Below are 41613 nucleotides of genomic sequence, written 5' to 3'. Positions count from 1 at the left end.
GCGTCGACTCCCTCCTCCGCCTTGCATCTCGACGCACCAGACCCCGCTCACCTGGGTCAAAACCGTGCCGTGACTTCCCTCCACCAAGATCCGCCGGACACCCCCTAGGCGCGCCCGCCACCCCCCTGGTGGGCTAGCCCCGCTCGCCACCCCCCTGGTCCCCGGCCCCCTCCTCCACCTCGGCCATCGCCGGGTCGAGGAGGCGGGAGAGGAAGTGGCGGGTGCGCTCGTGCCGCGGGGCGCCGATGACCTGCTCGGGGCGGCCGTCCTCCACGATCAGGCCGCCGTCCATGAAGACGACCCGGTCGGCGACCTCGCGGGCGAAGGTCATCTCGTGGGTGACGACCATCATCGTCATGCCCTCGCGCGCGAGCCCCCGCATCACCGCGAGGACGTCCCCGACCAGCTCGGGGTCGAGCGCGGAGGTCGGCTCGTCGAAGAGCATCACCTCGGGGCCCATGGCGAGCGCGCGGGCGATGGCCACGCGCTGCTGCTGGCCGCCGGAGAGCGAGGAGGGGTAGGCGTCCGCCTTCTCCGCGAGGCCCACCCGGGCCAGGTTCTCGGCGGCGACGCGCGCGGCCCGCGCCTTGTCCCGCTTCAGCACCCGGCGCTGGGGCAGCGTGAGGTTCTCGGTGACGCTGAGGTGCGGGAAGAGGTTGAACTGCTGGAAGACCATGCCGATCCGGCGCCGGACGGCGTCGATGTCGACGTCCGGGTCGGTGATCTCGGTGCCGCCGACGAAGACCCGGCCCTCGGTGGGCTCCTCCAGGAGGTTCACACAGCGCAGCAGCGTGGACTTGCCGGAGCCGGAGGGGCCGATGACGCAGACGACCTCGCCCTGGCCGATCTCCAGGTCGATGCCGCGCAGGACATGGTTGTCGCCGAAGGACTTGTGCAGGGCTTGGACGCGGATCTCGGGGGTGGTCACCTGATCTCCCTGAGGGCCTTGGTTTCCATACGGCGTACGACGAGGCTCAGCGGGATCGTGATCAGCAGATAGCACAGGCCCGCGACCAGGATCGGCGTGGAGTTGGCGGTCTGGCTGGCCAGGTCGTTGCCGAACTTGGACAGTTCGCGCTGCTCCAGGGTGACCCCGAGGAACAGCACCAGCGAGGAGTCCTTGAAGAGCAGGACGAGCTCGTTGGTCAGCGGCGGCAGGATGATGCGGAAGGCCTGCGGCAGGATGATCGAGACCATGGCCCGCGCGGGCGAGAACCCGAGCGAACGGGCCGCCTCCATCTGCCCCTTGGGCACCGCCTGGATGCCCGCGCGGATGGTCTCGGCCATGTAGGCGGCGGAGACCAGTCCGAGCGCGACGGCGACCTTGCCGTAGGTGCCGCCCGGGTACTGGACGTCGGGGAAGGCCAGCGGCACCCCGACGCCGACGAAGATGAAGATCAGCAGCGCGGGCAGGCCGCGGAAGATCTCGATGTAGATGCCCGCGAGCCAGCGGTAGGGGCCGACGGAGGACAGCCGCATCAGGGCGATGACCATACCGAGGGCCAGGCCGACGACGAACCCGGACAGCGTGTAGAGCACGGTGTTCTTCAGGGCGACCGTGATCAGCTCGGGGAAGAGCTGCTTCGCGATGCCGGGCTGCGCGAACTGGTTCTGCAGCCGCCCCCAGTCCGCGGTGAGCGCGAAGGCGATCACCGCGGCGACGAGGACGGCGTACTGGGCGCCGCGCGAGACCTTGCGCTTCTGCGTGCGCGTCAGTCCCGTGCGCTTCGGCGCGCGGCCGGTGTCCGTGTCGGCCATGGGGTCAGGAACCGGCCGGGGAGGCGACGGAGGAGTCGTACGGGCCGATCCACTTCTCGTAGATCTTCTTGTAGGTGCCGTCGGCCTTGGCGTTCTTGAGGGCCTTGTTGACGGCGTCCAGCAGGGGCTTGTTGCCCTTCTTGACCGTGAAGCCGTACTGCTCGCCGGTCTTCAGGTTGTCGACCACCTTGAACTTGTCCGCCGTGGCCTTGTCCTTCAGCCAGCCCTGCACCACCGGGTAGTCGATGACGACGGCCTGGACCTGGCCGGTGCGCAGGCCGTTGAGGACGGCGTCCGAGGAGGCGAAGGAGACCGGGTCGAGGCCCTGCTTCTTGGCGAAGTCCTCGCCGGTGGTCTGCGCCTGGGCGCCGACCTTCTTGCCCTTGGCGTCGGCGAGCGAGGTGATGCCGCTGTTCTTGGCGGCCAGCACGGCCTGGGTGGCCTCGAAGTACGGGTCCGAGAAGTCGACGTTCTTCGCGCGCTCGGGGGTGATCGTCATACCGGCGGCGGCCAGGTCGCACTGGCCGGAGTTCAGGAAGGCGCCGGTCTTGAAGTTCTCGAACGGCGTGTCCACGATCTGCTGCTTGACGCCGAGGTCCTTGGCGACGAGGTCGATCAGGGAGACGTCGAAGCCCTGCACCTTGCCGTCGATCACCGACTGGAACGGCGGGTAGGGCAGGTGGGTGCAGGTGGTGAGCCGGCCGGCCTTGGCGAGGTGGACACCGCCCGCCGTGGTCTTGCCGCTCCCCGAGTCGCTGGAGGAGCAGCCCGCCACGACGAGCACGAGGCCCGCGGTCACGGTGGTGGCGGCCAGAAGGCGGGTCCGGCGCCCGAGGAGGGTTGTCATGGAAGGAATCTCCTATGGGGGAACAATAGGATCCGATTATAAGGAAATATTTGAGTCTCTCAAATCAAACCCATGGCTCCGGGGGCCCTGGACCTAAGATCAGGGGGAGCCGAGCCCTACGACCCCTGCGAACCGCGCGAACCCCCGACGAAGAGAGAGCACCGCTGTGACACACCCCCTCCTCGACCTGCCCCCGCTGACCGCGCAGCACTTCGCCGCCATCGAGGACCGGGTGGCCCGGCTGCTGGACACCCGGCAGGACGTGCTGATCACCCAGGGCGAGGCGCTGCTGCCGCTGGAGGGCGCGATCCGCGCGGCCGCCGGTCCGGGCACGGTGGCGCTGAACGTGATCACCGGTCCGTACGGGCAGACCTTCGGCAACTGGCTGCGCGACGCCGGCGCGACGGTGCACGACATCTCGGTCCCCTTCCACAGCGCGGTGCGGGCGGAGCAGATCCGCGCGGCGTTCGCCGAGCACCCGGAGATCGACTTCGTCTCGCTGGTGCACGCGGAGGCGGCGACCGGCAACACGAACCCGGTCGCGGAGATCGGCGCGGCGGTGCGGGAGCAGGGCGCGCTGTTCTATCTGGACGCGGTCGCCTCGGTGGGCGCGGAGCCGGTGCTGCCGGACGCGTGGGGCGTGGACCTGTGCGTGATCGGCGCGCAGAAGGCGATGGGCGGCCCGGCGGGCGTGTCGGCGATCTCGGTGAGCGAGCGGGCCTGGGCCCGGATGGCGGCGAACCCGAACGCGCCGCGCCGCTCCTACCTCTCCCTGCTGGACTGGAAGGAGCGCTGGACCGACGCCGGCCGAAAGGCACTGCCGCATGCTCCGGCCCAGTTGGAGATGCTGGCGCTGGACGCCTGCCTGGAGCGGATCGAGTCGGTCGGGCTGGACACGGTGATGGCCCGCCACCGCCGCGCGGCCGAGGCCACCCGGGCGGGCGCGCTGGCCCTGGGCGGCGGTCTGGAGCCCTACGTCCACGAGGCGTCGGACGCCGCCCCGGTCGCCACGACCCTGCGCGTCCCGCCGTCGCTCACGGCCTCCGGCCTGGTCGCGGCCGCGCTGGCCGCCGACCCCGCCCTCCCGCTGGCCGCGGGCGGCGGCGCCCTGGCCAAGGAGATGATCCGGGTCAACCACTACGGCCCCGACGCCACCGAGTCCTGTGTGCAGGCCGCCCTGGCGGCCCTGGGCGCGGCCCTCGCCGAGCAGGGCGTGCCGGTCGACCCGGCCGCCGCGCGGCAGGCCGTGGAGCAGGCCTGGCGGTAGCCACGGCGGATCCATGAGGGCGACGGCCCGCGCGGCAAGGCGCGGGCCGTTGTCATACCCCCTGCCGTGCCGCGGCCATGAGTAGCTGACCCTGCTGGGGCTGGTGCAGCATCTCGCCGAGGTCGAACGGACCTGAGTACGCCCGCCACAACGGGCACGCGGACATTCTTCGTGAACGAATCGACGGCGTCACCGGAGCCTGAATTCAATTTAGTTTCACAATTCCCGCCAATTTCCCGGACGGTAGCTTCCCATAGTCTTCTGCCCGCTTTCCGCACGGCTAAACGGGGCAGTTTTCCGGGAGATTTCTGACGGTTTCAGGGGTGTGACCTACTCCACAAACAAGGCGCTTTGCCCCGTTTTTCCGTGGGGTAAAGCGGGCATTTCACGCACCTCCGCGAGCAGTCGCGCACCGGCGGCCGTGCATTTCTTAATTCGCCTCGCTAAATTCGTGCCGCATGACTGCCGCACCCGCAGAACTGCTCATAGACCGACCGGCGACGGCGGACGGAGCCGCGCTCTGGCGTCTCGCCAAAGACTCGAAAACGCTCGACCTCAACTCGTCCTACAGCTATCTGCTGTGGTGCCGGGACTTCGCCGGCACCTCGGCGGTGGCGCGTGGTGCGGACGGCACGCCCGTCGGGTTCGTCACCGGGTACGTGCGGCCCGACCGTCCGCACACCCTGCTCGTCTGGCAGGTCGCCGTGGACTCCGCCCACCGTGGCCACGGCATCGCCGCCGCCCTGCTGGACGGACTGACCGCGCGGCTCGCCGCCGAGCATGGCGTCACCGACGTCGAGACCACCATCACGCCCGGCAACACCGCCTCCGAGCGGCTGTTCACCTCGTTCGCGAAGCGGCACGGGGCGCGCCTCACCCGCGAGGTGCTGTTCTCCGCCGAGCTGTTCCCGGACGGCCCCCACGACTCCGAAGTCCTCTACCGCATCGGCCCGTTGACCGATTCCCACGCCCACTGAGGAGCGAATCACCGTGACCATCACCCAGCCCGACCTCAGCGTCTTCGAGACCCTCGAGTCCGAGGTCCGCAGCTACTGCCGTGGCTGGCCCACCGTGTTCGACCGCGCGCAGGGCAGCCGGATGTACGACGAGGACGGCCACGCGTACCTCGACTTCTTCGCCGGGGCCGGATCACTCAACTACGGCCACAACAACCCCGTACTCAAACGGGCCCTCATCGACTACCTGTCCCGGGACGGGGTCACCCACGGCCTGGACATGTCGACCACGGCCAAGCGCGCGTTCCTCGACACCTTCCAGAACCTGGTGCTGCGCCCGCGCGACCTGCCGTACAAGGTCATGTTCCCGGGCCCGACCGGCACCAACGCCGTGGAGTCGGCGCTGAAGCTGGCCCGGAAGGTGAAGGGCCGCGAGGCCATCGTGTCGTTCACCAACGCCTTCCACGGGATGTCCCTGGGCTCGCTCGCGGTGACCGGCAACGCCTTCAAGCGGGCCGGCGCCGGCATCCCGCTGGTGCACGGCACCCCGATGCCCTTCGACAACTACTTCGACGGCACCGTCCCGGACTTCCTGTGGTTCGAGCGGCTGCTGGAGGACCACGGCTCCGGCCTGAACAAGCCCGCCGCGGTGATCGTGGAGACCGTGCAGGGCGAGGGCGGCATCAACGTGGCCCGGCCCGAGTGGCTGCGCGCGCTCAAGGAGCTGTGCGAGCGGCAGGACATGCTGCTGATCGTCGACGACATCCAGATGGGCTGCGGCCGTACCGGCGCCTTCTTCTCCTTCGAGGAGTCCGGGATCACCCCCGACATCGTCACGGTGTCGAAGTCCATCAGCGGCTACGGCCTGCCGATGTCGCTGTGCCTGTTCCGGCCCGAGCTGGACGTCTGGGAGCCGGGCGAGCACAACGGCACCTTCCGCGGCAACAACCCCGCCTTCGTCACCGCCACCGCGGCCCTGGAGACGTACTGGACCGACGGCTCGGCCATGGAGAAGCAGACCCGGGCCCGCGGCGAGCAGGTCGAGCAGGCGCTGATCTCCATCACCGAGGAGAACCTCGCCGACGTCAAGGAGTACCGCGGGCGCGGGCTGGTGTGGGGCCTGGAGTTCCACGACAAGGACCGCGCCTCGCGCATCGCCCGGCGGGCCTTCGAGCTGGGGCTGCTCATCGAGACCTCAGGGCCGGAAAGCGAGGTCGTCAAGCTGCTCCCGGCCCTGACCATCACCCCTGACGAGCTGGACGAGGGCCTCAGCGTCCTCGCCCGCGCCGTCCGGGAATCCGTCTGAACCGCAACGCCGACCAGGAGGAAGCACCACTGTGATCGTCCGATCGTTCAAGGAGATCGAAGGCACCGACCGGCACATCAAGTCGAAGTCGGGCACCTGGGAGAGCAAGCGGATCGTCCTCGCCAAGGAGCGGGTCGGCTTCTCCGTGCACGAGACCATCCTCTACGCGGGGACCGAGACGCAGATGTGGTACGCCAACCACATCGAGGCCGTCGTGTGCACCCGGGGCGAGGCCGAGCTGACCGACCGCGAGACCGGGAAGACCTACACCATCACGCCCGGCACCATGTACCTCCTGAACGGGCACGAGCGGCACACGCTGCGCGTCAAGGAGGACTTCCACTGCATCTGCGTGTTCAACCCGCCCGTGACCGGACGGGAGGACCACGACGAGAACGGCGTCTACCCGCTGCTCACCGAGCCCGAGGAGGTGTGAGGAACCATGACCACCGCCACCGTCAAGGATCTCTACCCGACCCGTGGCACCGCCGAGGTGACCGTCCCCCGTCAGGACCCGGTCGTCTGGGGCTCCCCGGACACCCCGGGCCCGATCGCGGCGGCCGACCTCCAGGCGTACGAGCGTGACGGCTTCCTCGCCGTCGACCAGCTGATCGGCCCCGCCGAGGTCGAGGTCTACCGGCAGGAACTGGACCGGCTGGTGACCGACCCGGCGATCCGCTTCGACGAGCGCTCCATCGTGGAGCCGGCGTCCCAGGAGATCCGCTCGGTCTTCGAGGTGCACCGGATCAGCGAGGTGTTCGCGGGCCTGGTGCGCGACGAGCGCGTGGTCGGCCGGGCCCGCCAGATCCTCGGCTCCGACGTGTACGTCCACCAGTCCCGGATCAACGTCAAGCCGGGGTTCGGCGCGAGCGGCTTCTACTGGCACTCGGACTTCGAGACCTGGCACGCCGAGGACGGTCTGCCGAACATGCGCACGGTGTCCGTCTCGATCGCGCTGACCGAGAACTTCGACACCAACGGCGGCCTGATGATCATGCCGGGCTCGCACCGCACGTTCCTGGGCTGCGCGGGCGAGACGCCCAAGGACAACTACAAGAAGTCGCTTCAGATGCAGGACGCGGGCACCCCGTCCGACCAGGCGCTGACCGGCCTGGCGGGCGAGCACGGCATCAAGCTGTTCACCGGCAGGGCGGGCTCGGCCACCTGGTTCGACTGCAACTGCATGCACGGTTCCGGCGACAACATCACGCCGTTCCCGCGCAGCAACGTCTTCATCGTGTTCAACAGCGTGGAGAACGCTGCGGTGGAGCCGTTCGCCGCGCCGGTACGCCGGCCGGAGTTCATCGGCGCGCGGGACTTCACTCCGGTGAGGTAGGCGCTCCAGGACACCGGGCCGGGGCCTCCACGTGTGGGACGGGAGGTCCCGGCCCGGTCATGTCCGGGTCCGCTCAGCCGGCCAGCGCGTCGAGCAGCCGGTCCACGTCCGCCGCCGTGTTGTAGAGGTGGAAGGACGCGCGCAGATTGCCCGCGCGGTCGGAGACCTCGATGCCGGCGCGGTGCAACTCGGCCTGCCTGCCGCCGAGTCGGGGCACGGAGACGATCGCCGAACCGGGCGCGGGCAGCGGCTCGTGCCCCAGCCGGGCGAGCCCCGCCTTGAAGCGCTCGGCGAGGGCCAGGTCGTGCGCGTGCACGGCGGCCACGCCCAGCTCCTCGATCAGCGTGAGCGAGCGGTACACCCCGGTGTAGGTGAAGAGGCCGGGGCTGACGTCGAACCGGCGGGCGGAGTGGGCGAGTTCGGCCACCGGGCCGTAGCAGCTGTCCCACGGCTGCTCGGCGGCGACCCAGCCCGCGAGCAGCGGGGTCAGCTCGCCGAGGTCCTCGGGGACCACGAGGAAGGCGGCGCCGTGCGGGCCGAGCAGCCACTTGAAGGTGGTGGTGACGGTGTAGTCGTAGCCGTCCGCGTCGACGGGAAGCCAGCCGGCGGCCTGGGAGAAGTCGACGTAGGTGCGCGCGCCGTGGGCGCGGGCCGCCGCGCGCAGGGCGGGCAGGTCGGCGACCCGGCCGTCGGCGGACTGGGCGGCGCTGACGGCGACCAGCGCGGTGCCGGGCCGCACGGACTCGGCGAGCCGCTCCAGCGGTACGGCGCGCGTCTTGAGGTCGCCGCGCAGGTGGAAGGGGGTCACCACGGAGGCGAAGTCGTCCTCGGCGGTGAGGACTTCGGCGCCCGCGGGCAGGGCGGCCGCGATCAGCCCGGTCTGCGCCGCGACCGACGGACCGGCCGCCACCCGCTCGGCCGGGACGCCGGCCAGCCGGGCGAAGGCGGCGCGGGCGTGCTCGACGTCCTCGAACAGCGGGTCCAGCGGGCGGCCCTCGGCCCGGATCTCCATCGCTTCCTGGAGTGCGGTGAGGGTGCGGGCCGGGAGCAGGCCGCTGGTCGCGGTGTTCAGGTAGGTGTTCTTCGGGCGGAACTCGGCACGGACGAGGCTCTCGAAGGTCTCCATGAGCCCACTGTGCGGGTCGGACAGGACCGCGTCCATTGCTCGTTCTCGCGGAGAGCGGCCAAGGGGTCCTTATACGTCGGCGCCGGCCTGGGCTTTCCCCTACGGCGTTCCCTACGGCTCGCCCCTACGGCATTCCTTAGGGCTTGCCCTACGACTTCCGCTCCGGGAGTTTCCGCCGCCGGACCCGGCCCCGGTCCCGGCCCCGGGACGCTCAGACCCGCGGCGGAACCGCGCACCCGTCCGGGCCGCAGGCGTCGGCGTCCCCCTGGTCGAGCAGCCGCAGCGGGGAGCGCTCGCCCCAGGCCTGGGTGAGCGCCTGGGCGAAGACCTCGGCGGGCTGGGCGCCGGAGACGCCGTACTTCCGGTCGAGGACGAAGAAGGGGACGCCGGTCGCGCCCAGCTCGGCGGCCTCGCGCTCGTCCTCGCGCACCGCGTCGGCGTAGGCCTCCGGGTCGGCGAGCACCGCGCGCACCCGGGCGGCGTCCAGTCCGGCCTCCGTGGCCAGCTCGACCAGCCGCTCGTCGCCCTCGGCGAAGACGGACCGCTCCTCGGCGAAGTTGGCCCGGTACAGGGCCTGGATCAGCTCGTCCTGCCGGCCGTGCTCCTTGGCGAGGTGCAGCAGGCGGTGCATGTCGAAGGTGTTGCCGTGGTCGCGGCCCCGGGTGCGGTAGTCCAGGCCCTCGGCGGCGGCCTGGGCGCCCAGGTTGTCCTCTCCCGCCTCGGCCTGCGCCTCGCTCATGCCGTACTTCCTGGTCAGCATGGTGAGCACGGACTCGACATCGCCCTTGGCCCGCCCGGGGTCCAGCTCGAAGGAGCGGTGCACCACCTCGACGTCGTCGCGGTGCGGGAAGGCGGCGAGCGCCTTCTCGAAGCGGGCCTTGCCCACGTAGCACCAGGGGCAGGCGATGTCGCTCCAGATCTCGACGCGCATGTCTTCGGCTCTTTCCAGGTCGCACGGGTACGGAGGCGATCTCCACCGAGTACCTGAACGTTCAAACGCCGATGCCCATTCCCCTGGGGGGCACGGCGCCCGGCCGCCCCGAGCCGACGGCAGCGGGCACCGCACGTCACCCCTGCCAGGCCTCGGCCACCGAAGGGGCCAGCGCCCTGGCCTGGGCGTGGCCCGCGCGGGCGGCGGCCGGCCGGCGCCTGTCGTCCGTCATGTCGCGGCCCATCGCGCGGCGCGCGGCGCGGTCCGGGGTCAGCAGGACGACCCGCGCTCCCTCGTCGGAGAGTTCCGCGGCCTGCCGCGCGGCGCTCGGATGCGGCCCGACCGCCCGCGGGAGGGGCACGACCGCTAGGACCACGCGCTGCCCGCGTGCGAGCTGGAGGTTGGCGGTCGAACGGCTGCCGCCGTCCATCCAGCGCCGCCCCGCCACGGTGACCGGCGGCCATACGACGGGCACGGCGCAGCTCGCCGCCACCGCTTCGAGGAGGGTGACTCCGGAGCGCGAGTCGAACAGCTCGGTCCGTCCGCTCCGCGCGTCGACCGCGGCGATCCGCAGCTCCCGCCCGGGCCAGTCGCGTACGTCGCCCAGGAGCGCGCCGACCGTGTCGAAGACGTCCGACTCCGGGCCGGTCGGGGCCCGCAGCGCCGCCCGGCCGAGGCGTTCGACGGACCGCTGGGGATCGCGGGAGCCGAGCGCCGCCCAGAGGAACCGCGCCGTCTGACGCGCCGTCACCGGCAGCCGGACCGCGTCCGCCCCGGAGAGCTGACGCTCGTAGAGCTCCGCGGCCGGGACGCCGGAGCGGAGCCGGGATCCGAAGACGGCACCGGCGGAGGTGCCGATCACGACGTCGGCGCTGCCGAGGTCGATCCCGGCCTCGGTGAGCCCGGCGAGCACCCCGGTCAGCCAGGCTCCCCCCACCGGTCCGCCGCCGCCGAGCACGAGTGCGGTGCCGGGCATGCCTCCCCCTCCCCGTGGACACCCGCGGACGTCCCGCCCGCGGGAGCGAAACAGGGACCAGTCCCCGTTTACCCGGCCGACGATAGCATCCGTACCGGGGAGCACTCCCCATTACGGCTCGGGAAGAAGGAGACCTGATGGCCGACCGTTCGCCGCACGTGCGCCGCGACGCGCTGCGCAACCGGAAGCTGCTGACGGCCACGGCCCGCGAGGTCTTCGCCGAACAGGGCCTGGACGCCCCGCTCGACGTGATCGCCCGGCAGGCCGGCGTGGGCAACGCCACGCTCTACCGCCACTTCCCGACCCGCGCCGCGCTCGTCGACGAGGTCTTCCGGGACGCGCTCACGGAGACCACGGCGGCCGGCGAGCGGGCACGAGCCGCCGAGGACGCGTGGACGGGACTGACGCAGTACCTGCGCACCGTGTTCGCGGGCCTGGCCGCGGACCGCGGCACCAACGACCTCATGACCACGAACCTGGAGGGCGTCGCCTCCCTGGAGGCGGTCCACGCCCACAACCGCGAGACCATCGACGAACTGCTGCGGCGCGGTCGGGAACAGGGCACCGTCCGCCCGGACCTGACCACCGAGGACCTGCTCTTCGCCCTGGCGGCGCTGGGCCGGGCCGTACCCGCGCTCACCGCGGTCGCCCCGGGCGCCTGGCTCCGCCCGCTCGCCCTGCTCCTCGACGGCCTGCGCGCCGGACCGGCCGCGCCCCCGCTGCCCGCACCGGCCCTGACGCCCGGTCAGCTCGGCGACGTACTACTCAACTTGGGCCCGCACAGGCGGCGTTGAGGGAACCTGGTCGGCCTCAACCTGGTGGACGGGAGGAATTCGGGACTGATAGCCTCATCGAGGCCGTGAATCAGTCGCAAGGAGGTGAGACCCATGAACGTGGTAACGACGTGGGTGCTTCCTTCTTCGCCACGGTCGGGCGACTGACGCAGGTCGCCGGGAGCGCCTTGACAAGGCAATCCCGAAAGGCAAAGGCCTATGAATTCTGTGCCCATCGTTTCCGGCACGGACAAGCGCAGGACAGCCGACATGTGCGTCGAGCGAGAGTGGCACGCGCGGGAGGACGGCCAGGTGGTCGGCCACGGCGCGGCCTGGCGCAGGCTCGACGGACGGCTCTTCGTCAGCATCGACGCCTGGCACGGCGCGGCGTTCGACCAGATCGTCGGCATGATGCTCGCCGACCTGCCGCGACCGCTGTACACCATGGTCGACGAGACCGACGCCGAGCTGACATCCCAGTGGCAGCGAGCCGGCTTCACCACCGGGCGCCGCGAGTGGATGTGTCTCGTGCCCACCGACCCGCGAGCCACCGGGCTCCATGCGGCGTCCGTACCGCCGGACGTGACGATCCTACCCGTCGGCGAGCCGGAGGAAGGCCCGCTGCGCCGGCTGGACCGCGCGCTCCGCGACGAGATCGAGGCCACTGTCGGCTGGCAGGAGATGCCGGCCGAGGTGCTGCACCGCCCGGCCGACGGCTCCCCGGTGGACCCGTCGGTCTTCGTGCACCCCTCGAAGTGCGCGGTGGCGGCACGGTCGGGTCAGTACGTGGGCATGATCCGGCTGGCGCCGGTACCCCGGCAGCCGCGGATCGGCCTGATCGCGGTCCGGGCCGGTCAGCGGCGACACGGCATCGCCCGCGCACTGCTGGCCCAGGTACTGGGTTCACTGCACCAGTCCGGGATCCGGACCGTGGCGGCCGAAGTCAGCGAGGCCAACGAAGCGGCGACGGGGCTCTTCGAGAGCGTCGGCGCCCAGCGCGTGAGCAGGAACCTGGAGTTGCTGCTCCGCTGACACAGCGACAAAGTCTTTTCCGACCCCGCAATTCACCGACCACAGAGTGCGAGAGTATGCCGAAGCAGACACGCGGAATCCAAGTCGAGGGCACCGTCGTCGAGTGCCTCCGCAATGCCACCTTCCAGGTGGAACTGGAGAACGGGCACAAGGTTCTCAGTCACATCAGCGGAAAGATCCGGAAGAACTACATCAAGATTCTTCCCTATGACCGGGTGCTCGTGGAGGTCAGCCCGTACGACCTGACCCGCGGCCGGATCCTGTTCCGGTACAGGTAAGGGACAGCGGGCGTTCCCCCGCCGCCGGTACCGGCGTTCCCGGGGCGGGGGAGTCGCTCGGCTCATTCCGCCGGGGGCACGGCGTACCGCAGGAAGAGGTGGTGGTCGCCCTCGGCGGGCGGATTCCCCGGATCCGGCACCCAGCCCTGCCGGGCGTAGAAGCCCTGGGCCCGCCGGTTGTCCGCGTGGACGTCGAGCACGGCCGTCCGCCGGCCCCCGGCCCGCCACTCCCCCACGCAGGCCGCGTGCAGGGCCGTACCGATGCCGCCCCGCCAGTGGTCGGGGTCGACGTGGAACTGGAACAGCCTGACGGTGTCCGCGTCGGCCCCGTCCGGCGTCCGGAAGGACGCGATCCCGACCAGCCGCCCCTCCCGCAGGGCGCACAGCACCCGCCCGTCGACCCGCTCGATGGACCCGCGCCACGCCTCCAGCCAGTCGAACTCCGCCTGCGGAACGCCTTGCGGGTAGTACGTGGAACGCGCCCGGAAGTGCAGCTCGGCGACGGCCTCGGCCTCGGTGGGCAGCGCGGCGCGGATCTCCAGGGCGCCCCCGGATTCACTGATCATGCGACGGAGGACGTCTTCCGCGCGCCGGCGGTTCCCGGTCCGCGCCCGGCGGCGCGGGCGCTGGGCACGAACCGCGGGCCCTGAGCGCGGCGAGCCCCGGCGTGGCGGTCCTACCGTCGTATTCTCTGGCCCCATGGAGATCGCGCTGCGGACCGTTCAGGACGGCGATCTGCCGTTGTTCTTCCGGCAGATGACCGACCCGGTGGCCCTGCGGATGGCCGCGTTCGGCCCCGAGGACCCGACCGACCGGCATGCCTTCGAGAACCGTCTCAAACGCGTCCGTGCCTCCTCCGACGTGCTGCGCACCGTGCTGGCCGACGGGCGGGTGGCCGGCAGCGCGGCGGTCTACGGGGAGCCCGGCGAGCGCGAGGTGACGTACTGGATCGACCGCGTCTACTGGGGCCGGGGCGTGGCGACGGCCGCCCTGCGCGCGCTGCTCGCCGAGGTCCCCGAGCGGCCGCTCTACGCGCGGGCGGCGGCCGACAACACCGCCTCGCTGCGGGTCCTGGCCAAGTGCGGCTTCCGCGAGTCCGCGCGGGCGCGGGGCTTCGCCAACGGCCGGGGCGAGGAGATCGAGGAGGTCGTGCTCGTCCTGGACGCCTGAGCACCGGACGCGCGGGAGCGCACAGATGAGCGGGAGCACAGGATGAGCGGGAGATGAGAAATCGGGGGACAGGGGAACGATCGCGCCCCTCCCGCTCGTCTTCCGTGCGGGATGAACAAGACGATCAGACGGGCGTCCGTCTTCACGCTGCTGCTCGTGCTCGCCCTGCTGGCCAGGGCGACGTGGGTGCAGTTCTACGACGGCAAGGCCCTCGCGGACGACACGCACAACCGGCGCAACGCGATCGAGACGTACTCGCGGCCGCTCGGGAACATCATCGTGGCCGGAAACGCCATCACCGGCTCGGCGCGGACCAGGGGAGGCGACCTCGCGTACAAGCGGACGTACACCGACGGCGAGCTGTACGCGGCGGTGACCGGCTACGCCTCGCAGGCCTACGCGCCCACCCAGCTTGAGGGCATCTACACGGATCTGCTCAACGGCACGGACCCGAGTCTGAGGACCGTGATGGACACCCTCACCGGTGAGCGCTCCGACCCCGGCGACGTCGTCACCACCATCGACCCGGCGGTGCAGAAGGCGGCCTACCGCGCGCTCGGCGACAAGAAGGGCGGGGCCGTCGCCATCGACCCGAAGACCGGCCGCATCCTGGCCGCGGTGTCGACACCGTCGTACGACCCGTCGGTGCTCACCGACGCCAACACGGCCGGCTCCGCCTGGAAGCGGCTCAACGCGGACCCGGACAAGCCGCTGACCAACCGCGCGCTGCGCCAGCCGCTGCCTCCCGGCTCGACGTTCAAGCTGGTGGTGGCCTCGGCCGCGCTGGAGAGCGGGCTGTACGGGAACGTGGACGAGCACACCGACAGCCCCGACCCCTACCGGCTGCCGGGCACGGTGCGCGACCTGGCCAACGAGAACCCCTCGGCGCCGTGCCGCGACGCCTCGATCCGGGTGGCCCTCCAGTACTCCTGCAACAACGTCTTCGCCAAGATGGCCGTCGACCTCGGCCAGGACAAGGTGCGGGCGATGGCGGAGAAGTTCGGCTTCGACGACGACCACCAGGACGTGCCGGTGCGCGCCTACACCAGCGTCTACCCGTCGGACATGGACAAGTCCTCGACCGCGCTGACCGGCATCGGCCAGTACGAGGTCACCGCGACCCCGCTCCAGATGGCCATGGTGTCCGCGGCGATCGCCAATGGCGGCGAACTGGCCTCCCCGCACATGGTGGCCCGGACCGTCGACGGCGGCGGTGACGTGGTGCACGACTATGACGGCGACACCGGCACCAAGCGGATCGTCAGCGCCAGGACCGCGGCCCAGCTCCAGTCCGCCATGGAGACCGTGGTGAAGGACGGCACCGGCACCAACGCGCTGATCGACGGCGTGACCGTCGGCGGCAAGACCGGCACCGCGCAGCACGGCGAGAACAACAGCAAGACGCCGTACGCCTGGTTCACCTCGTTCGGCAAGTCCGACAGCACCGGCAAGGAGGTGGCCGTCGCGGTGATGGTCGAGCAGTCGGACGCGGCGCGCTCGGAGGTCAGCGGCAACGGGCTGGCGGCGCCGGTGGCGCGGGCGATGATGGCGGCGGCGCTGGAGAAGTGAGGGGGCCGCACCGGCGACCGGCGAGAAGTACCGCGCCCCCGCCACGGCGCTGTGCGTGCGGCCGGCGGCGGGGGCGGGAGACGTCAGAAGGCCGCACGGGCCCTCGGACAGAGGTTTGGGTGACCTCAGGCGACGAAGTACGTCGGGTTGGGCAGCTTGTACGTACGGCCGGAGTAGCCGCCGTCCAGGTCCGAGTACTGGTCGCCGAAGTCGGCGATGATCTTGTAGCCGAGGTCGTCCTCGATGTGCTTGCGGGTACCGGCCTTGTACTGGACGGTCGTGCACTTCCAGGCGCCCGGGGCGGCGCAGTCCTGGAGGTAGGCCGGCGGGTTGGCCGAGTCCTTGAGGAACATGTGCCCGGCGTCGAGGTTGACGTCGGCGCCGACCTTCTTCAGGTTGGTGACCGCGGCGGCGCGCTGGGCCTCGGTGAGACCCGAGTTGTAGAAGACCGTGACGCCCTGGGACTGGGCGTACTGGACCAGCTCGGGGCTGCCGAAGACGGCGGGACGGTTGGCCTGGTTGACGTAGTCGTTCCAGGTGGCCGAGTTGTAGCCGTAGTTGTTGCGCTTCTCGTAGTCGAGGCTCAGCAGCAGCGTGTCGTCGATGTCGAACATGACGGCGGGCTTCTGGTGGTGCGCACGCGCGGTGTGGGCCGCCTGGTCGATGTACTTCCTGGCGTCCGCGTCGATCCGCGCCAGGTCCTTGGCGTACGGGCTGTCCGGGGACGCCTGGTAGACGCCGTTGCTGTCGGCGGTGGTGCCGTAGTAAGTGTCGATGTCCTTCGTCAGGAGCCCGATGTTGTAGGGCTCGTTGGTGGAGTTGGCCGTCGACTGACCGGCCGTGGCCGCGCCCGCGCCGTACAGGGCGGCACCGGCGACGACGCAGGCGGCGCCGGCGGCGGCCGCTCTGAGGGACTTCCGCATGGATTCTCCGGATCTGGTGGCTAGAGTGAGTTACCAGGTCACGGATTGTCTACGCGCATAACAAGCCGTACCGCGAGGCCTGTTATCCGATCGATACGGACGTCTTTTTCCGGCCATGTCCGAGCGCCCGCCCCGGAACTCCGGATTCCGGGGCGGCGATTCGGACATCCCGGGATGTTCTCGCGGGCGCGGCCACGCCGGTTCACGGCCGCGCCCGGCCCCTCACCCGGCCGCCCGCCACTCCGGGTCCCGCCCGCTGAGCCCGAGCGCGCGGTCCAGCGGGGACGCTCCCTCGGGCGTCGGGACGACCGGGCCGAAGATGCCGCCGCCCCGGCTGGTGTCCTGCGCGGCGGCGAGGAGGAAGGAGTGGGCGGCGTCCAGGGCGGCCGGGTCCGGGGTGTAGGCGAGGCCGGTCGCGCGGGCGAGGTCCCAGCCGTGGACGACCAGTTCGTCGGCGACGACGGCGCCCGCGACCGCGCCGGGCAGGTCCACCCCGCCCGCGCGGGTCATGCCGGTCCAGGCGGCCGGATCCCGCCAGGCGTCGGCCAGTTCGTCCAGCGCCTTGGGCAGCTCGGCGCGCCAGCCGGGGGCGAGGTCGGGGAGGGCGGCGTCCGGGGCGGTGTCGGTGGTCGGGCCGAGGTCCTTGCGGGCGGCGTCACGGAAGGCGACGGACAGCCCGTGGAGATGGCCCAGCAGCTCCCGCACCGCGTACCGCGGACACGGGGTCGGGGCTGCGAGCTGCTCGTCGGTGACCGCCTGCGCCAGCTCCGCCACCAGACGGGTCTGGGGGCCGAGGTCGATCATGGTCGTGGTCATGGCCTGCTCCTTCGTGGTGCGCCGCGTCCCGCGGTGCTTCTCAGCCGGTACATGAGGTGCCTGGGGAAGCCCGGGAAGACGCCTGGGGAATGCCTAGGGGACGCCCGGAGGGATTCCTAGGGGGATGACCGGCCGGCGGCCCGGAAGTCATCGGTGGATAGGGCATCCGACCGATCCGCTCGCGGCCTCCTTAGGCCCACGATGGCTTGGTATGACGACCTCCCCGACCGTGCTCCGTGTGCTGCGCGACCGCAACGCGGGCCGGTATCTGACCGGCCTCGTGGTGAACGCCTTCGGCAGTTCCGCGCTGTGGCTGGCGTCCGGCATATGGGTGAAGGACCTCACCGGGTCCAACGGCCTGGCCGGTCTGTGCCTGCTCGCCCTGTGGGCGCCCACCCTGGCGGGCCCGGCCCTCGGCACCCTCGCCGACCGCGTCCGCCGCAAACCCCTGATCATCACCGTCAACCTGGCCGTGGCCGCCCTGCTCCTCACCCTCTTCACCGTCGACTCCCCGGCCCGCCTGTGGCTGCTGTTCCTCGTCCTGTTCCTGTACGGCACCGCCGACGCCGTCACCAGCGCGGCGGAGTCGGCGCTGGTCACCGCGGTCGTCCCCGGTGACCTCCTCGGCGACTTCAACGGGCTGCGGATGACGATCACCGAGGGCATGAAGCTCGTCGCCCCGCTCACCGGCGCGGGCCTGTACGCGGCCTTCGGCGGTCCGGCCGTCGCCTGCCTGGACGCGGCCAGCTTCGTCGTCACCGCCGCGTTGTGCGCCCTGATCCGTGTGCGGGAGGAGCGGCCGGTGCGCCCGGCCGGCGGCGACTGGCGCCACCAGACCGCCGAGGGCGTCCGTTACCTGTGGCGGCACGACCGCCTGCGCCCCCTGATCCGGGCGGGCGGCACCACGCTGCTGATCACGTCCCTCGCCAGTGCCACGCTGTACGCCGTGATCGACCGCCTCGGCCACTCCCCCGCCTACGCGGGCGTGCTGTACGCCTTCCAGGGCGCGGGCTCGGTGGCGGTCGGGCTGCTCACCGGCCCCGCGCTGCGCCGGCTCGGCGAGCGGTGGTTCGCGGCGGCGGGGATAGCGCTGACCGGGCTCGCGTTGGTCGCGCGGGCCGTCCCCTTTGACGCGGTGGCGCTCGTGTCCTCCCTGGCGGCCGGCCTGGGCCTGCCCTGTGTGCTGATAGCCGCGCTCACCGCCGTGCAGCGGGAGACCCCCGGGCCACTGCTCGGCCGGGTGACGGCCACCGCGAACACGCTGATGTACACGCCGAACGTCATCGGGCTCGCGGCGGGCGCCGGCCTGGTCGAACTGGCCGGCCCCGGGGTGCTCCTGCTCTGTTACGGCCTCGCCATGCTCGCGACCGCGGTCCCGCTGCTTCAGCGCGCCGCCAGCGCCTCCCGCACCGCCGCGAGGTCCCCGTCCGATGCCAACCCGGCGTGATACAGCCGCAGTTCGGTCGCGCCGTCCGCCCGGGCGCGGGACGCGTCCGCCGCGAGGGTGCGGGGGCTGCCGCCCATTCCGGTGACGACGGTGAAGTTGGCGGCCAGCACGGTCCCTTCGCGCGCGTGCGCGGCGAAGGGCGCCAGCAGGTCCGTGCCTCCGGTGCAGGGGACCACGACACCGTCGGCCACGGAGAGGATGTGGGCGGGGTCGACGCCCGCGTTCGCGCCGCAGTGCCCGGGGACCGGGTCGGCGTGCAGCAGCACCTGGAATCCGGCGGGCGCGGCGGCGCGTACGGCGGCCACGGCCTCCTCCTGGAGGCTGCGGGCGGTCCCGTCCCGCCAGGCGCGGACGGCGGCGGCCCGCTCCTCGCCGAGCAGTTCCGCCACCATGGGCAGGCCGGGGTCGACCGCCGACCCCCGCCACAGCGGCTCCAGCGCGGCCCGTACGGCCGCGGCCAGCTCCTCGGCGTCCAGCCCCTGTTCGCCGTAGCCCGTACGACAGGAGGGACAGAAGCACAGGGACATCAGGTACTCCCCGGCCTCCCCCAGGCGCACGCCGGAGATCTTGTCGTGGGCGTGCAGGTGCGGCAGTCCGTACCAGCCGAGGGACTCCAGCTCCGTGCCCTGCGCGCCGGGGCGTACGGCGGCCTCGGCGGCGAGGTCGGTGAGGTAGGCGCGGGTGGCTCCCTGGGCGATGCAGGGCGCCCAGGGATAGCGGTCGCCGTAGGCGTTGACGACGGAGGTGTCCGGGTGCTCCGCGCCCAGGCGGGAGTTGTGCGCGAGGACCACCCAGGTGTGCACCGCGAGACCGGCGCCGGCGAGTGCCCGCGCGGCCTCGCCGTAGGCGTCGCCGGGGGCCCAGCGGCCGGCCGGGTGCGGGCGCGGGGTGCGGCCCGCCCAGTCGTCGCCCGGCGGGTAGAGGACGGCCGCGTGTTCGGCGGTGACGATGCGGTGACGGGGGTGACGCGGGGTCAGGGCACGGGTGGAGTGGTAGGCGGCGGCGAGGGTCACCTGCTCGACGCCGAGCCCGGCGATGCGGGCGGGCGCGTCGGGGTCTCCGTTGACGTCCCAGGGGTAGACGAACGCGGCGGCCTTCACAGGGGCTCCTCGTCTTGCACTCTTCTGACCAGCGGCTATGTCGATGAACCGCCTCACGCTAAGGCTCCCGCGCGAGGCGGTCAAGGACGTCGTCCCGGTGCCCGGAGGGATGACTGATGCCAGTGGTAAGGGAACGGTAAAGCGATGTCGTTCGTTAGTCCCCACATGACAGCTATGACCCCTGGCTCGAACATCCCGCTCTCCGCCGCGCGCGTCACGGTGGACGTGGCCGCTCCCGTGCGGCTGGACGTCTCGGGCCTGCTGCTCACGGGCGACGGCAAGGTGCGCTCGGACGACGACTTCATCTTCTACAACCAGCCGTCCGGGCCGGGCGTGACCTACCGGTCCGGCGGCGGTGCCGCGCCCGACGCGATCACGGTGGACACCGCCGCCGTGCCGCCGGGCATCGAGAAGATCGTGGTCACGGCCAGCCCGGACGCCGAGGGCCAGACCTTCCAGGGCATCGAGCCGACGGCCACGATCCGCGACGCGGAGGGCGGCGCGGTGCTGGCCACCTTCACGCCGCCGCGGCTGGGCGCCGAGACCGCGCTCGTCGTGGTGGAGATCTACCGCCGCGGCGGCCAGTGGAAGGCCCGCGCGGTCGGCCAGGGGTACGCGAACGGGCTCGCGGGCATCGCCACGGACTTCGGGGTGACGGTGGAGGAACCCTCGCCCGCGCCGGCGGCTCCCGCGCAGCCGGTCGCACCGCCGCAGCCCGTCGCTCCGCCGCAGCCCCTCGCTCCGCCGCAGCCGGTGGCGCCGCCGATGCCCGCCGCCCCGCCGGCGCCCGGCACCGGGAAGATCAACCTGGACAAGGGCCGGGTGAGCCTGCGGAAGAACCAGACGGTGTCGCTGGTCAAGGGCGGACGGCCGCTGCTGTCCCAGGTGCGGATGGGGCTCGGCTGGGAGCCGGCGTTCCGGGGAGCCGACATCGACCTCGACGCCTCGGTCATCGCCTACGGCCCGCAGCGCGACCACGTCGACAGCTGCTACTTCGGCAAGCTCACCATCCTCAAGGGCGCGGTCAAGCACTCCGGCGACAACCTCACGGGCGAGGGCGCGGGCGACGACGAGGTGATCGTGGTCGACCTCGGCCGCGTCCCCCAGGAGGTCACCGGCCTCGTCTTCACGGTCAACTCCTTCTCCGGCCAGAAGTTCACCGACGTCGCCAAGGCCTACTGCCGCCTCGTGGACGCCGCGACGGAGGAGGAACTGGTCCGCTTCGACCTCACCCAGGCCGAGCCCCTGACGGGCGTGCTGATGGCCAAGCTGGTCCGCCAGTACTCCGGCGAGTGGGAGATGACGGCACTGGGCGACTTCGTGAAGGCGAGGACGGTCCGCAACATGGTGGAGCCGGGCGCGGAAGCCCTCTGACACGAGGGCTTCACCGCCGCACCGCGCGCAGCGCCCCGACCGACCGCGGACTCGTCGGGGCCGCTCGCGCGCTGGACTACTTCTTCTGCCGCTTCCAGGGCCCGGTGATGGCGACCATGATGCCGGGCGTCTGGATGTTCGCGTACAGGGTCCGGCCGTCGGGCGAGAAGGTGACGCCGGTGAACTCGCTGTACTCCGGCTTCTCTTCGGTGCCGATGTTCAGCTCGTTGCGCGCGATCGGGTACGTACGGCCGCTGTCCGTGGCCCCGAACAGGTGCTGGACGCCCTCGCCGTCCTCGGCGATCACCAGACCGCCGTACGGCGAGACGGTGATGTTGTCCGGGCCGTCGAACGCGCCGTCGGCGGCCGGGTCCGGGTTCACGCCGAACAGCACCTTGAGGGTGAGGGTCCGGCGCCGGGGGTCGTAGAACCAGACCTGGCCGTCGTGCTGGACCGGGCTCTCCGCGCGGGCGAAGGAGGAGACGACGTAGACGCCGCCGTCACCCCACCACATGCCCTCCAGCTTGCGGGCGCGGGTGACCTCCCCCGCGCCGAACTGCTTGCGCGTGGAGACCTGCCGGGCGTCGCGGTCGGGCACGTCCACCCAGTCGACGCCGTAGACGGTGCCGGTCCTGGTGGCGCGGGAGAGGTCGTCCACGAACCGGCCGCCGGAGTCGAAGCACTTGAAGGCCTGGAGGACGCCGGCGTCGTCGGCGAGGGTGCGCAGCCTGCCGCGGCCGTGCCGGAAGCCGGCCGGCGGGGTCCAGCGGTAGAACAGGCCGTTGGGGCCCGCGGCGTCCTCGGTGAGGTAGAGGTGGCCGCTCTTGGGGTCGACCACGACGGCCTCGTGGGCGAAACGGCCGAGCGCCTTGACGGGCTTGGGGGCGCGGTTGGCCCGGCGGTCGGCCGGGTCCACCTCGAAGACGTAGCCGTGGTCCTTGGTCATGCCGTTCTGGCCGGCCTTGTCCTCGGTCTCCTCGCAGGTCAGCCAGGTGCCCCACGGGGTGTTGCCGCCCGCGCAGTTGGTGGCGGTGCCGGCGATGCCGACCCACTCCGCGACATGGTCGCGACGCACCTCGACCACCGTGCAGCCACCGGCCGCGGCGGGGTCGTAGACCAGGCCCTCGGTGAGCGGCACCGGGTAGGTCCAGTTGGCGCGCGGGCCGGCCAGCTCGTGGTTGTTGACGAGGAGGGTGGTGCCCCGGGGGCCCTCGAAGGTGGAGGTGCCGTCGTGGTTGGACGGGGTGAACTCGCCGGACTCCAGGCGGGTCTTACCGCTGTAGGTGATGATCTCGTAGGTGAAGCCCGCGGGCAGGGCGAGGATGCCCTTGGGGTCGGGCTCCAGCGGGCCGTAGCCGACGCCGGGGCGGCCGTGGTCCTCGGCGTGGCCCGGCGCCGCGTCCGCGGTCTCCGTGGACGCGAGGGCGTTCGGCGCGGTGGCGAGCACGCCGGCGCTGCCCGCCAGGGCGATCCCGGCGCCGGTGATCGCGGAGGTTCTGGCGAAGTCCCTGCGGGTGAGCGACATGATGTCTCCTGTGGCGGAAGGGCCTGCCGTCCAGGGCGGCGGACCTCGTTCGGCGCACACGCTCCCGCCGGTGTCTGAACGGCGGTTGAACGCGGGGCGGCGTCGAGGGCCCTTGTTCAAGAATCCGTATACGCGGCCCCATGGCCACCCCAAGTACCGGTCACCCGCGCGGTGTTCAGCCGCCCTGCTGGGACCGCGCCTTGAACGCCGCCTTCCGGGCCTCCTTCGCCACCTTCTTGTCCGGGTGCAGCCGCCCCATCGCCTCCAGTACGTCGGCCGTCGCCGGGTGCCCGACCCGCCACGCCGCCGCGAAGAACCCGCTGTGCTGCTCGGCCAGCCCCTCCACCAGCGCCTGGAGCTCCTCGGAGTTGCCCTCGGCGGCCAGTTGCGCGGCGACGGTGTCGATGGTCAGCCAGAACACCAGGTCCTGGGAGGGCGCGGGCACCCCGGCGGCGCCCCGCTCGCTGAGCCACACCCGGGCGAGGCCGCCGAGTTCGGGGTCGTCCAGCACCTCCCGCAGCGCGGGCTCCGCCGCCCCGCCGACCAGGGACAGCGCCTGCTGGCAACGCAGCCGGCGCAGCGGGCCCCCGACGTCGGCGCCCCGGGCCGCGGACAGCAACTCCCGTGCGGCGGCGAGCGGTTCGCGCCGGGCCAGCCACAGTTCCGTCTCGGCGAGGGCGGCCGAGGGGCCGAACGCGGCGGTGCCGTCGAGCAGCACGTCCGCGCCCTTGTCGGCGAGTTCGCCGACCACCGGGGCCTCGAAGCCGGCCTCCAGCAGCCGCGCCCGCAGCCCGTAGGCGCCGAGCGGGGTGAGCCGCACCATGCCGTAGCGGGAGACGTCGGACTCGTCCAGCGGCGCGGCCGGATCCTCGTCGGCGCCGGCCATCAGCGCCTCGTCCACCGGCCGGTACTCGACCAGTCCGACCGGCTCCAGCGTCCGGAACTGGTCGTCCAGGCGCATCATCGCGTCGGAGACCTGCTCCAGGACGTCGTCGGTGGGCTCGCCCATGCCGTCCGGCACGATCAGCGAGGCGGCCAGGGCGGGCAGCGGGACCGGTCCGTCCCCGGCGCCGTCCTCACTCACCGTCAGCAGATACAGGTTGCCGAGCACGCCGTCGAGGAATTCCGCCTCGCCCTCGGGGTCCCAGTCGAGTGACGCGAAATCGATCTCCCCGCCCTCGTCGAGCGCGTCCACGAGATCGTCCAGATCGGGCACGCTCGCGTCCGCCAGCACGGTCTCCAGCGCGGCGAGCCAGACCGTGAGCACCTCGTGCGGGGAACCGGTGAGCAGCCGCAGCGCCTCGCCCTCCCGGACCGTCCCGCGCTCCTCGTCGGCGATCTCGACCAGCCCCGAGTCCAGCGCGACCCGCCAGGCCTCGGCGGCATGGGCGGCCGCGTCGTCGCCGGTGAGTCCGAGCCGGTCGGCGGCGGCGGGCAGCTGCTCCTCGACCAGGCTGCCGCCCGCGTCGACCCGGGTCTCGGGGCCGGCCCAGCGGGCGAGCCGGGCCGCCCGCGAGAGCAGGGGCGAGGACAGCGCGGCGCGCGCCAGCTCCGCTTCGGAGTGCAGCCGTACGGGCGGCAGGGGGGAGCTGTCTGACATCGGCTGGATCTCCTCGGACCGTGAAACGTGCTCAGCCCCTCAGCCTAGACGGATTTCCACCCATGCCGCCCGGTTCCTCTCCCCGGCGACCCCGGCGCATGGCCGAAACCTTGACAAGTCCCGGTCAGAGGCTGGAGATTGACGCGCGTAGAAGTCGGGGGACGGCTGTTCGCTCGGCTCTACGCGTGTCACGGAGGGCAACGGCCCCCACACGCACTCGATTCGCCTCGTCCCGGCGCCCCGTAACACCCCCGGAGGATTCCTTGCCGAGCAGGTCCACCGCGCGTCTCGCCGCGCTCACCGTCGCCGCCGTGTGCTCCGCCGCGTCGGCCGTCGTCCTCACCTCCCCCGCGCACGCCGACGCGGTGCGCATCCACGACATCCAGGGCACCACCCGCCTGTCGCCGTACGCCGGGCAGAAGGTGGCGGATGTGCCGGGCATCGTCACCGCCACGCGCACCTACGGATCGTCCAAGGGCTTCTGGCTGCAGGACGCGACGCCCGACGACAACCCGGCCACCAGCGAGGGCGTGTTCGTCTACACCAGCTCCACGCCGAAGGTCGCCGTCGGCGACTCGGTGACGGTGACCGGCACGGTCTCGGAGTACGTCCCCGGCGGCACCGCCTCCGGCGAGCAGTCCATCACGGAGATCACCAAGCCCACGGTCACCACCGTCTCCACCGGCAACGCCGTCCCGGCGCCGGTCGTCGTCGACGCGCAGTCGGTGCCGGACCGGTACACGCCGCAGGGCGACCCCGCCGACGGCGGCTCGATCAACAACCTGCCGCTGGAGCCCGCCACGTACGCCCTGGACTACTACGAGTCCCTGGAGGGCATGAACGTCCAGGTCCAGGACGCCCGCGTGGTCACCGCCACCGACCCGTACGCCGAGCTGTGGGTCACGGTGAAGCCGGACGAGCACCGCGACAGCCGCGGCGGCACGGTCTACGGCTCCTACGACTCGCAGAACACCGGCCGGCTCCAGATCCAGTCGCTGGGCGCCACCGCCGACTTCCCGGCGGCGAACGTCGGCGACACGCTCACCGGCGCCACCACCGGCCCGATGGACTTCAACCAGTACGGCGGCTACACCCTGGTCGCCGACCGGATCGGGGCGCTCCGGAGCGGTGGCCTCCAGCGCGAGACCACACAGAAGCAGACCGCCAGGCAGCTCGCGGCCGCGACGTACAACGTCGAGAACCTCGACCCGTCGGACAACACGTTCGCCCAGCACGCCGCGGCGATCGTGAACAACCTCCAGTCGCCGGACATCGTGTCCCTGGAGGAGATCCAGGACGACAACGGCGCCACGGACGACGGCACGGTGGACGCGAGCGTCACCGTGAACAAGCTGATCGACGCGATCGTCGCGGCGGGCGGCCCGAAGTACGACTGGCGTTCCATCGACCCGGTCAACGACAAGGACGGCGGCGAGCCGGGCGGCAACATCCGCCAGGTGTTCCTGTTCAACCCCGAGCGGGTGTCCTTCGTGGACCGCGCGGGCGGCGACTCCACCACCGCGGTGGGCGTCACCAAGGAGGAGGGCAAGGCACAGCTGACCGTCTCGCCGGGCCGGATCGACCCGGCCGGCGCCGCCTGGAACGCCAGCCGCAAGCCGCTGGTCGGCCAGTTCGTCTTCCAGGGCAAGACCGTCTTCGTGATCGCCAACCACCTGGTCTCCAAGGGCGGCGACCAGAGCCTGACCTCGCAGTACCAGCCGGTCACGCGCAGCTCGGAGAACCAGCGCCACGCCCAGGCGCAGGAGGTCGACGCGTTCGTCAAGGACATCCTGAAGGTCCAGAAGAACGCGGAGGTGCTCGCCCTCGGCGACATGAACGACTTCGAGTTCTCCGGCACCGCGCAGATCCTGGAGGGTGACGGCGAGCTGTGGTCGGCGATCAAGTCGCTGCCCGCGAACGAGCGTTACACCTACGACTACCAGGGCAACTCGCAGGTTCTGGACCAGATCCTGATCAGCCCGTCGATCCGCCGCGGCGACTTCGAGTACGACAGCGTGCACATCAACTCGGAGTTCAGCGACCAGAGCAGCGACCACGACCCGCAGGTGCTGCGCTTCCGCCCCTGACCCGAAGGGGTTCAGGACTGGCCGAACACCCCGTTCAGCCAGTCCTGCCAGGCGGCCTCGTCCGCCCCGGCATCGGCGTCCCGCGCGAAGTCGTGCACGCTGATGCCGAGCGGCGCTCCCCAGCGGCCGCGGCCGAAGAAGCGGACGAGGGCGTCCTCGGTGCGCAGCCCGATGAACTCCGGTGCGCGGTAGTCGAGTACGGCGTCCAGGGCGCGCCCGCCGGGCCCCTGGACGCGCACCTTCGTCCCCGCGGCCGCGTCGTCGGCCAGCCCGAGCGCGCGGCCCGCGGCGGCGAGCGCCTCCGGCACGGCCGAGGATGCGGGCCCGTCGAGCTGCGCGAAGGCGACCGGGCGCGGCGCGAAGTGCGTCAGGTACTCGCGCAGGGTGTGCAGATAGAAGTCGGTGTGCTTGTTCGCGCCGTCGTACTGGCTGTCCCAGTCGTCGGTGAAGATCCCGCTGTGGACGTAGCGCACCCAGGCGCGGCGGCCCTCGTCGCGGGGCTCGATGGTGTGGTCGAGCTGGTTGAGCGACTGGGTGGGCATGCCCACGTCCTCGCTGCGGCTGACGTAGCGGTGGGGCGGCTCCCAGACGACGACGGTCGAGCCGAACGGCCCGCGCCCGCCCGCCCGCGGCTCGGGCGCGTCCATCGGCCACAGATAGCCCGCGGTCCCGGTGGTGACCGCCTCCCACACCTTCTCCGGCGGCACGTCGGTCTCGAACTCGCGGACGATCTCGAATTCCTTGCTCATGGCGGGGCTCCTACTCGGCTTCCAGGGCGGCCCGGTCCTTGACCGTGGGATGGAGGGCGACGACGATCCGGTGGTCCCGGCCGCCCTCGGCGTCCGGGGCGTCGTACTTGCGGACGAGGGCGCTCACGCCCGCCGTCAGCTCCTGCACGAAGGCCGCGCGGTCGGCGGCGGAGGCGAAGCGCACCTCCCCGTCCAGGGCGTACGTCGCGAGCGGCTTGCGGGCCTTGGCGGCGCCGCCGATCAGCGTGCCGACGTCGCGCACCAGGCGGGCGCCGAGCGCCAGCAGCCAGCGCGCGGACAGCCGGTCCCGGAAGCGGTCCGGGTCCGGCTGCACGGCGGGCAGGGCGGCCGGCGAGATGACGTACGACGCGGCGCTCGCGCGCATCAGCCGCTCGGTGACGTTCCCCTTGCGGCGCTCCCCGGCCAGCTCCACGAGGCCGTGCCGCTCCAGCGTCCTGAGGTGGTAGTTCACCTTCTGCCGGGGCAGTCCGACCTTGGCGGCCAGCATCGCCGCCGACGCGGGTTCGGCGGCCAGTTCGGCGAGCAGCCGGGCCCTGACGGGGTCCAGCGACACGGCCGCGGCCTCGGGGTCCTCGATCACGGTCACATCCAGCATGGCTTCACCCTCCCACCGAAAACTTTTTTTGTCCAGACGGACTCAGTTTTCGGTGGGAGGGTGGTGTCGCCATGGAGCCCTTCGGGTGCTCAGCAGCGGCGCCTGCGCCGCAGCGCCCCGGCCGCGACGAGGGCGACCACCGCGGCGGCGCCCGCCATCAGCACCGGGCGGGGCATCCCGCGCAGGCCCTCGGCGGCCTTGCGGGCGGGCGGCGCGAGCTGCCGCTGGGCCAGCGCGGCCTTGTCCTGCACGAGGTGCCCGGCGTCCACGGCCCTGCCCTGGGCCTGGCGCCCGGCCTCCAGGGCGCGGTCGCGCAGGGGGTGCCCGTCATGGGTCCCCCCGTGCCGGGCGACCCGGCCCTGGAGCGTGTGCCCGGTCCGCGCGGCCGTCCCCTGCACCGCGTGGCCCGCCCGCGCGGCCCGCCCCCGCACCGCCTGGGCGGCGTGGGTGGCCCTGCCCTGGGCGCCGTGCCCGGCGTGGGAGGCGCTGGAGCGCAGTTGCACGGTCATGGCGCCGGCCTTGTCCATCAGGTCGGCGGCCCGTGCCCGCGCGCGGCCCTTCACATCGGCGCGCCCCGCCAACTGGGCCACGGTGTCGCCGAGTTGGTTCCTGGTCTGGGCGATCTGCCGCCGCAGTTCATCGGGGCCCTTGGCGCCCGAGCCATGGGGGGTCCTGTGGGTCATCGATGTGCCCTTTCCTTGATCACGTCGACGTCGGTCCTGATGCTGCCGAGAGCCTCCTCGGGCATGGGCGACCCGGCGCGGCGCAGCTGGGCGCGTCCGGTGGCAGCCAGACCGGCGGCCACGACGAACAGCACGGCCGCGACGATCAGGGCCGCCGCCCACAGGGGCAGCACCAGGGCGAGGGCGGCGGTGGCCGCGCCGGCCAGCACGATCAGCCCGACGTAGGCGAGGGCGCCCGCGGCCCCCAGCAGCCCGCCGCCGCGTCCGGCGCGCTTGCCCTTCACGGTCAGCTCCGCCTTGGCGAGGGCGACCTCCTGCCGCAGCAGCAGGGAGAGCTGTTCGGTGGCGCGATTGACGAGTTCCCCCGTGGAGGGGTGGCCGTCGAGTGCGGGGCGCGTGTGCGGTCGTGTGTGCGAGGTCATGGTCACGGTGTCCCGCCTCCTCTCTGTACGGAACATCCGGGTACCCGTGCCGGGGAGCGTCAGCCCTTGCCCGCGCCCCCGGTCCCGTGGTCGCCGAGGCGCGCGAGCTGGGACTGGAACCAGTCGAGCCGCGCCTGCAACAGCGCTGCCTCGGCGACCAGTTCGGGCACGCTCATTCCGGGGCCCGCGCCCGGCTCGGCGACGGCCGCGGCCGGGACGCCGCCGTCCGCCCGCACCTGGAGCCCCTCCCCGGCGAGCCGGGCGAACTCCGCGAGGGTGACGGACGTACGGCCGCGCGCGCAGCCCGCGCAGCCGGGGGCCAGGGCGCGCCAGCCGGGCCGGCCCCAGCCGGCGTCGGCCAGCACGGCCGCGGTGGCACCGCAGGCGCAGGGGCCGGCGGTGGCGGTGCGCACCCGCTGCCGGGCGTAGCGGAATCCGCGCTCGAAGCGGATGTAGGCGCCGAGCACGGAGACCTCGAGCAGCAGTGCGGCGCGGTGCTCGGCGGTGCAGCGCAGGGCGTCGGCGGCGGCGCGGTCGTGGACGCAGTGGAAACCGCAGTCGCACAGGCGCGCGGGCGGGCGGTGCCTGCGGCCGTAGACGCAGGACGCCTGGTCGAGAACCCCGTACGGAAGCGCACCGCCGAGCGACACCCCGGTGAACCCGGCCCGGGTGCCGTCCTGGGACAGCACCGGGTGGGCGATCTTGTAGCCGGTCGGCGGCTCCGTGGGGTGTTCCACCGGGAGCCGGGGCCTCATCGGCCGGCCGGAACCTCTTCGCGGGCCGGCTCGGCCGGTGCGGTGCGGGCGGCCGGTGCGGGCTGCCGGCGTTCTTCCTCGTGGACCTGCGGCCGCTCCTCGGCGACCCCGGTGGCCAGTGCCTTGCCGAGCTTCATGGTGCCTCCATGGCTGACGTCGGTGATGACCCTTCGCCCATAGTGACCCATGAGGGGCCGAGTTGGACACAGGACCGTGCGCCACACTCGAACAGGTAAGCAAACTTACGGATACTCTGAAGAAGAATTAAGTAGAGCTACACCGAAGAGGCGCCGACACTTACGGGCATGACGACCACACACGGGCGGTCCCCCTTCGGCCGGGCGCTCTGCGCGATGATCACCCCGTTCACCGAGGAGGGGGCGCTGGACCGGGCGGGCGCCCAGGCGCTGGCCGCCCGCCTGGTGGCGGAGGGCTGCGACGGACTGGTGCTCAACGGCACCACGGGCGAGTCGCCGACCACCACCGACAGCGAGAAGGCGGAGCTGATCACGGCCGTGCGGGAGGCGGTCGGCGCGCGGGTCCCGCTGATCGCGGGCATCGGCACCGCCGACACCCGGCACACCACCGAACTGGCCCTCGCGGCCGAGAAGGCGGGCGCCGACGCCGTCCTGGTCGTCGCGCCCTACTACAGCAAGCCGCCCCAGGAGGCCGTGGCCGCCCACTTCCGCGCCGTCGCCGACGCCACCGGACTCCCGGTCATCCTGTACGACATCCCGGGCCGCACCGGCACCCGCATCACCCCGGAGACGATCCTCCGGCTGGCCGGCCATCCCCGGATCGTCGGCGTCAAGGACTGCTCCTACGACCTCCTCGGCACCCAGAAGGTCCTGTCCCGGACGGACCTGGCCTATTACGCGGGCTGCGACGAACACAACCTCGCCCTGTACGCGGTCGGCGCGGCCGGCTGCGTCAGCACCGTCGCCAACGCCGTCCCCCGCCACATCCGCGCGGTCCTCGACGCCTACGACGCGGCCGACACCGCCCTGGCGGCGCGGCTCCAGCTCCGCGCGACCCCGTTGATCGAGGCCATGATGGCCGCGGGCCTGCCGGGAACGGTCACCGCGAAGGCCCTGCTGAACCGGCTCGGCCTCCCCGCCGGCCCGGTCCGCGCCCCGCTGCTGCCCGCCTCCCCCGAGGCGACGGCCGAGCTGTGGGCCCGGTACGAAGAGCTGACCGGATCCTGACCCGCGGTCGTACCCGCTGCCGTACGGTGGCCCCGTGAGCCGCCCCCTGCTGTTCCTGGACGTCGACGGCCCCCTCAACCCGTACGCGGCCCAGCCGGAGCGCCGGCCCGAGGGGTACACGACGATCCGGGTGCCCCTGGAGTCCCGCCGCCCGCTGCGGGTCTGGCTGAATCCGGCGCACGGCCCCGCGCTGCTGACCCTCGGCTACGAGCTGTGCTGGGCGACGACCTGGATGGCCGAGGCCAACCGCTGGATCGCCCCCGTCCTCGGGCTGCCCCAACTGCCCTACGTCGACTTCGGCGGGGGCCTGTTCGCCCAGCGGCCCGACGGGGTGCACTGGAAGACGGAGGCGATCGTGGCGTACGCCGGGGGCCGTCCGTTCGCCTGGGTGGACGACGAACAGGGCCCCGCGGACACGGAGTTCGTGACCGGCCACCACTCCGGCCCGGCCCTCCTCCACCATGTGAACCCCCGCATCGGCCTGCGCGAGGGCGACTTCGGCGCGCTGGCGGAGTTCGCGACCGGGCTGCCGGCCGCATGACGAAGCGCCCCTCACCACGCGGGCGAGGGGCGCTTTCGCCGTGTGCGGCAGGTCAGTTGTGGCTGTGCAGGATGTCGTTCAGGCCGCCCCAGACCGCGTTGTTCGGGCGGGCCTCGACCGCGCCGGTGACCGAGTTGCGGCGGAAGAGGATGTGGGAGGCGCCGCTGAGGTCGCGGGCCTTGACGATCTGGCCGTCGGGCATGGTGACGCGGGTGCCGGCGGTGACGTAGAGACCGGCCTCGACCACGCACTCGTCGCCGAGGGCGATGCCGACGCCCGCCTCGGCGCCGATCAGGCAGCGCTCGCCGACGGAGATGATCACGTTGCCGCCGCCGGACAGGGTGCCCATGGTGGAGGCGCCGCCGCCGATGTCCGAGCCGTCGCCGATGACGACACCGGCGGAGATGCGGCCCTCGACCATCGAGGTGCCGAGCGTGCCGGCGTTGAAGTTCACGAAGCCCTCGTGCATCACGGTGGTGCCCTCGGCCAGGTGCGCGCCCAGCCGGACCCGGTCGGCGTCGGCGATGCGGACGCCCTTGGGGGCGACGTAGTCCGTCATGCGGGGGAACTTGTCGATCGAGGTGACCTGGAGGTGCTGGCCCTCGGCGCGGGCGTTCAGCCGCACCTTCTCGACGTCGTCCACGGCGACCGGGCCGAGCGAGGTCCAGGCGACGTTGGCGAGGTGGCCGAAGATGCCGTCCAGGTTCTGGCCGTGCGGCTTGACCAGGCGGTGCGAGAGCAGGTGCAGCCGCAGGTAGACGTCGTGCGCGTCCAGCGGCTTCTCGTCCAGCGAGGCGATGACCGTACGGACCGCGACCACCTCGACCCCCCTGCGGGTGTCCGGGCCGGTCGCCGCGGTCGCGCCGCCGCCCAGCAGCTCCGCCGCGCGCTCGGCGGACAGCCGCTCGGTGCCGGCCGGGCCCGGCTCCGCCACCAGCTCGGGCGCGGGGAACCAGGTGTCGAGAACGGTGCCGTCGGAGGCGATCGTGGCGAGGCCGGCGGCGACGGCGCCGGTGGTACGGGAAGCAGTGTCGGTCATGGGAAAAACCTAACGTGGCGCGGGGTGCGGGGGCGAACCGTGTCTCAGGTGCCGGTCGGCACGCGCGGGTCAGGGCGTCCCAGAGGACCCGGCCCGTCCCGCCCCGGCCGACCGCCGCCCCTCAGACGATCACCCGCGCCAGCGCCTCCCGCGCGTACTCCTCGTCGTACGACCCCCCGGTCAGCAGCACCTGGAGACAGATGCCGTCCATCAGCGCGAGCAGCGCCCGTGCCGTCACCGCGTCGACCCGGGCGGACAGGCGCGCGCTCGTCTCCTCGGTCCACTGGGCGGCGACGGGCCGCAGGGCCGGGCGGCGCACCGCCGCGAGGTACAGCTCGTACTCCAGCTCCGCGCCGGGGCGGTCGCCGTTCAGCCAGTCGCCGAGGACCCGGGCGAGCCCGGCCGCGAGGTCGCCGCCGTCCAGCACCCCGCTGTCGTCGAGCACCGCGGCGAACCCCTCGTTCGCCTGGCACAGGGCGGCCACCAGCAGGTCGTCCAGCGTGGCGAAGTGGTACGTGGTGGAGCCGAGCGGCACGTCCGCCTCGGCCGCGACCGTGCGATGGCTCAGCCCGGCCAGTCCGTCCCGCCCGGCCACCCGGATCGCCGCGTCGATGATCCGCTGCCGGCGGCCGGGATCGTAGCGCCGGGCCATCAGTGACTCCCCCCGAGGTTCAGGACCACCACTCCGCCGATGATCAGGAGGATCCCGGCGACCTTGACCGCGCCGAGGCCCTCCCCGAACAGCAGCAGCCCGAGCACGGCGATGGCCGCGGTGCCCACCCCGGACCAGATCGCGTACGCCGTGCCGATCTGCACCGTCCGCAGCGTCCGCGCCAGCAGCAGGAAGGAGACCAGGTACCCCAGCGCCGTCACCAGCGTGGGCCACGGCCGGCTGAACCCGTGGCTGTACTTCATCGCCGTGGTGGCGGCCACCTCCGCGGCTATGGCGCCGGCCAGCGTCAGATATCCCATGCGTACGAGCGTACATATGATGTGTACGGCCGTACACAGCGACCGCGCGACGAATGGACGGCGAGGGGCCTCGACCGCGCCCCGGGCATGCGAAGGGGGCCACGGCATCCCTGCCATGGCCCCTCGCGCACGCGCTCTGTGTCAGACGTTGAAGCCCAGCGCCCGGAGCTGCTCGCGGCCCTCGTCCGTGATCTTGTCCGGGCCCCACGGCGGCATCCAGACCCAGTTGATCCGCAGCTCGTTGACGATGCCGTCCGTGGCGGACTTGGCCTGGTCCTCGATGACGTCCGTCAGCGGGCAGGCCGCGGAGGTCAGGGTCATGTCCACGGTGGCCACGTTGGAGTCGTCCACGTGGATGCCGTAGATCAGGCCGAGGTTGACGACGTCGATGCCCAGCTCGGGGTCGACCACGTCCATCAGGGCCTCACGGAGTTCCTCTTCCGAGGCCGGCTTCATCTCGACGGTGTCGCTCATGCGGTCTTCCTTTCGGCTTCGGCGCCACCCAGCGCCTGGGCCGTCGCGTCCTTCCACGCCATCCAGCTCAGGAGGGCGCACTTGACCCGCGCGGGGTACTTGGAGACACCGGCGAACGCCACCGCGTCCTCCAGCACCTCCTCCATCGCGTCGTCCGGCTCGATCCGGCCCTTGGACTGCATCAGCTCCAGGAAGGTCTCCTGGATCTTCTGCGCCTCGGGCAGTTCCTTGCCGACGAGGAGGTCGTTCAGCACGGAGGCCGAGGCCTGGCTGATGGAGCAGCCCTGGCCCTCGTACGAGACGTCCGCGATCCTCGTGCCGTCGTACTTCACGCGGAGGGTGATCTCGTCGCCGCACGTCGGGTTCACGTGGTGCACCTCGGCGTCGCCATCCCGGAGACCACGCCCGTGCGGGTTCTTGTAGTGGTCCAGGATGACTTCCTGGTACATGGAGTCCAGCTTCACGGTTTTCGACACGCCTCTCAGCCGAAGAAGTTCCGTACGTGCTCCAGGCCGTCGACCAGAGCGTCGATCTCGGCCGGCGTGGAGTACAGATAGAACGACGCTCGCGTGGTCGCGGGAATTCCGTAACGCAGGCAGACCGGACGGGCGCAGTGGTGGCCGACGCGGACCGCGATGCCCTGCTCGTCCAGTACCTGGCCCACGTCGTGCGGGTGGATGTCGCCCAGCGTGAAGGAGATCGCCGCGCCCCGGTCCTCGGCCGTGGTCGGGCCGATGATCCGCAGGTCGGGGACCTGGGACAGACGCTCCACCGCGTACTGGGTGAGCGCGTGCTCGTGGGCGAGGATCTTCTCCATGCCGATCGCCTGGAGGTAGTCGATCGCCGCGCCCAGGCCGACGGCCTGCGCGATCGGGGGCGTGCCCGCCTCGAACTTGTGCGGCGCCGGGGCGTACGTCGAGGAGTGCATCGAGACGGTCTCGATCATCTCGCCACCGCCCAGGAACGGCGGCAGGTCCTCCAGCAGCTCCTGGCGGCCCCACAGGACGCCGATGCCGGTCGGGCCGCACATCTTGTGGCCGGTGAAGGCCACGAAGTCGGCCTGGAGGGCCTGCACGTCCAGCGGCATGTGCGGCGCGGCCTGGGAGGCGTCGACGCACACCAGCGCACCCACCTCCTGCGCGCGGCGCACTATCGCCTCGACCGGGTTGACGGTGCCCAGGATGTTGGAGACCAGCACGAAGGAGACGATCTTCGTCTTCTCGGTGATGACCTCGTCGATGTTGGACAGGTCCAGGCGGCCGTCGTCCGTCAGGCCGAACCACTTCAGCTTCGCGCCGGTGCGCTGCGCCAGCAGCTGCCACGGCACGATGTTGGAGTGGTGCTCCATCTCGGTGATGACGATCTCGGTCTCGTGGTCGACCCGGTAGGGCTCGTCGGCCCAGCCGAGCATGTTGGCCACGAGGTTGAGGGACTCGGAGGCGTTCTTGGTGAAGATCACCTCGTCGCGGCTCGGGGCGTTGATGAACTCCGCCACCTTGTCGCGCGCGCCCTCGTAGAGTGCCGTGGCCTCCTCGGCGAGGACGTGCACGCCCCGGTGGACGTTGGCGTTGTAACGCTCGTAGTACTCGTTGAGGGCGTCCAGTACCTGGCGCGGCTTCTGGCTGGTCGCCGCGTTGTCCAGGTACACGAGCTTCCTGCCGTCGTGGACCACGCGGTCCAGTACGGGGAAGTCCTTGCGGATCGCCTCGGTGTCGAGGAGGCCCGACAGCTGTGTCACGCGGATGCGCCACCCTTCACGTATGCCTCGTAGCCCTCGTTCTCCAGCTTGTCCGCGAGCTCGGCGCCGCCGGACTCGACGATGCGGCCGCCCGCGAAGACGTGGACTTGGTCGGGCTTGATGTAGCGCAGGATGCGCGTGTAGTGCGTGATCAGCAGGGTGCCGACCTCGCCCGTCTCGCGGACGCGGTTGACGCCCTCGGAGACGATGCGCAGCGCGTCGACGTCCAGGCCGGAGTCGGTCTCGTCCAGGATGGCCATCTTCGGCTTGAGCAGTTCGAGCTGGAGGATCTCGTGGCGCTTCTTCTCACCGCCGGAGAAGCCCTCGTTGACGTTGCGCTCGGCGAAGGCGGGGTCCATGTGGAGACGCTCCATGGCCTCCTTGACCTCCTTCACCCAGGTGCGCAGCTTCGGGGCCTCGCCGCGCACGGCGGTGGCGGAGGTGCGCAGGAAGTTGGAGACCGAGACGCCGGGGACCTCGACCGGGTACTGCATCGCCAGGAACAGGCCGGCGCGGGCGCGCTCGTCGACGGACATCTCCAGGACGTCCTCGCCGTCGAGGGTGACGGTGCCGCTGGTGACGGTGTACTTCGGGTGACCCGCGAGCGAGTAGGCGAGGGTCGACTTGCCGGAGCCGTTGGGGCCCATGATGGCGTGCGTCTCGCCCTGCTTCACGGTCAGGTCGACGCCCTTGAGGATCTCCTTCGTGGCGTTGTCGGCCTCGACGGTGACGTGCAGGTCTCGGATTTCAAGCGTTGCCATGGATGCCTCAGGACTCCTGGGTGAGGGAGACGAGCACGTCGTCCCCTTCGATCTTTACGGGGTATACGGGGACGGGGCGCGTCGCGGGGAGGCCGGACGGCTTGCCGGTGCGCAGGTCGAACGCGGAGCCGTGCAGCCAGCACTCGATCTGGCAGTCCTCCACCTCGCCCTCGGAGAGCGAGACGTTCGCGTGGGAGCAGATGTCGTAGATCGCGAACACCTCCCCCTCGGTCCGGACGACCGAGACCGGCGTGCCGTCGAGTTCCACCCGCTTGGGGGTGCCCTCCTCCAGCTCGCTCAGCCCGCAGGCGCGTACGAAACTCATGCGACCGAGGCCTCCAGCTCCTGCTCGATCCTGGCGAGCAGGCGCTCCTCGATGTCGGCGACGCCGATCTGCTGGACCAGTTCGGCGAAGAAGCCGCGCACCACCAGACGGCGGGCCTCGTGCTCCGGGATGCCGCGGGCCATCAGGTAGAAGAGCTGCTCGTCGTCGAAGCGGCCGGTGGTGGAGGCGTGGCCGGCGCCCACGATCTCGCCGGTCTCGATCTCCAGGTTCGGCACCGAGTCGACGCGGGCGCCGTCGGTGAGGACCAGGTTGCGGTTCATCTCGTAGGTGTCGGTGCCCTCGGCCCTGGCCTCGATGAGCACGTCGCCGATCCAGACCGCGTGCGCGTCCACACCCTGGAGCGCGCCCTTGTAGACGACGTTCGAGGTGCAGTGCGGGGCGTTGTGGGTGACCAGCAGGCGGTGCTCCTGGTGCTGGCCCGCGTCCGTGAAGTACAGGCCGAGCAGCTCGGCCTCGCCGCCGGTGCCCGCGTAGGTGACGCGCGGGTGCAGCCGTACGACGTCGCCGCCGAAGGTGACGACGACCGACTTGAAGGAGGCGTCCCGGCCGACCAGCGCGTTGTGCTGGGCGATGTGGACGGCCTTGTCGTCCCAGTCCTGGACGGAGACGACGGTCAGCTTGGCGCCGTCGCCCAGCACATAGTCGACGTTGGCGGCGAGCACCGCGTCGCCGGTGTGGTCGATGACGACCACGGCCTCGGCGAAGGCGCCCAGCTCGATCACCTGGTGGCCGAAGGCGGTGCCGCCCTGGCCGTGCACGCTGATGCGGACCGGCTCGGTGAGGACGGTCTCCTTGGGCACGGTCACGACCGAGGCCAGCTCGAAGGCCGAGTACGCCTGGGCGGCGATCCGGTCCACGGGGGTGCCCGCCCGGCCGAGGCGCGCGTCGTCACGGCCGACGGTCTCGACGACGACGCCCTCGGGGGCCTGCACGTCGACCTTCACTCCGTCACCGGTGGCGACGGCGGTGCCGTCGTGCAGCCCGCGCAGGCGCTCCAGCGGGGTGAACCGCCATTCCTCCTCGCGGCCGTGCGGGACGGGGAAGTCCGCCACGTCGAAGGAGGGGGGCACGCTCATGCGCGTGGCGACGGTCGACTCCGCGGCCACCGCGATCTGGCCGGCGGTGGTGGAGCCCACCGGTGGGGGTCCCCCCGCTCGACCGGAGTTGAGAGTGGGGGCATTCTGAGCCTCAGCCATGGCTGTCGGTCTGCTCGCTTTCTTACGTGAGGGGCTTGATGGTCCGGCGGGCGGCGGTCAGCCGACCGCGCCTTCCATCTGCAGCTCGATCAGCCGGTTGAGTTCGAGCGCGTACTCCATGGGCAGTTCCTTGGCGATCGGCTCGACGAAGCCGCGCACGATCATCGCCATCGCCTCGAACTCGGAGAGACCGCGGCTCATCAGGTAGAAGAGCTGGTCCTCGGAGACCTTGGAGACGGTGGCCTCGTGGCCCATGGACACGTCGTCCTCGCGGACGTCGACGTAGGGGTACGTGTCGGAGCGGGAGATGGTGTCAACGAGCAGCGCGTCGCACAGCACGTTCGACTTGGAGCCGTGGGCGCCCTCGCCGATCTCGACCAGACCGCGGTACGACGTACGGCCGCCGCCGCGCGCCACGGACTTCGACACGATGTTGGAGGAGGTGTTCGGCGCCATGTGGACCATCTTGGAACCGGCGTCCTGGTGCTGGCCCTCGCCCGCGAAGGCGATGGACAGGGTCTCGCCCTTGGCGTGCTCGCCCATCAGGTAGACGGCCGGGTACTTCATCGTCACCTTGGAGCCGATGTTGCCGTCGATCCACTCCATGGTCGCGCCCTCGTACGCCACGGCGCGCTTGGTGACCAGGTTGTAGACGTTGTTCGACCAGTTCTGGATGGTCGTGTAGCGGCAGCGGGCGTTCTTCTTGACGATGATCTCGACCACGGCGCTGTGCAGCGAGTCCGACTTGTAGATCGGCGCGGTGCAGCCCTCGACGTAGTGCACGTAGGCACCCTCGTCGACGATGATCAGGGTCCGCTCGAACTGGCCCATGTTCTCCGTGTTGATGCGGAAGTAGGCCTGGAGCGGGATCTCCACGTGCACGCCCTTCGGCACGTAGATGAAGGAGCCGCCGGACCACACGGCCGTGTTCAGCGAGGCGAACTTGTTGTCGCCGGCCGGGATGACGGTGCCGAAGTACTCCTTGAAGAGCTCCGGGTGCTCCTTGAGGGCGGTGTCGGTGTCCAGGAAGATGACGCCCTGCTCCTCCAGGTCCTCGCGGATCTGGTGGTAGACGACCTCCGACTCGTACTGCGCGGCGACACCGGCGACCAGGCGCTGCTTCTCGGCCTCGGGGATGCCCAGCTTGTCGTAGGTGTTCTTGATGTCCTCGGGCAGGTCCTCCCAGGACTCCGCCTGCTTCTCCGTGGACCGCACGAAGTACTTGATGTTGTCGAAGTCGATGCCCGAGAGGTCGGAGCCCCAGTTCGGCATGGGCTTCTTCTCGAAGAGCTTGAGGCCCTTCAGGCGCAGCTTGGTCATCCACTCCGGCTCCGACTTCTTGGCGGAGATGTCGCGGACGACGTCGTCGTTGAGACCGCGCCGGGCGGAGGCGCCGGCCACGTCGGAGTCGGCCCAGCCGTATTCGTACGTGCCCAGGCCCTCCAGCTCAGGGTGGGCAGTCTCCGTGGGGAGAGTCATGCGGGGTTCCTCCCGGCCGTGCTTGCAGGTGCGTCAGTGGAAATCTTGGGAATGAACGTCGTGCAGACGCCGTCGCCGTGCGCGATGGTCGCCAGTCGCTGGACGTGGGTACCCAGCAGCTCGGCGAAGATCTCCGTCTCCGCCTCGCACAGCTGCGGGTACTGCTCCGCCACATGGGCGACCGGGCAGTGGTGCTGGCAGAGCTGCTCGCCGACCGGTGCGCTGCGCGCCGTAGCAGCGTACCCGTCCGCGCTCAAGGCCTTGGCCAGCGCTTCGGCGCGTTTGTCGGGGCTCACGCTCTCGATCGCCTCGCGGTACGCGCTCGCCTGGGAGGCGATCCGGGCGCGGGCGAACGCGGAGACCGCGCCGGAGCCGCCCTCGTGCTCGGCGATCCAGCGCAGCGCGTCCGCGGCCAGCTTGTCGTACGACTGGTCGAAGGCGTCGCGGCCGCAGTCGGTGAGCGCGAAGACCTTGGCGGGGCGGCCGCGGGTGCGCGTGCCGTACACCCGCTGTTCGCGGGCCTCCACGACGTCGTCCGCGACCAGCGCGTCCAGGTGACGCCGGACGGCCGCCTGGGTCAGTCCCAGCCGGCCCGCGAGTTCGGCGACGGTCGACGGCCCGTGGTCCAGGATGGACCGCACGACGCGGTTGCGCGTGGAGCGCTCACCGGTCGCGAACTCCTCCTGCGGGGCCCCCGTGAGGGCCTCCCGAGTCTCGCCGACGTTTTTCACAACGCCATTGTTGCGTAATTCCTCCGGGACTGACAAGCGTCGTCCGGATCATCGACGGTGCCCTGCGTCACTTAGGTCTACCTAATCTGACCTGCGAAAACGATCATTGATCGATCATCCGGGGCCCGGCCGGCAGGCAAATCCATGGCGCCTCGCCCGCCCGTCCGGAAGACTCCCCGACCATGACCACACCCCCTCCGACCGGGCCTCTTGTCACCCGGGGCGACCTCGCCGATGAGCTGCGGCTGCTCGGCGTCGAAAGCGGCGAGACACTTCTCGTACATACGTCCCTAAGTTCACTCGGCTGGGTGAACGGCGGGGCCGTGGCGGTTGTCCAGGGACTCCTCGACGCCCTCGGCCCGGCCGGCACCCTGGTCGTCCCGGCCCACTCCTCCGACCTCTCCGACCCCGCCCACTGGGGAAATCCGCCGGTGCCCGAGGAGTGGTGGGACCGCGTCCGGGCCACCATGCCCCCGTACGACCCCGCCACCACCCCCACCCGCGGCGTCGGGGTGGTCCCGGAGACGGTGCGCACCTGGCCGGGCGCCCTGCGCAGCGCGCACCCGCAGACCTCCTTCGCGGCCGTCGGCTCCCGCGCCCGGGAGATCACCGGCGGCCACGCCCCCGACTGCCGGCTCGGCGAGCGCAGCCCGCTGGCCCGGTTGGAGGAACTGGGCGCCCGGGTCCTCCTGCTCGGCGCGGGATACGACGCCTGCACCGCCTTCCACCTGGCCGAATACCGCATACCCGCGCCGCTCGTCCCGGTCGGCCGGCCCGCGTCCGGCGGCGGCTGGGAGACGGTGACCGAGGTGTCGATCAGCGCCGAGTCGTTCGAGGAGCTGGGTCGGGACTTCGAGCGGGAGCGTCCCGTCGTCCGCGCGAAGGTGGGCGCGGCCGACGCCCGGCTGTTCCCGGTGGCGGACGCCGTGTCCTACGCCGAGGGGTGACTGCGGGCCCGCCGGCCCCGTGCGGGGGAGTTCCCGCACCCCCGCGACTGATCGGCGAGCGGTCTCCCTAGACTCTGGACCCATGCGAAGTGAGCCCGTGGTCCAAGTTGCGGCCCTGGTGAAGCGGTACGGCACGAAGACCGCGGTGAACGGCCTCGACCTGGTGGCCGAGGCGGGCGTGACCGCCGTTCTCGGACCCAACGGCGCCGGCAAGACGACGACGGTCGAGACCTGCGAGGGGTACCGGAAGCCGGATTCCGGCAGGGTGCGCGTCCTGGGCCTCGACCCCGTGCGGCAGTCGGCCGAGCTGCGGCCCCGGATCGGCGTGATGCTCCAGTCCGGCGGCGTGTACTCCGGCGCCCGCGCGGACGAGATGCTGCGCCATGTCGCCAAGCTGCACGCCCACCCCCTGGACGTGGCCGCCCTGATCGAACGGCTCGGCCTCGGCAGCTGCGGCCGTACCTCCTACCGCCGGCTCTCCGGCGGCCAGCAGCAGCGCCTCGCGCTCGCCATGGCCGTCGTCGGCCGCCCGGAACTGGTGTTCCTGGACGAGCCGACCGCGGGCCTCGACCCGCAGGCCCGCCGGGCCACCTGGGACCTGGTGAAGGACCTGCGCGCCGACGGCGTCTCGGTGATCCTCACCACGCACCACATGGACGAGGCCGAGCAGCTCGCCGACGACGTCGCGATCATCGACGGCGGCAAGGTCATCGCCCAGGGCTCCCCCGAGGAGCTGTGCCGGGGCGGCGCCGAGAACACCCT

46 protein-coding genes and 1 pseudogene (1 of these 47 cut by a window edge) are annotated in these 41613 nt (G+C 71.7%); 18 read left to right on the top strand and 29 right to left on the bottom strand.

Annotation, left to right across the window (positions count from 1 at the left end; all coding sequences use genetic code 11):
* Positions 1–133: 133 nt before the first annotated feature.
* The 3 genes from AB0927_RS06215 to AB0927_RS06205 are packed head-to-tail and all read right to left on the bottom strand — an operon-like array spanning position 134 to position 2605.
* Positions 134–928, bottom strand: coding sequence for an amino acid ABC transporter ATP-binding protein (locus AB0927_RS06215; protein WP_366666354.1), 795 nt, complete (start codon positions 926–928; stop codon positions 134–136).
* Entirely contained in the window at positions 925–1758 is an 834-nt protein-coding gene (locus AB0927_RS06210) for an amino acid ABC transporter permease (protein ID WP_366666353.1), read from the bottom strand. Before AB0927_RS06210 ends, AB0927_RS06215 begins: the two co-directional genes overlap by 4 nt.
* A gap of 4 nt (positions 1759–1762) precedes the next feature.
* Positions 1763–2605 (bottom strand): basic amino acid ABC transporter substrate-binding protein, encoded by an 843-nt coding sequence (locus AB0927_RS06205; RefSeq protein ID WP_366666352.1) that lies wholly within the window; start codon positions 2603–2605, stop codon positions 1763–1765.
* 166 nt (positions 2606–2771) lie between these two features.
* Here AB0927_RS06205 and AB0927_RS06200 point away from each other — a divergent pair, with 166 nt between their 5' ends.
* The 6 genes and pseudogenes from AB0927_RS06200 to thpD all read left to right on the top strand — a co-directional run bounded on the left by AB0927_RS06200 (position 2772) and on the right by thpD (position 7470).
* On the top strand, positions 2772–3872 hold the full coding sequence (locus AB0927_RS06200; RefSeq protein WP_366666351.1) for an aminotransferase class V-fold PLP-dependent enzyme: 1101 nt from the start codon (positions 2772–2774) through the stop codon (positions 3870–3872).
* 134 nt (positions 3873–4006) lie between these two features.
* Positions 4007–4075: pseudogene (locus AB0927_RS06195) on the top strand (DUF664 domain-containing protein); the annotation flags it as partial.
* A gap of 255 nt (positions 4076–4330) precedes the next feature.
* Positions 4331–4849: a diaminobutyrate acetyltransferase gene (ectA, locus tag AB0927_RS06190; protein WP_366666350.1), complete on the top strand. Its 519-nt coding sequence runs from the start codon at positions 4331–4333 to the stop codon at positions 4847–4849.
* A gap of 13 nt (positions 4850–4862) precedes the next feature.
* Positions 4863–6134 (top strand): diaminobutyrate--2-oxoglutarate transaminase, encoded by a 1272-nt coding sequence (gene ectB / locus AB0927_RS06185; RefSeq protein WP_366666349.1) that lies wholly within the window; start codon positions 4863–4865, stop codon positions 6132–6134.
* Between the two features lie 31 nt (positions 6135–6165).
* Positions 6166–6570 (top strand): ectoine synthase, encoded by a 405-nt coding sequence (locus tag AB0927_RS06180; RefSeq protein ID WP_366666348.1) that lies wholly within the window; start codon positions 6166–6168, stop codon positions 6568–6570.
* Between the two features lie 6 nt (positions 6571–6576).
* On the top strand, positions 6577–7470 hold the full coding sequence (gene thpD, locus AB0927_RS06175) for an ectoine hydroxylase (RefSeq protein WP_366666347.1): 894 nt from the start codon (positions 6577–6579) through the stop codon (positions 7468–7470).
* Positions 7471–7543: 73 nt separating this feature from the next.
* Here thpD and AB0927_RS06170 read toward each other — a convergent pair whose 3' ends face one another.
* The 3 genes from AB0927_RS06170 to AB0927_RS06160 all read right to left on the bottom strand — a co-directional run bounded on the left by AB0927_RS06170 (position 7544) and on the right by AB0927_RS06160 (position 10503).
* Positions 7544–8596, bottom strand: a complete 1053-nt coding sequence (locus AB0927_RS06170; protein ID WP_366666346.1) for an aminotransferase class V-fold PLP-dependent enzyme — start codon at positions 8594–8596, stop codon at positions 7544–7546.
* Between the two features lie 211 nt (positions 8597–8807).
* Positions 8808–9527, bottom strand: coding sequence for a DsbA family oxidoreductase (locus AB0927_RS06165; RefSeq protein WP_366666345.1), 720 nt, complete (start codon positions 9525–9527; stop codon positions 8808–8810).
* A 136-nt stretch (positions 9528–9663) separates the two neighbouring features.
* Complete coding sequence (locus AB0927_RS06160) at positions 9664–10503, bottom strand: patatin-like phospholipase family protein (RefSeq protein WP_366666344.1); 840 nt, start codon at positions 10501–10503, stop codon at positions 9664–9666.
* Positions 10504–10640: 137 nt separating this feature from the next.
* Here AB0927_RS06160 and AB0927_RS06155 point away from each other — a divergent pair, with 137 nt between their 5' ends.
* The 3 genes from AB0927_RS06155 to infA all read left to right on the top strand — a co-directional run bounded on the left by AB0927_RS06155 (position 10641) and on the right by infA (position 12586).
* The gene (locus AB0927_RS06155; RefSeq protein WP_366666343.1) at positions 10641–11297 is read left to right on the top strand and encodes a TetR family transcriptional regulator; all 657 of its coding nucleotides are present in this window, start codon (positions 10641–10643) and stop codon (positions 11295–11297) included.
* Between the two features lie 249 nt (positions 11298–11546).
* Entirely contained in the window at positions 11547–12308 is a 762-nt protein-coding gene (locus AB0927_RS06150; protein WP_366666342.1) for a GNAT family N-acetyltransferase, read from the top strand.
* Between the two features lie 56 nt (positions 12309–12364).
* Positions 12365–12586: a translation initiation factor IF-1 gene (gene infA / locus AB0927_RS06145; RefSeq protein ID WP_366666341.1), complete on the top strand. Its 222-nt coding sequence runs from the start codon at positions 12365–12367 to the stop codon at positions 12584–12586.
* Positions 12587–12648: 62 nt separating this feature from the next.
* On the opposite strand, the gene AB0927_RS06140 is transcribed toward infA, so the two are convergent.
* Entirely contained in the window at positions 12649–13152 is a 504-nt protein-coding gene (locus tag AB0927_RS06140; RefSeq protein WP_366666340.1) for a GNAT family N-acetyltransferase, read from the bottom strand.
* A 133-nt stretch (positions 13153–13285) separates the two neighbouring features.
* Here AB0927_RS06140 and AB0927_RS06135 point away from each other — a divergent pair, with 133 nt between their 5' ends.
* The gene (locus tag AB0927_RS06135; protein ID WP_366666339.1) at positions 13286–13756 is read left to right on the top strand and encodes a GNAT family N-acetyltransferase; all 471 of its coding nucleotides are present in this window, start codon (positions 13286–13288) and stop codon (positions 13754–13756) included.
* Between the two features lie 111 nt (positions 13757–13867).
* Positions 13868–15325 (top strand): penicillin-binding transpeptidase domain-containing protein, encoded by a 1458-nt coding sequence (locus tag AB0927_RS06130; protein WP_366666338.1) that lies wholly within the window; start codon positions 13868–13870, stop codon positions 15323–15325.
* 125 nt (positions 15326–15450) lie between these two features.
* Here AB0927_RS06130 and AB0927_RS06125 read toward each other — a convergent pair whose 3' ends face one another.
* Positions 15451–16248 (bottom strand): HAD family acid phosphatase, encoded by a 798-nt coding sequence (locus AB0927_RS06125; RefSeq protein ID WP_366666337.1) that lies wholly within the window; start codon positions 16246–16248, stop codon positions 15451–15453.
* A 222-nt stretch (positions 16249–16470) separates the two neighbouring features.
* On the bottom strand, positions 16471–17064 hold the full coding sequence (locus tag AB0927_RS06120; protein ID WP_366666336.1) for a TIGR03086 family metal-binding protein: 594 nt from the start codon (positions 17062–17064) through the stop codon (positions 16471–16473).
* 211 nt (positions 17065–17275) lie between these two features.
* Between AB0927_RS06120 and AB0927_RS06115 the strand changes: the two genes are divergently transcribed.
* Positions 17276–18511, top strand: coding sequence for an MFS transporter (locus AB0927_RS06115; protein WP_366666335.1), 1236 nt, complete (start codon positions 17276–17278; stop codon positions 18509–18511).
* Here the strand turns inward: AB0927_RS06115 and AB0927_RS06110 are convergent.
* Complete coding sequence (locus AB0927_RS06110) at positions 18448–19611, bottom strand: hypothetical protein (protein ID WP_366666334.1); 1164 nt, start codon at positions 19609–19611, stop codon at positions 18448–18450. The genes AB0927_RS06115 and AB0927_RS06110 overlap by 64 nt on opposite strands.
* A 174-nt stretch (positions 19612–19785) precedes the next feature.
* Here AB0927_RS06110 and AB0927_RS06105 point away from each other — a divergent pair, with 174 nt between their 5' ends.
* Positions 19786–20985, top strand: coding sequence for a TerD family protein (locus tag AB0927_RS06105; RefSeq protein WP_366666333.1), 1200 nt, complete (start codon positions 19786–19788; stop codon positions 20983–20985).
* Between the two features lie 76 nt (positions 20986–21061).
* On the opposite strand, the gene AB0927_RS06100 is transcribed toward AB0927_RS06105, so the two are convergent.
* Together AB0927_RS06100 and AB0927_RS06095 are read right to left on the bottom strand one after the other, a co-directional pair.
* Entirely contained in the window at positions 21062–22510 is a 1449-nt protein-coding gene (locus tag AB0927_RS06100) for an alkaline phosphatase PhoX (RefSeq protein ID WP_366666332.1), read from the bottom strand.
* 175 nt (positions 22511–22685) lie between these two features.
* Positions 22686–24110: a hypothetical protein gene (locus tag AB0927_RS06095; protein ID WP_366666331.1), complete on the bottom strand. Its 1425-nt coding sequence runs from the start codon at positions 24108–24110 to the stop codon at positions 22686–22688.
* 263 nt (positions 24111–24373) lie between these two features.
* Here AB0927_RS06095 and AB0927_RS06090 point away from each other — a divergent pair, with 263 nt between their 5' ends.
* Complete coding sequence (locus tag AB0927_RS06090; protein WP_366666330.1) at positions 24374–26197, top strand: endonuclease/exonuclease/phosphatase family protein; 1824 nt, start codon at positions 24374–24376, stop codon at positions 26195–26197.
* Positions 26198–26208: 11 nt separating this feature from the next.
* Here the strand turns inward: AB0927_RS06090 and AB0927_RS06085 are convergent, their stop codons facing one another.
* The 6 genes from AB0927_RS06085 to AB0927_RS06060 all read right to left on the bottom strand — a co-directional run bounded on the left by AB0927_RS06085 (position 26209) and on the right by AB0927_RS06060 (position 29559).
* A complete protein-coding gene (locus tag AB0927_RS06085) occupies positions 26209–26946 on the bottom strand; it encodes an SRPBCC domain-containing protein (RefSeq protein ID WP_366666329.1) in 738 nt (245 codons plus the stop codon).
* Between the two features lie 10 nt (positions 26947–26956).
* Entirely contained in the window at positions 26957–27562 is a 606-nt protein-coding gene (locus AB0927_RS06080; protein ID WP_366666328.1) for a helix-turn-helix domain-containing protein, read from the bottom strand.
* An 89-nt stretch (positions 27563–27651) separates the two neighbouring features.
* Positions 27652–28245 carry a DUF3618 domain-containing protein gene (locus tag AB0927_RS06075; protein WP_366666327.1) on the bottom strand — a complete coding sequence of 198 codons (594 nt, stop codon included), beginning with the start codon at positions 28243–28245 and terminating at the stop codon, positions 27652–27654.
* Positions 28242–28667 (bottom strand): phage holin family protein, encoded by a 426-nt coding sequence (locus tag AB0927_RS06070; RefSeq protein WP_366666362.1) that lies wholly within the window; start codon positions 28665–28667, stop codon positions 28242–28244. The genes AB0927_RS06075 and AB0927_RS06070 overlap by 4 nt, the downstream gene beginning before the upstream one ends.
* Positions 28668–28726: 59 nt before the next feature.
* Positions 28727–29422 (bottom strand): hypothetical protein, encoded by a 696-nt coding sequence (locus AB0927_RS06065; RefSeq protein ID WP_366666326.1) that lies wholly within the window; start codon positions 29420–29422, stop codon positions 28727–28729.
* Positions 29419–29559 carry a hypothetical protein gene (locus tag AB0927_RS06060; RefSeq protein ID WP_366666325.1) on the bottom strand — a complete coding sequence of 47 codons (141 nt, stop codon included), beginning with the start codon at positions 29557–29559 and terminating at the stop codon, positions 29419–29421. The genes AB0927_RS06065 and AB0927_RS06060 overlap by 4 nt, the downstream gene beginning before the upstream one ends.
* Positions 29560–29727: 168 nt before the next feature.
* Here AB0927_RS06060 and dapA point away from each other — a divergent pair, with 168 nt between their 5' ends.
* Complete coding sequence (gene dapA / locus AB0927_RS06055; RefSeq protein ID WP_366666324.1) at positions 29728–30627, top strand: 4-hydroxy-tetrahydrodipicolinate synthase; 900 nt, start codon at positions 29728–29730, stop codon at positions 30625–30627.
* Between the two features lie 34 nt (positions 30628–30661).
* Positions 30662–31168, top strand: a complete 507-nt coding sequence (locus AB0927_RS06050) for a hypothetical protein (RefSeq protein WP_366666323.1) — start codon at positions 30662–30664, stop codon at positions 31166–31168.
* 52 nt (positions 31169–31220) lie between these two features.
* Here the strand turns inward: AB0927_RS06050 and dapD are convergent, their stop codons facing one another.
* From dapD to AB0927_RS05995, 11 genes are all read right to left on the bottom strand, one after another.
* Positions 31221–32207 (bottom strand): 2,3,4,5-tetrahydropyridine-2,6-dicarboxylate N-succinyltransferase, encoded by a 987-nt coding sequence (gene dapD / locus AB0927_RS06045; RefSeq protein ID WP_366666322.1) that lies wholly within the window; start codon positions 32205–32207, stop codon positions 31221–31223.
* A gap of 121 nt (positions 32208–32328) precedes the next feature.
* The gene (locus AB0927_RS06040; RefSeq protein ID WP_366666321.1) at positions 32329–32859 is read right to left on the bottom strand and encodes a TetR family transcriptional regulator; all 531 of its coding nucleotides are present in this window, start codon (positions 32857–32859) and stop codon (positions 32329–32331) included.
* On the bottom strand, positions 32859–33179 hold the full coding sequence (locus tag AB0927_RS06035; RefSeq protein ID WP_366666320.1) for a multidrug efflux SMR transporter: 321 nt from the start codon (positions 33177–33179) through the stop codon (positions 32859–32861). Before AB0927_RS06035 ends, AB0927_RS06040 begins: the two co-directional genes overlap by 1 nt.
* 141 nt (positions 33180–33320) lie before the next feature.
* Positions 33321–33653 carry a metal-sulfur cluster assembly factor gene (locus tag AB0927_RS06030; protein WP_037656710.1) on the bottom strand — a complete coding sequence of 111 codons (333 nt, stop codon included), beginning with the start codon at positions 33651–33653 and terminating at the stop codon, positions 33321–33323.
* Positions 33650–34117, bottom strand: coding sequence for a Fe-S cluster assembly sulfur transfer protein SufU (gene sufU, locus AB0927_RS06025; protein WP_366666361.1), 468 nt, complete (start codon positions 34115–34117; stop codon positions 33650–33652). The genes AB0927_RS06030 and sufU overlap by 4 nt, the downstream gene beginning before the upstream one ends.
* A gap of 17 nt (positions 34118–34134) precedes the next feature.
* Positions 34135–35391: a cysteine desulfurase gene (locus AB0927_RS06020; RefSeq protein WP_366666319.1), complete on the bottom strand. Its 1257-nt coding sequence runs from the start codon at positions 35389–35391 to the stop codon at positions 34135–34137.
* Entirely contained in the window at positions 35388–36152 is a 765-nt protein-coding gene (gene sufC, locus AB0927_RS06015; RefSeq protein WP_366666318.1) for a Fe-S cluster assembly ATPase SufC, read from the bottom strand. The genes AB0927_RS06020 and sufC overlap by 4 nt, the downstream gene beginning before the upstream one ends.
* Before the next feature lie 7 nt (positions 36153–36159).
* Complete coding sequence (locus tag AB0927_RS06010) at positions 36160–36477, bottom strand: non-heme iron oxygenase ferredoxin subunit (protein ID WP_366666317.1); 318 nt, start codon at positions 36475–36477, stop codon at positions 36160–36162.
* A complete protein-coding gene (gene sufD / locus AB0927_RS06005) occupies positions 36474–37694 on the bottom strand; it encodes a Fe-S cluster assembly protein SufD (protein WP_366666316.1) in 1221 nt (406 codons plus the stop codon). The genes AB0927_RS06010 and sufD overlap by 4 nt, the downstream gene beginning before the upstream one ends.
* A gap of 57 nt (positions 37695–37751) precedes the next feature.
* Positions 37752–39173: a Fe-S cluster assembly protein SufB gene (gene sufB / locus AB0927_RS06000; protein WP_366666315.1), complete on the bottom strand. Its 1422-nt coding sequence runs from the start codon at positions 39171–39173 to the stop codon at positions 37752–37754.
* Entirely contained in the window at positions 39170–39904 is a 735-nt protein-coding gene (locus AB0927_RS05995) for a metalloregulator ArsR/SmtB family transcription factor (RefSeq protein ID WP_366666314.1), read from the bottom strand. The genes sufB and AB0927_RS05995 overlap by 4 nt, the downstream gene beginning before the upstream one ends.
* A gap of 182 nt (positions 39905–40086) precedes the next feature.
* Between AB0927_RS05995 and AB0927_RS05990 the strand changes: the two genes are divergently transcribed.
* Together AB0927_RS05990 and AB0927_RS05985 are read left to right on the top strand one after the other, a co-directional pair.
* Positions 40087–40851, top strand: coding sequence for an AAC(3) family N-acetyltransferase (locus tag AB0927_RS05990; RefSeq protein ID WP_366666313.1), 765 nt, complete (start codon positions 40087–40089; stop codon positions 40849–40851).
* Positions 40852–40933: 82 nt separating this feature from the next.
* Positions 40934–41613 carry the 5' portion of an ABC transporter ATP-binding protein gene (locus AB0927_RS05985; protein ID WP_366666312.1) on the top strand. 244 nt of this gene lie beyond the right edge of the window, so 680 of the gene's 924 nt are visible here — the first part of the coding sequence; the start codon lies at positions 40934–40936; its stop codon lies beyond the right edge, outside the window.

The sequence above is a fragment of the Streptomyces sp. NPDC048106 genome (genome assembly GCF_040706415.1).
Taxonomy (GTDB): domain Bacteria; phylum Actinomycetota; class Actinomycetes; order Streptomycetales; family Streptomycetaceae; genus Streptomyces.
Note: the sequence above shows the minus strand (reverse complement) of the source record. Positions and strands in the feature narration are given on the sequence as shown.

What these genes read in the sequence shown, in the direction of transcription:
- AB0927_RS06130 (WP_366666338.1), top strand. Translation starts at nt 13,868, where the DNA reads ATGAACAAGACGATCAGACGGGCGTCCGTCTTCACGCTGCTGCTCGTG.
- AB0927_RS06155 (WP_366666343.1), top strand. Translation starts at nt 10,641, where the DNA reads ATGGCCGACCGTTCGCCGCACGTGCGCCGCGACGCGCTGCGCAACCGG.
- AB0927_RS06010 (WP_366666317.1), bottom strand. Translation starts at nt 36,477, where the DNA reads ATGAGTTTCGTACGCGCCTGCGGGCTGAGCGAGCTGGAGGAGGGCACC.
- AB0927_RS06165 (WP_366666345.1), bottom strand. Translation starts at nt 9,527, where the DNA reads ATGCGCGTCGAGATCTGGAGCGACATCGCCTGCCCCTGGTGCTACGTG.
- AB0927_RS06170 (WP_366666346.1), bottom strand. Translation starts at nt 8,596, where the DNA reads ATGGAGACCTTCGAGAGCCTCGTCCGTGCCGAGTTCCGCCCGAAGAAC.
- AB0927_RS06095 (WP_366666331.1), bottom strand. Translation starts at nt 24,110, where the DNA reads ATGTCAGACAGCTCCCCCCTGCCGCCCGTACGGCTGCACTCCGAAGCG.
- infA (WP_366666341.1), top strand. Translation starts at nt 12,365, where the DNA reads ATGCCGAAGCAGACACGCGGAATCCAAGTCGAGGGCACCGTCGTCGAG.
- AB0927_RS06150 (WP_366666342.1), top strand. Translation starts at nt 11,547, where the DNA reads ATGTGCGTCGAGCGAGAGTGGCACGCGCGGGAGGACGGCCAGGTGGTC.
- thpD (WP_366666347.1), top strand. Translation starts at nt 6,577, where the DNA reads ATGACCACCGCCACCGTCAAGGATCTCTACCCGACCCGTGGCACCGCC.
- ectA (WP_366666350.1), top strand. Translation starts at nt 4,331, where the DNA reads ATGACTGCCGCACCCGCAGAACTGCTCATAGACCGACCGGCGACGGCG.
- dapD (WP_366666322.1), bottom strand. Translation starts at nt 32,207, where the DNA reads ATGACCGACACTGCTTCCCGTACCACCGGCGCCGTCGCCGCCGGCCTC.
- sufD (WP_366666316.1), bottom strand. Translation starts at nt 37,694, where the DNA reads ATGGCTGAGGCTCAGAATGCCCCCACTCTCAACTCCGGTCGAGCGGGG.
- AB0927_RS06100 (WP_366666332.1), bottom strand. Translation starts at nt 22,510, where the DNA reads ATGTCGCTCACCCGCAGGGACTTCGCCAGAACCTCCGCGATCACCGGC.
- AB0927_RS05990 (WP_366666313.1), top strand. Translation starts at nt 40,087, where the DNA reads ATGACCACACCCCCTCCGACCGGGCCTCTTGTCACCCGGGGCGACCTC.
- AB0927_RS06105 (WP_366666333.1), top strand. Translation starts at nt 19,786, where the DNA reads ATGACCCCTGGCTCGAACATCCCGCTCTCCGCCGCGCGCGTCACGGTG.
- AB0927_RS06070 (WP_366666362.1), bottom strand. Translation starts at nt 28,667, where the DNA reads ATGACCTCGCACACACGACCGCACACGCGCCCCGCACTCGACGGCCAC.
- AB0927_RS06075 (WP_366666327.1), bottom strand. Translation starts at nt 28,245, where the DNA reads ATGACCCACAGGACCCCCCATGGCTCGGGCGCCAAGGGCCCCGATGAA.
- AB0927_RS06060 (WP_366666325.1), bottom strand. Translation starts at nt 29,559, where the DNA reads ATGAAGCTCGGCAAGGCACTGGCCACCGGGGTCGCCGAGGAGCGGCCG.
- AB0927_RS06040 (WP_366666321.1), bottom strand. Translation starts at nt 32,859, where the DNA reads ATGGCCCGGCGCTACGATCCCGGCCGCCGGCAGCGGATCATCGACGCG.
- AB0927_RS06085 (WP_366666329.1), bottom strand. Translation starts at nt 26,946, where the DNA reads ATGAGCAAGGAATTCGAGATCGTCCGCGAGTTCGAGACCGACGTGCCG.
- AB0927_RS06115 (WP_366666335.1), top strand. Translation starts at nt 17,276, where the DNA reads ATGACGACCTCCCCGACCGTGCTCCGTGTGCTGCGCGACCGCAACGCG.
- AB0927_RS06120 (WP_366666336.1), bottom strand. Translation starts at nt 17,064, where the DNA reads ATGACCACGACCATGATCGACCTCGGCCCCCAGACCCGTCTGGTGGCG.
- AB0927_RS06160 (WP_366666344.1), bottom strand. Translation starts at nt 10,503, where the DNA reads ATGCCCGGCACCGCACTCGTGCTCGGCGGCGGCGGACCGGTGGGGGGA.
- AB0927_RS06210 (WP_366666353.1), bottom strand. Translation starts at nt 1,758, where the DNA reads ATGGCCGACACGGACACCGGCCGCGCGCCGAAGCGCACGGGACTGACG.
- AB0927_RS06205 (WP_366666352.1), bottom strand. Translation starts at nt 2,605, where the DNA reads ATGACAACCCTCCTCGGGCGCCGGACCCGCCTTCTGGCCGCCACCACC.
- AB0927_RS06035 (WP_366666320.1), bottom strand. Translation starts at nt 33,179, where the DNA reads ATGGGATATCTGACGCTGGCCGGCGCCATAGCCGCGGAGGTGGCCGCC.
- sufC (WP_366666318.1), bottom strand. Translation starts at nt 36,152, where the DNA reads ATGGCAACGCTTGAAATCCGAGACCTGCACGTCACCGTCGAGGCCGAC.
- AB0927_RS06080 (WP_366666328.1), bottom strand. Translation starts at nt 27,562, where the DNA reads ATGCTGGATGTGACCGTGATCGAGGACCCCGAGGCCGCGGCCGTGTCG.
- AB0927_RS06030 (WP_037656710.1), bottom strand. Translation starts at nt 33,653, where the DNA reads ATGAGCGACACCGTCGAGATGAAGCCGGCCTCGGAAGAGGAACTCCGT.
- AB0927_RS06065 (WP_366666326.1), bottom strand. Translation starts at nt 29,422, where the DNA reads ATGAGGCCCCGGCTCCCGGTGGAACACCCCACGGAGCCGCCGACCGGC.
- sufB (WP_366666315.1), bottom strand. Translation starts at nt 39,173, where the DNA reads ATGACTCTCCCCACGGAGACTGCCCACCCTGAGCTGGAGGGCCTGGGC.
- AB0927_RS06135 (WP_366666339.1), top strand. Translation starts at nt 13,286, where the DNA reads ATGGAGATCGCGCTGCGGACCGTTCAGGACGGCGATCTGCCGTTGTTC.
- dapA (WP_366666324.1), top strand. Translation starts at nt 29,728, where the DNA reads ATGACGACCACACACGGGCGGTCCCCCTTCGGCCGGGCGCTCTGCGCG.
- AB0927_RS06140 (WP_366666340.1), bottom strand. Translation starts at nt 13,152, where the DNA reads ATGATCAGTGAATCCGGGGGCGCCCTGGAGATCCGCGCCGCGCTGCCC.
- AB0927_RS06125 (WP_366666337.1), bottom strand. Translation starts at nt 16,248, where the DNA reads ATGCGGAAGTCCCTCAGAGCGGCCGCCGCCGGCGCCGCCTGCGTCGTC.